Origin of the sequence: Lentzea kentuckyensis (assembly GCF_002150765.1) — a bacterium.
In the GTDB taxonomy this organism is placed as follows: domain Bacteria; phylum Actinomycetota; class Actinomycetes; order Mycobacteriales; family Pseudonocardiaceae; genus Lentzea; species Lentzea kentuckyensis.
The window spans coordinates 1-56278 of sequence record NZ_MUYM01000070.1 but is presented as its reverse complement, the minus strand read 5'-3'; the positions used below and the strand labels follow the sequence as shown (position 1 = coordinate 56278).

Annotated in this window: 56 protein-coding genes and 1 pseudogene (1 of these 57 cut by a window edge); 20 read left to right on the top strand and 37 right to left on the bottom strand. The window is 68.6% G+C overall.

Features of this window, described 5'->3' with window-relative positions; genetic code table 11:
• From B0F77_RS30195 to B0F77_RS30165, 7 genes are all read left to right on the top strand, one after another.
• Positions 1-400, top strand: partial view of a hypothetical protein gene (locus tag B0F77_RS30195; RefSeq protein WP_086666395.1) — the 3' portion only. 65 nt of this gene lie to the left of the window's left edge; the window shows 400 of its 465 coding nt (coding positions 66-465); its start codon lies off the left edge, out of view; it ends in the stop codon at positions 398-400.
• Complete coding sequence (locus B0F77_RS30190; protein ID WP_245848825.1) at positions 397-711, top strand: WhiB family transcriptional regulator; 315 nt, start codon at positions 397-399, stop codon at positions 709-711. Before B0F77_RS30195 ends, B0F77_RS30190 begins: the two co-directional genes overlap by 4 nt.
• Positions 711-896 (top strand): hypothetical protein, encoded by a 186-nt coding sequence (locus B0F77_RS30185; protein WP_086666394.1) that lies wholly within the window; start codon positions 711-713, stop codon positions 894-896. The genes B0F77_RS30190 and B0F77_RS30185 overlap by 1 nt, the downstream gene beginning before the upstream one ends.
• Before the next feature lie 8 nt (positions 897-904).
• Positions 905-1687, top strand: a complete 783-nt coding sequence (locus B0F77_RS30180) for a hypothetical protein (protein ID WP_086666393.1) — start codon at positions 905-907, stop codon at positions 1685-1687.
• Positions 1688-1771: 84 nt separating this feature from the next.
• The gene (locus tag B0F77_RS30175; protein WP_086666392.1) at positions 1772-3121 is read left to right on the top strand and encodes a replication initiator; all 1350 of its coding nucleotides are present in this window, start codon (positions 1772-1774) and stop codon (positions 3119-3121) included.
• Complete coding sequence (locus B0F77_RS30170; protein ID WP_086666391.1) at positions 3105-3308, top strand: helix-turn-helix transcriptional regulator; 204 nt, start codon at positions 3105-3107, stop codon at positions 3306-3308. The genes B0F77_RS30175 and B0F77_RS30170 overlap by 17 nt, the downstream gene beginning before the upstream one ends.
• A complete protein-coding gene (locus B0F77_RS30165; RefSeq protein ID WP_086666390.1) occupies positions 3305-4846 on the top strand; it encodes a tyrosine-type recombinase/integrase in 1542 nt (513 codons plus the stop codon). The genes B0F77_RS30170 and B0F77_RS30165 overlap by 4 nt, the downstream gene beginning before the upstream one ends.
• Positions 4847-5055: 209 nt before the next feature.
• Here B0F77_RS30165 and ddaH read toward each other — a convergent pair whose 3' ends face one another.
• The gene (gene ddaH / locus B0F77_RS30160; RefSeq protein WP_169731002.1) at positions 5056-5868 is read right to left on the bottom strand and encodes a dimethylargininase; all 813 of its coding nucleotides are present in this window, start codon (positions 5866-5868) and stop codon (positions 5056-5058) included.
• Positions 5869-6015: 147 nt separating this feature from the next.
• Between ddaH and B0F77_RS30155 the strand changes: the two genes are divergently transcribed.
• From B0F77_RS30155 to B0F77_RS30140, 4 genes are all read left to right on the top strand, one after another.
• Positions 6016-6456, top strand: coding sequence for an Lrp/AsnC family transcriptional regulator (locus B0F77_RS30155; RefSeq protein WP_086666451.1), 441 nt, complete (start codon positions 6016-6018; stop codon positions 6454-6456).
• A 10-nt stretch (positions 6457-6466) separates the two neighbouring features.
• Positions 6467-7207: an enoyl-CoA hydratase gene (locus B0F77_RS30150; protein ID WP_086666388.1), complete on the top strand. Its 741-nt coding sequence runs from the start codon at positions 6467-6469 to the stop codon at positions 7205-7207.
• A gap of 211 nt (positions 7208-7418) precedes the next feature.
• The gene (locus tag B0F77_RS30145) at positions 7419-9257 is read left to right on the top strand and encodes a 2-oxoacid:acceptor oxidoreductase subunit alpha (RefSeq protein ID WP_086666387.1); all 1839 of its coding nucleotides are present in this window, start codon (positions 7419-7421) and stop codon (positions 9255-9257) included.
• Positions 9254-10303, top strand: coding sequence for a 2-oxoacid:ferredoxin oxidoreductase subunit beta (locus B0F77_RS30140; RefSeq protein ID WP_086666386.1), 1050 nt, complete (start codon positions 9254-9256; stop codon positions 10301-10303). The genes B0F77_RS30145 and B0F77_RS30140 overlap by 4 nt, the downstream gene beginning before the upstream one ends.
• 64 nt (positions 10304-10367) lie before the next feature.
• Here the strand turns inward: B0F77_RS30140 and B0F77_RS30135 are convergent, their stop codons facing one another.
• Positions 10368-12800 (bottom strand): sunset domain-containing protein, encoded by a 2433-nt coding sequence (locus B0F77_RS30135; RefSeq protein WP_086666385.1) that lies wholly within the window; start codon positions 12798-12800, stop codon positions 10368-10370.
• 145 nt (positions 12801-12945) lie between these two features.
• Here B0F77_RS30135 and rarD point away from each other — a divergent pair, with 145 nt between their 5' ends.
• The gene (gene rarD, locus B0F77_RS30130; RefSeq protein WP_086666384.1) at positions 12946-13869 is read left to right on the top strand and encodes an EamA family transporter RarD; all 924 of its coding nucleotides are present in this window, start codon (positions 12946-12948) and stop codon (positions 13867-13869) included.
• 3 nt (positions 13870-13872) lie between these two features.
• On the opposite strand, the gene B0F77_RS30125 is transcribed toward rarD, so the two are convergent.
• The 16 genes from B0F77_RS30125 to B0F77_RS30050 all read right to left on the bottom strand — a co-directional run bounded on the left by B0F77_RS30125 (position 13873) and on the right by B0F77_RS30050 (position 31993).
• A complete protein-coding gene (locus tag B0F77_RS30125; RefSeq protein WP_245848834.1) occupies positions 13873-14838 on the bottom strand; it encodes a polyprenyl synthetase family protein in 966 nt (321 codons plus the stop codon).
• 55 nt (positions 14839-14893) lie between these two features.
• Entirely contained in the window at positions 14894-16471 is a 1578-nt protein-coding gene (gene nuoN / locus B0F77_RS30120; RefSeq protein WP_086666382.1) for an NADH-quinone oxidoreductase subunit NuoN, read from the bottom strand.
• A 1-nt stretch (position 16472) separates the two neighbouring features.
• The gene (locus B0F77_RS30115) at positions 16473-18041 is read right to left on the bottom strand and encodes an NADH-quinone oxidoreductase subunit M (RefSeq protein WP_086666381.1); all 1569 of its coding nucleotides are present in this window, start codon (positions 18039-18041) and stop codon (positions 16473-16475) included.
• On the bottom strand, positions 18038-19972 hold the full coding sequence (nuoL, locus tag B0F77_RS30110) for an NADH-quinone oxidoreductase subunit L (protein ID WP_086666380.1): 1935 nt from the start codon (positions 19970-19972) through the stop codon (positions 18038-18040). Before nuoL ends, B0F77_RS30115 begins: the two co-directional genes overlap by 4 nt.
• A gap of 10 nt (positions 19973-19982) precedes the next feature.
• Positions 19983-20282 carry an NADH-quinone oxidoreductase subunit NuoK gene (gene nuoK, locus B0F77_RS30105; RefSeq protein WP_030473209.1) on the bottom strand — a complete coding sequence of 100 codons (300 nt, stop codon included), beginning with the start codon at positions 20280-20282 and terminating at the stop codon, positions 19983-19985.
• The gene (locus tag B0F77_RS30100; protein ID WP_086666450.1) at positions 20279-21115 is read right to left on the bottom strand and encodes an NADH-quinone oxidoreductase subunit J; all 837 of its coding nucleotides are present in this window, start codon (positions 21113-21115) and stop codon (positions 20279-20281) included. The genes nuoK and B0F77_RS30100 overlap by 4 nt, the downstream gene beginning before the upstream one ends.
• Positions 21116-21123: 8 nt before the next feature.
• The gene (gene nuoI, locus B0F77_RS30095; protein ID WP_086666379.1) at positions 21124-21639 is read right to left on the bottom strand and encodes an NADH-quinone oxidoreductase subunit NuoI; all 516 of its coding nucleotides are present in this window, start codon (positions 21637-21639) and stop codon (positions 21124-21126) included.
• Positions 21640-21641: 2 nt separating this feature from the next.
• Positions 21642-22961 (bottom strand): NADH-quinone oxidoreductase subunit NuoH, encoded by a 1320-nt coding sequence (nuoH, locus tag B0F77_RS30090; protein ID WP_086666378.1) that lies wholly within the window; start codon positions 22959-22961, stop codon positions 21642-21644.
• Positions 22958-25423 (bottom strand): NADH-quinone oxidoreductase subunit G, encoded by a 2466-nt coding sequence (locus tag B0F77_RS30085; protein ID WP_086666377.1) that lies wholly within the window; start codon positions 25421-25423, stop codon positions 22958-22960. The genes nuoH and B0F77_RS30085 overlap by 4 nt, the downstream gene beginning before the upstream one ends.
• Complete coding sequence (gene nuoF / locus B0F77_RS30080; RefSeq protein WP_086666376.1) at positions 25420-26700, bottom strand: NADH-quinone oxidoreductase subunit NuoF; 1281 nt, start codon at positions 26698-26700, stop codon at positions 25420-25422. Before nuoF ends, B0F77_RS30085 begins: the two co-directional genes overlap by 4 nt.
• Positions 26701-26710: 10 nt before the next feature.
• A complete protein-coding gene (nuoE, locus tag B0F77_RS30075) occupies positions 26711-27427 on the bottom strand; it encodes an NADH-quinone oxidoreductase subunit NuoE (RefSeq protein WP_086666375.1) in 717 nt (238 codons plus the stop codon).
• Positions 27424-28800: an NADH-quinone oxidoreductase subunit D gene (locus tag B0F77_RS30070; RefSeq protein ID WP_086666374.1), complete on the bottom strand. Its 1377-nt coding sequence runs from the start codon at positions 28798-28800 to the stop codon at positions 27424-27426. Before B0F77_RS30070 ends, nuoE begins: the two co-directional genes overlap by 4 nt.
• Complete coding sequence (locus B0F77_RS30065) at positions 28797-29540, bottom strand: NADH-quinone oxidoreductase subunit C (protein ID WP_086666373.1); 744 nt, start codon at positions 29538-29540, stop codon at positions 28797-28799. Before B0F77_RS30065 ends, B0F77_RS30070 begins: the two co-directional genes overlap by 4 nt.
• Positions 29537-30088 carry a NuoB/complex I 20 kDa subunit family protein gene (locus B0F77_RS49260; RefSeq protein ID WP_086666372.1) on the bottom strand — a complete coding sequence of 184 codons (552 nt, stop codon included), beginning with the start codon at positions 30086-30088 and terminating at the stop codon, positions 29537-29539. Before B0F77_RS49260 ends, B0F77_RS30065 begins: the two co-directional genes overlap by 4 nt.
• Positions 30089-30095: 7 nt before the next feature.
• Positions 30096-30461: an NADH-quinone oxidoreductase subunit A gene (locus B0F77_RS30055; RefSeq protein ID WP_030478224.1), complete on the bottom strand. Its 366-nt coding sequence runs from the start codon at positions 30459-30461 to the stop codon at positions 30096-30098.
• Positions 30462-30727: 266 nt separating this feature from the next.
• Positions 30728-31993: a geranylgeranyl reductase family protein gene (locus B0F77_RS30050; protein WP_086666371.1), complete on the bottom strand. Its 1266-nt coding sequence runs from the start codon at positions 31991-31993 to the stop codon at positions 30728-30730.
• A gap of 133 nt (positions 31994-32126) precedes the next feature.
• Here B0F77_RS30050 and B0F77_RS30045 point away from each other — a divergent pair, with 133 nt between their 5' ends.
• The gene (locus B0F77_RS30045; protein WP_143466968.1) at positions 32127-33170 is read left to right on the top strand and encodes a hypothetical protein; all 1044 of its coding nucleotides are present in this window, start codon (positions 32127-32129) and stop codon (positions 33168-33170) included.
• An 80-nt stretch (positions 33171-33250) separates the two neighbouring features.
• On the opposite strand, the gene B0F77_RS30040 is transcribed toward B0F77_RS30045, so the two are convergent.
• From B0F77_RS30040 to B0F77_RS30030, 3 genes are read right to left on the bottom strand one after another with little or no spacing between them, the layout of a single operon-like run.
• Positions 33251-33964, bottom strand: coding sequence for a demethylmenaquinone methyltransferase (locus B0F77_RS30040; RefSeq protein WP_086666369.1), 714 nt, complete (start codon positions 33962-33964; stop codon positions 33251-33253).
• A gap of 35 nt (positions 33965-33999) precedes the next feature.
• The gene (locus B0F77_RS30035) at positions 34000-35097 is read right to left on the bottom strand and encodes a glycosyltransferase (protein WP_086666368.1); all 1098 of its coding nucleotides are present in this window, start codon (positions 35095-35097) and stop codon (positions 34000-34002) included.
• Positions 35094-36167 carry a glycosyltransferase family 4 protein gene (locus B0F77_RS30030; protein ID WP_211294129.1) on the bottom strand — a complete coding sequence of 358 codons (1074 nt, stop codon included), beginning with the start codon at positions 36165-36167 and terminating at the stop codon, positions 35094-35096. Before B0F77_RS30030 ends, B0F77_RS30035 begins: the two co-directional genes overlap by 4 nt.
• Positions 36168-36311: 144 nt before the next feature.
• Here B0F77_RS30030 and B0F77_RS30025 point away from each other — a divergent pair, with 144 nt between their 5' ends.
• The gene (locus B0F77_RS30025; protein WP_086666366.1) at positions 36312-37145 is read left to right on the top strand and encodes an inositol monophosphatase family protein; all 834 of its coding nucleotides are present in this window, start codon (positions 36312-36314) and stop codon (positions 37143-37145) included.
• On the opposite strand, the gene B0F77_RS30020 is transcribed toward B0F77_RS30025, so the two are convergent.
• From B0F77_RS30020 to B0F77_RS29990, 7 genes are read right to left on the bottom strand one after another with little or no spacing between them, the layout of a single operon-like run.
• Entirely contained in the window at positions 37130-37750 is a 621-nt protein-coding gene (locus B0F77_RS30020) for a hypothetical protein (protein ID WP_086666365.1), read from the bottom strand. The genes B0F77_RS30025 and B0F77_RS30020 overlap by 16 nt on opposite strands.
• A 43-nt stretch (positions 37751-37793) precedes the next feature.
• The gene (paaE, locus tag B0F77_RS30015) at positions 37794-38849 is read right to left on the bottom strand and encodes a 1,2-phenylacetyl-CoA epoxidase subunit PaaE (protein ID WP_245848822.1); all 1056 of its coding nucleotides are present in this window, start codon (positions 38847-38849) and stop codon (positions 37794-37796) included.
• Positions 38850-39341, bottom strand: a complete 492-nt coding sequence (gene paaD / locus B0F77_RS30010) for a 1,2-phenylacetyl-CoA epoxidase subunit PaaD (protein ID WP_086666364.1) — start codon at positions 39339-39341, stop codon at positions 38850-38852. It lies immediately after the preceding gene.
• The gene (paaC, locus tag B0F77_RS30005; RefSeq protein WP_086666363.1) at positions 39338-40222 is read right to left on the bottom strand and encodes a 1,2-phenylacetyl-CoA epoxidase subunit PaaC; all 885 of its coding nucleotides are present in this window, start codon (positions 40220-40222) and stop codon (positions 39338-39340) included. The genes paaD and paaC overlap by 4 nt, the downstream gene beginning before the upstream one ends.
• Entirely contained in the window at positions 40219-40503 is a 285-nt protein-coding gene (paaB, locus tag B0F77_RS30000) for a 1,2-phenylacetyl-CoA epoxidase subunit PaaB (protein WP_086666362.1), read from the bottom strand. The genes paaC and paaB overlap by 4 nt, the downstream gene beginning before the upstream one ends.
• Entirely contained in the window at positions 40500-41438 is a 939-nt protein-coding gene (gene paaA / locus B0F77_RS29995) for a 1,2-phenylacetyl-CoA epoxidase subunit PaaA (RefSeq protein WP_086666361.1), read from the bottom strand. The genes paaB and paaA overlap by 4 nt, the downstream gene beginning before the upstream one ends.
• 9 nt (positions 41439-41447) lie before the next feature.
• Positions 41448-41879 carry a DUF3592 domain-containing protein gene (locus tag B0F77_RS29990; protein ID WP_245848821.1) on the bottom strand — a complete coding sequence of 144 codons (432 nt, stop codon included), beginning with the start codon at positions 41877-41879 and terminating at the stop codon, positions 41448-41450.
• A gap of 78 nt (positions 41880-41957) precedes the next feature.
• Here B0F77_RS29990 and B0F77_RS29985 point away from each other — a divergent pair, with 78 nt between their 5' ends.
• Positions 41958-43190: an isochorismate synthase gene (locus B0F77_RS29985; RefSeq protein ID WP_086666360.1), complete on the top strand. Its 1233-nt coding sequence runs from the start codon at positions 41958-41960 to the stop codon at positions 43188-43190.
• On the opposite strand, the gene B0F77_RS29980 is transcribed toward B0F77_RS29985, so the two are convergent.
• The 3 genes from B0F77_RS29980 to menD are packed head-to-tail and all read right to left on the bottom strand — an operon-like array spanning position 43187 to position 46642.
• Entirely contained in the window at positions 43187-43465 is a 279-nt protein-coding gene (locus B0F77_RS29980; RefSeq protein ID WP_086666359.1) for a GrpB family protein, read from the bottom strand. The two genes, B0F77_RS29985 and B0F77_RS29980, sit on opposite strands and share 4 nt — an antisense overlap.
• 47 nt (positions 43466-43512) lie before the next feature.
• Positions 43513-45015 carry a M1 family metallopeptidase gene (locus B0F77_RS29975; RefSeq protein WP_086666358.1) on the bottom strand — a complete coding sequence of 501 codons (1503 nt, stop codon included), beginning with the start codon at positions 45013-45015 and terminating at the stop codon, positions 43513-43515.
• Between the two features lie 55 nt (positions 45016-45070).
• Entirely contained in the window at positions 45071-46642 is a 1572-nt protein-coding gene (gene menD / locus B0F77_RS29970) for a 2-succinyl-5-enolpyruvyl-6-hydroxy-3-cyclohexene-1-carboxylic-acid synthase (protein WP_086666357.1), read from the bottom strand.
• A gap of 54 nt (positions 46643-46696) precedes the next feature.
• On the opposite strand from menD, the gene B0F77_RS29965 reads away from it, so the two are divergent.
• The 3 genes from B0F77_RS29965 to menE are packed head-to-tail and all read left to right on the top strand — an operon-like array spanning position 46697 to position 49573.
• Entirely contained in the window at positions 46697-47623 is a 927-nt protein-coding gene (locus B0F77_RS29965) for a hypothetical protein (RefSeq protein WP_086666356.1), read from the top strand.
• Positions 47624-47633: 10 nt separating this feature from the next.
• Positions 47634-48536, top strand: coding sequence for a 1,4-dihydroxy-2-naphthoyl-CoA synthase (locus B0F77_RS29960; RefSeq protein ID WP_086666355.1), 903 nt, complete (start codon positions 47634-47636; stop codon positions 48534-48536).
• Positions 48537-48538: 2 nt separating this feature from the next.
• Complete coding sequence (gene menE, locus B0F77_RS29955) at positions 48539-49573, top strand: o-succinylbenzoate--CoA ligase (RefSeq protein WP_086666354.1); 1035 nt, start codon at positions 48539-48541, stop codon at positions 49571-49573.
• Here the strand turns inward: menE and B0F77_RS29950 are convergent.
• Positions 49563-49949, bottom strand: coding sequence for a hypothetical protein (locus B0F77_RS29950; protein ID WP_143466967.1), 387 nt, complete (start codon positions 49947-49949; stop codon positions 49563-49565). The two genes, menE and B0F77_RS29950, sit on opposite strands and share 11 nt — an antisense overlap.
• Before the next feature lie 136 nt (positions 49950-50085).
• On the opposite strand from B0F77_RS29950, the gene B0F77_RS29945 reads away from it, so the two are divergent.
• Together B0F77_RS29945 and B0F77_RS29940 are read left to right on the top strand one after the other, a co-directional pair.
• A complete protein-coding gene (locus tag B0F77_RS29945) occupies positions 50086-51174 on the top strand; it encodes a hypothetical protein (RefSeq protein WP_086666352.1) in 1089 nt (362 codons plus the stop codon).
• Positions 51175-51220: 46 nt separating this feature from the next.
• Positions 51221-52093 (top strand): 1,4-dihydroxy-2-naphthoate polyprenyltransferase, encoded by an 873-nt coding sequence (locus B0F77_RS29940; RefSeq protein ID WP_086666351.1) that lies wholly within the window; start codon positions 51221-51223, stop codon positions 52091-52093.
• Here B0F77_RS29940 and B0F77_RS29935 read toward each other — a convergent pair whose 3' ends face one another.
• The 5 genes and pseudogenes from B0F77_RS29935 to B0F77_RS48115 form a co-directional block, all read right to left on the bottom strand.
• A complete protein-coding gene (locus B0F77_RS29935) occupies positions 52094-52495 on the bottom strand; it encodes a hypothetical protein (RefSeq protein ID WP_086666447.1) in 402 nt (133 codons plus the stop codon).
• The gene (locus B0F77_RS29930; protein WP_086666350.1) at positions 52495-52944 is read right to left on the bottom strand and encodes a hypothetical protein; all 450 of its coding nucleotides are present in this window, start codon (positions 52942-52944) and stop codon (positions 52495-52497) included. The genes B0F77_RS29935 and B0F77_RS29930 overlap by 1 nt, the downstream gene beginning before the upstream one ends.
• Positions 52945-52947: 3 nt before the next feature.
• On the bottom strand, positions 52948-53919 hold the full coding sequence (locus B0F77_RS29925; protein WP_086666349.1) for a hypothetical protein: 972 nt from the start codon (positions 53917-53919) through the stop codon (positions 52948-52950).
• Positions 53916-54329, bottom strand: coding sequence for a hypothetical protein (locus tag B0F77_RS29920; RefSeq protein ID WP_086666348.1), 414 nt, complete (start codon positions 54327-54329; stop codon positions 53916-53918). The genes B0F77_RS29925 and B0F77_RS29920 overlap by 4 nt, the downstream gene beginning before the upstream one ends.
• Positions 54329-56278 (bottom strand): annotated as a pseudogene (locus B0F77_RS48115) (hypothetical protein); the annotation flags it as partial. The gene B0F77_RS29920 and the pseudogene B0F77_RS48115, both read right to left, overlap by 1 nt.

The following is a 56278-nucleotide window of genomic DNA, read 5'->3' as shown; positions in this document are numbered from 1 at the left end:
CACGCTCGGCCTGCCCCGGCCAGACCGCCTGGTCATCTCCACGCCGTCCGGCTCGGTGCATGCCGAATTCACCTCCGGCACCGCACCCGATCGGCTCGCCTGCCTGCTGATCTGGGCGGCCTCGCTGCACGGGGTCGAGCTGACGTGGTCACTGCAAGCCGCGGGAACTCTGTCGGTTGCTGCGACCGGACGGACCGGCTCCGGGATCACGCTGGGGCTGGCCGCGTCGGCCTCGGTGGTCGAGCTGGGCGGCAAGCTCAAGTCCAGCTCGGCGGCGGTGCTCGCCAACGCCTTCCGGCTCTCCGCGTGCACGCCGGAACAGGTCACCTTCGATGAGGTCGCCCAGGTCGTCCAGGCCGCGCGTCGTAGTCCATCTTCGCCGTTGGCGGTGGCCGCGTGAACGCCGAACCGCACGGCTACCGCGTGCTGATGAAGCTCCTGTTCGGCGGCGAACCGCCCGCCTGGCGTGACCGGGCTGCCTGCGCCGACGCCGATTCAACCCTGTTCCACACCGCCGGCCGAACTGCGGCCGCCAAGGCCGTGTGCGCCACCTGCCCGGTCCTCGCTGAGTGCCGAGAGAACCAACTCAGCTGGGAAGCGAACGGACCCGCTCGGTACCGAGACAACGCCTTTGGCGTCGTGGGCGGCCTGTCCGGCGCCGAACGCCGCCGCATCCACTACCCCGCCAGGAACACAAAGGACGTGGCCTGATGAAGCTCGTACTCGCCGTGCCGGTCAACCTCCGCAGCTTCGCCCGCGTCGCTCACATCGTGCTCGCCGCTGCGGCCTCGCTGCTCTGCATGTACCTGCTGTTCGGGTTCGTCGGGCTCCTGGTGCTCGTCGCCGAACTGCTCTGGCTCGGGGCTCTCCTCCGCAAGGCCGCATACGGGAAGTAGGTGGCCAGGTGTCCGGGAAGTCCAAGCACACCAACGAAAGCGAGTCCTCCGAACCTCGCGAGACTCGAACCGTTCGGCGCCTGCGAGCGCAACTTGAAGAGGCGCAGGACATCCACCAGCTCGCCGCGAACCCGTTGCTCGCGGCCGTGCGGGCGGACCGGTTCCGAGTCTCGGTGACGCGCTCCATGTGGTGCTTCATGACCTGCGGTCTCGGCTTCACCGCGACCGGCGTGCAAGCGTTCCTCGCCGGAAGCCTCGGGCCATCCGACCCGATGTGGTGGGGCGCGTGGCTCGTGGAACCGGCCTTCGCCGGAATCCTGATCACGCTCCTACGGTGGGAAGCACAGATGTTGTCGCACGGCCTGGCGGTCGATGACCGGCCGGTCAAGTGGCTCAAGCGGGTGCTGCTCGGGGCCACGCTCGTCACCAACGTGTGGTCGTCCCTGCGGCCTCCAGACGGGCAGATCAACGCCGGGATGGTGTTCCTGCACCTCGTGATTCCGCTCGTGGTGTTCCTGCTGGCCGAAGTCATGCCGGTCATTCAGCAGCGCTGCAACGCCGCGCGCGATCTGGCCGCTCAGGTCGTCGCTCCCGCTCCCACCAACCCTGTTGCTACCCCGCCACCCGTCCGATCCGCCGTGCGGCTTCCTGGGCACCTCCAGGGCGCGTTGGACGCCAAGACGAACGCGGTCCGCGCTCAAGGCCGAGCGATGACAGCGCAGGACGTCCAAGACGCGCTGAACGTGCCTGCGGACTACGCGGAACGCATCGCCGCACAGCTCGCGGCCTGACCCAACTCGATCAACGCGGGGCATGACCAGAACACCGGTCGTGCCCCGCCTTTTCGTTTCCCCACAACGGAAGGAGCGTCATCCGTGCTCACTCTGGAAGAGCGCATCTCCGCACGCGTCAAGGCGGTCGACTTCCGGGCGTGGCGAGACCGGGTGACCGCGATCGGTGGTTGTGCCGCGCCCATCCGGTTGTCCGGTGCCTTCCAACTCCAGGACCTCAACGGCGGCGTGATCGAGCACATCGGCGGGGACGTCATGGTCCCGTGCGGCAACCGCCGTGAGTCGGTCTGCCCGGCCTGCTCCGACCGCTACGCGGCCGACGCCTACCACCTCATGCACGCGGGCCTAGCTGGAGGAAGCAAGGGTGTTCCCGCGGACGTCTCCGAGAAGCCTCGGGTCTTCGCGACGCTCACCGCTCCTTCCTTCGGCCCGGTCCACAACCGACCGATCGCCACGACCGGCAAGGTCCGGCCCTGCACGGGCTGCGGCGAGTGGCACCACGGCGACGATCCCCGCATCGGTGGCGCTGTCGACCCCGCCACCTACGACTACACGGGCGCGGTGCTCTGGCAGGCACACGCGGGCAAGCTGTGGCACCGGTTCATCATCGCCCTGCGCCGCAAGCTCGCTGGCGCGGCCGGCCTGAAGGTCTCCGAGTTCAAGGACCACGCCCGGCTGTCGTACGCCAAGGTCGCCGAGTACCAGCGGCGGGGCCTCGTCCACTTCCACGCTGTCGTTCGCGTCGATGGACCGGACGGACCTCACGACCCCACCCCGGCCTGGGCCACGGCCGAACTGCTCGGCGACTGCATCAAGGCGGCTGCTCGCTCGGTCGGGATCGACACCACGCGGCCGGACGGCTCGGCGCTGCGCCTCCTGTGGGGCGAACAGGTCGACACCAAGGGAATCCGCGGCTCCCAGGTGGAGGACAAGACCGGGGAGATCAGCGAGGCCCGGTTGGCGGGCTACGTCGCCAAGTACGCGACCAAAGGCACGGGCGCGAAGGACACGGCGGACCGGCCGATCCGCTCGCAACTGGACATCGACGTCCTGCACATCTCCGAGCACCACCGGCGGATGGTGCAGACCGCATGGGACCTCGGCGGCCCCCTGGCCGACTTCGAGGAACTGAACCTGCGCAAGTGGGCACACATGCTCGGCTTCCGCGGCCACTTCCTCACGAAGTCCAAGCACTACTCGACCACGTTCCGCGCCATCCGTGAGGAGCGCAGGACGTTCCGGACGCTCGAAATGTTCGAACGCCTCGAACTCGATCCCGCGTCTGTGGTCGTCGTCAACGACTGGCAGTACGCCGGGTCCGGCTACGACAACGACGCGGAACGCGAGCTCGCGGCCGGCATCGCTGAACGGGTCCGAGCTCAACGACTGCGCAAGTACGAACAGGAGGGGGAACACCATGTCCGAGCTGCCTAACCCAGACGAAGACCTGATGACGGTGGCCGTGGTCTGCAAGCTGCTCAAGGTCAGCCCGGACACGTTCTACCGGTGGCGGCAGCTCGGCAAGGCCCCTGTGGCTTTCCCACTGCCCAACGGATCGCTCCGCATCGCGATGTCGGACTACCGGGCTTGGCTCGGCGAGCGGCGGGGTGAGGCCGCATGAAGCCGACGTTCAACGTCCGGTTCTGGGCCATCCAGCACAAGAAGACGCGGCGGCGGCCTTACGGCGTCCGGTGGATCACCGAAGGTCAGGAGCACTCTGAGTGGTTCATGTTGAAGGCGCAAGCCGACAACCGTCGGTCGAACCTGATGCAGGCGGCTCGCAAAGGTGAGCCCTTCGACATCGCTACTGGCTTGCCCGAGTCGGAGTACCGGGAGCGCAACGCCAAGTCGCTCCTCGCGCTGGTTCAGGCGTACATCGATCACCACTGGCAGAACTCGGCGCCGAACACTCGTCGGCGCCACGTCGACACGATGGCCGTTGCAGTCGCGGCCTACGTCCTGCCGGACAAGTCAGCTCCTGACGAGAGGGTGCTTAGGCGGGTCCTCACCTGCTGCCTACTTCCGACCAACCGGCGAGATCGCGAACTACCGCCCGAGGAAGACAAGGCCGCGCGGTGGATCGAGCAAGCATCGCGTCCGGCGCGCGACCTGGCGGACAAGATCGAGGCCGAGAAGCTGTTGCAGGCTCTGTCCCGGAACCTCGGCGGCAGGACGGCAGCCTCCTGGACCACCCGCACACGTCGGGGTGTTCTACATCACGTCTTGAACTTCGGCGTCGACGCTGGAGCACTCGACGTCAACCCGATCCCGCGGACCAAGGTCGCCATTGAACGCGGCAACAGCGAAGTTGATCCGCGCGTCGTGCTCAACCCGAGACAGGCACGCCAGGTGCTCGCCGCGCTGACCTACGCGGGCACGATCACCGGCCAGTACGACTACCTGCACGCGTTCTTCGCGACCATGTACTACGGCGCGCTGCGGCCGGCGGAGGTCAACCGGCTGCGGGAGCAGGACTGCAAGCTGTCTGAGTCGGGCTGGGGCGAACTGCTGCTGGAGAAGTCCGCCTCACGAGCGAACGCCCGGTACACGGACTCCGGCGAGACCTGGGAGGTTAGGAACCTCAAGCGGCGGGCTCAGGGCTCGATCCGACGGGTTCCGATCCCGCCCGCGCTGGTGCAGCTGCTTCGTTGGCACATAGAGCGGTTCGGCGTAACCGAGGACGGCCGGCTGTTCCGCGGGACGATCAGCGGCGGCCCCATCAACGCAACGGTCTACACGGACGCTTGGGACCGAGCTCGCAAGCTCGGCCTGAGCCCGGAGCAATACGACTCCCCATTGGGGGAGGACCCGTACGACCTGCGGCACGCTGCGGTGTCGACGTGGCTGGCGGCCGGCGTTCCCGCGGCTGAGGTCGCCGAGCGGGCAGGGCACACGGTCGAGGTCCTGTTGAAGGTCTACGCACGAGTGCTGGACGGCCAGTTGGGCACCTCGAACAACAAGATCGACGGCACCTTGGGAGAACCCGTCACCCAGACCAAGCCTGACTGGGACCAGCTGGAAGCTTGGCTGAACCTCTCCAGGGAGGAGCGACGGATGCTGCGCGACTTAGCGCACCGCGCACCGGAACGGTTCAAGCACCTCATCCCGGACTGGGACGAAGGCGACGACGGCATTGCCCAGCTGATCGCCGGGCGCTAGCGGTATGATGTTCGTGCAGCTCAGAGGGCCCTCGGTGATCATCGCCGGGGGCCTTTTCTGTCCCGTGACTGTCCCGTGGAGCGTGACAACACCCGTCGTTCGGTGCCGGTTAGTGACGGACGCCGTTTCACCCAAAATCAGATCTGCGCTGGTGAAGGCCTGTTTGAGGTCTCCAACCAGCGCAGATCCACTGACTGCGTGGGCGAGGTCTAGCCGCGCAGTTCCATCGTGCAGCACTTCGGGCCGCCGCCCGACTTGCGCAGTTCCGAGATGTCCACGAACACGGGCTCGAACCCGCGCCGCGCCACCTGTTCGGCCAGGTGTGTGGCCTCGACCGGCATCACGACGTGCTTGCCGTCGGACACGGCGTTGAGGCCGAGGCAGACCGCGTCGGCGTCGTTGGCGATCACGGCGTCCGGGAACAGGCGTCGCAGCACCTGTTGCGAGCCCGGCGAGAAGGCCTCCGGGTAGTAGGCGACCAGGGGTGACGGGGACTGGTCGTCGAGCATGAACAGGGCCACGTCGAGGTGGTAGAAGCGCGGGTCGACCAGTTGCAGCGACACGACTGGGACGCCGAGGACTTCCTGGGCCTCGGAGTGGGCGTGCGGGTCGGTGCGGAAGCCTGTGCCGGCCAACAACAACGAGCCGGTCCAGGTGAAGTCGCCCTCGGCCTCGTTCACGGCGGTGGGCATGACGACGGACTTGTAGCCGGCGCCCAGGAACCAGCGGCGGAAGTGGTCGGCTTCGGCGGCTCGCTGGGCGGCTCGGAAGCGGGAGCCCAGGACTCGGCCGTCGATCACGGTGCCGCTGTTGGCGGAGAAGACCATGTCGGGCAGGCCGGCTACCGGGTCGATCACCTGGACGTCGTGGCCCAGGCGTTCGTAGGTCTCTTTGAGGGCCGTCCACTGTTCCACTGCCAGCGAGGTGCTGGTGGGCTGGGTCGGATCCATCCACGGGTTGATGGCGTACTCCACCGTGAAGTACGTCGGCGGGCACATGAGGTACCGACGGGTCGTCGGCATGCGCGTCGGCGCTAGGGGCGTGGCGATGTCGAGCGTGATCGGCTCGCCGGGCCCGGAGATGGATACGGTCATGGATCGAAATGTAAAGGGCACCTGGACCATCGATCAACGCCGCGACATTGCGTTAACTAGGGCAGAATGTTGCGTGTGGACAGCATCGACCAGCGAATCATTTCGTGCCTCATGGCCAACGCACGGTCCAGCTACGCGGAGATCGGGAAAGAGGTGGGGTTGAGCGCCCCCGCGGTGAAGCGGCGGGTGGACAAACTGCTGGATACGGGCGTGCTCAGGGGGTTCACGGCGGTGGTGGACCCGGAGGCGCTCGGGTGGGGCACCGAGGCGTTCGTCGAGGTGCACTGCAAGGGGAACGTCGCGCCGCACGACATCCAGCACCGGCTGGAGCCGATGGCGGAGGTCAGTGCCGCTTACACGGTGTCCGGCGCGGCGGACGCGATCGTGCACCTGCGGGCCGCGGACATTCATCACCTGGAGACCGCGCTCGAAAAGATCCGGGCCGTCGAGATCATCGATCGGACCGTGTCGACGGTGGTGCTGTCCCGGCTCCTGGACCGGCCGCTGGCCCCATAGAGTCCGGCCCATGGCTGAGGTTCTGCTGGAGCACAACGAATCCGTCGCCGTGATCACGATCAGCGATCCGGACCGGCGCAACGCCCTGACGATCGACCTGTCGCAGGAGCTCGCGGACAAGGTCGCGGAAGCAGAGGAAACAGCCAACGCGCTGATCATCACGGGTGCGCCGCCCGCGTTCTGCGCCGGTGCGGACCTGACGCAGCTCGGCAGCTCCAAGGACGAAGGCCTCAAGAAGATCTACCAGGGTTTTCTGGCCGTGGCGAACGCCACCATCCCGACGATCGCCGCGGTCAACGGCGCGGCGGTCGGGGCCGGGCTCAACCTGGCGCTGGCCGCGGACGTGCGGATCGCGGGGCCCAAGGCGCGGTTCGACGCGCGGTTCCTGCAGCTCGGTATTCACCCCGGTGGCGGCATGACGTGGATGTTGCAGAAGATCACCAACAGGCAGACCGCCACGGCGATGACCTTGTTCGGGCAGATCCTCGACGCCGACCAGGCCGTCGAGCACGGGCTCGCCTACGCCAGGGCCGAGGACCCACTGGCAGTAGCGAAGGAGCTGGCCAAACACGCTGCCGAGGCGCCGGCGGCACTCGTGCGGACCATCAAGGCCACGATGCGGGCGACCGATGCAATGCACGACCACGCGGAGGCGGTCGAGACCGAGCTGCGGCCACAGGTGGCTTCGATCGACACTCCAGAATTCGCTGCCAGGCTGGCCGCGATGAAGGCTCGGATCAGCAGGCGGTAAGTGTTACCTTGGGTAACAGGTATCGAGGGTGACGTGTGCCGCATTCGGGTATCCGCTGGTAGTGCTGTGCTTACCGTTTAGTTAAGGACCCGGTGCGGCGGATGGGACAGTTTGTCCCGCCTGGTGGTACACGGCCGGTCTGGCGGGCGGTCCTGGCGACTACCCTCGATGTGGGGCACAGCCACCCTTGGAGAGAGGTATCGGCGTAGGAATGAGCACTGAGACCCGCAAGCTGGATCGCGTCGTGATCCGCTTCGCCGGCGACTCCGGTGACGGCATGCAGCTCACCGGAGACCGGTTCACGTCGGAAGCGGCGGCGTTCGGCAACGACCTCGCCACCCAGCCCAACTTCCCGGCCGAGATCCGCGCTCCCCAGGGCACCCTCCCCGGAGTTTCGTCCTTCCAGCTCCACTTCGCCGACTACGACATCCTGACGCCGGGCGACCGGCCGGACGTGCTCGTGGCGATGAACCCGGCCGCGCTCAAGGCGAACGTCGTCGACCTGCCGGACGGCGGCATCCTCATCGTCAACACCGACGAGTTCACCAAGCGGAACCTGACGAAGGTCGGGTACGACTCGAACCCGCTCGAGGACGACTCGCTCGAGAAGTTCCAGGTGCACAAGGTCGCCATGGCGACGATGACCATCGGTGCGCTGGAGGAGACCGGGCTCGGCAAGAAGGACGCGGAGCGCGCGAAGAACATGTTCGCGCTCGGCCTTCTGTCGTGGATGTACCACCGGCCGACCGAAGGCACGGAACGGTTCCTGCGCGAGAAGTTCGCGAAGAAGCCGGACATCGCCGAGGCCAACGTCCTGGCGTTCCGCGCCGGCTACTACTACGGCGAGACCACCGAAGCCTTCGCCGTCACCTACGAGGTGGCGCCCGCGAAGCTGAACGTCGGCACCTACCGCCAGATCACCGGCAACACGGCGACGGCGTACGGCATCGTCGCGGCGGCCCAGCTCGCGAAGCTGCCCGTCGTGCTCGGCACGTACCCGATCACGCCGGCGTCGGACATCCTGCACGAACTGAGCAAGCACAAGAACTTCGGCATCACCACGGTGCAGGCCGAGGACGAGATCGCGGGCATCGGCATCGCCCTCGGCGCGTCCTACGGCGGTGCGATCGGCGTGACGTCGACGTCCGGCCCCGGTATCGCGCTGAAGTCCGAGACCATCGGCCTCGGCGTGATGACCGAACTGCCGCTGCTCGTGATCGACGTGCAGCGCGGTGGCCCGTCCACCGGTCTGCCGACGAAGACCGAGCAGGCCGACCTGCTGCAGGCGATGTTCGGCCGCAACGGCGAGTCGCCCGTGCCGATCGTGGCGCCGCAGTCGCCTTCCGACTGCTTCGACGCCGTGGTCGACGCGACCCGCATCGCGCTCAAGTACCGCACGCCGGTGCTGTTCCTGTCCGACGGCGCGATCGCGAACGGTTCTGAGCCGTGGCTGATCCCGGACATCGACTCGCTGCCGGATCTGTCGGTCGAGTTCGCGACGGACCCGGAGACGTTCCAGCCGTACTCGCGTGACCCGGAGACGCTGGCCCGACCGTGGGCGGTGCCCGGTACTCCTGGTCTGCAGCACCGCATCGGCGGTCTGGAGAAGCAGGACATCACCGGCAACATCTCGTACGACCCGGAGAACCACGACCGCATGGTGCGCCTGCGCCAGGCGAAGATCGACGGCATCGAGGTGCCGGACGTCGAGGTCGAGGACCCGAGCGGCGAGGCGAAGGTCCTGGTCGTGGGCTGGGGTTCGTCCTACGGCCCGATCGGCGCGGCGGCGCGCCGGGTCCGCAAGCTCGGCCTGCCGGTCGCGCACGCGCACCTGCGGCACCTCAACCCGTTCCCCAAGAACCTGGGTGACGTGCTGAAGTCGTACGAAAAGGTCATCGTGCCGGAAATGAACCTGGGGCAGCTGGCGTTGCTCTTGAGGGCGAAGTACCTGGTGGACGCCGTGTCGTACACCAAGGTGCAGGGCCTGCCCTTCAAGGCGGAAGAGCTGCAGGACGTGCTCGCTGACGTGATCAAGGGGGTGTCGGCGTGACTGCTATCGACCTCGGAATCCCCGGGTTGACCGGGGTTCCCACCACCGACGAGAAGCAGACCGCGCGGGACTACAAGTCGGACCAGGAAGTCCGCTGGTGCCCCGGCTGCGGTGACTACATCGTGCTCAACACCATGCAGTCGTTCCTGCCGTCGCTGGGCCTCAAGCGCGAGAACATCGTGTTCGTCTCGGGCATCGGGTGTTCGTCCCGGTTCCCGTACTACATGAACACCTACGGCATGCACTCCATCCACGGCCGTGCGCCCGCCATCGCGTCGGGCCTCGCCGTGGCACGGCCGGACCTGAGCGTGTGGGTGGTGACCGGCGACGGCGACGCGCTGTCGATCGGCGGCAACCACCTGATCCACACGTTGCGCCGCAACGTGAACCTCAAGATCCTGCTGTTCAACAACCGGATCTACGGCCTGACCAAGGGCCAGTACTCACCGACCTCCGAAGAGGGCAAGGTCACCAAGTCGACGCCGATCGGCTCGGTCGACCACCCGTTCAACCCGGTGTCGCTGGCACTGGGCGCGGAAGCCTCCTTCGTGGGCCGGGCGCTGGACTCGGACAAGGCCGGCCTCACCTCGGTGCTGCGCCAGGCCGCGGAACACCGCGGGTCGGCGCTCGTGGAGATCTACCAGAACTGCCCGATCTTCAACGACGGCGCGTTCGACGTGCTGAAGGACGCGGACGAGGCACAGCGGCGGATCATCAACGTCGTCGACGGCGAGCCGATCCGGTTCGGTCGTGAGGGCGAGTACTGCGTGACCCGGGAGGGCTTCGGGCTCGCGGTCGCCAAGTCCGCGGACGTCGACGCGAGCGACATCGTCGTGCACGACGCGTCGGACCTGAACCTGTCGTTCGCGCTCTCGCGGCTCTCGACGCAGGACCTCACGCACACCGTCACCGGTGTGTTCCGACGGGCGGACCGGCCGACGTACGACGACGGCGTGCGCGCGCAGGTGAACGAGGCCAAGGCGGCGAAGCCGGCGAACCTCAGCAAGCTGTTGCACGGCAAGGACACCTGGACCGTGGTCGGCTAACGCTCAGAACACCCGAAAGGCCCGCCAGCGCGTTGCTGGCGGGCCTTTCGCGTTGGAGACGGGGTCAGGGCGCCGGTCGGAATCCGGCCTTCTCGGCGTCGGACTCGGTGCGGAACCACACGTCCGCGCGAGTGTCGCCGAAGTTCGCCGAACCCTCGGTGTAGTAACGACGACCGGTCAGGGTCGCCTTCACCGCGAAGTCCGCGGCGGGCGCGAGACCGTCCGACTTGGGCAGCACTGAACCGGGACCGAACGGCGAGCGCGGGTTGAAGCCCTCCGGCTGCTGGAACCGCGCCGACGGGCCGGCGGGCGTGCCGTTCGGACGCCCACCCGTGGATGGGGAGAAGCCGACCGGACGCGGCCGCGCCGGGAGTGCCGCCGCGGGGGCGGGCTGGGCTTCCTGCTTCGGCTGTTCGAAGGCCGCGAACGCCGAGAAGCTCTGCTGCCGCTGCTGGGTCGTGCGACGGGCCTCGCGGATCGGCAGGCCCGCTTCGGTGGTCCGCTGCGGCAGGTCGGTCTCGGGTTCCGGCTCGGGCTCCGGTGGGGCGGCGAGCAGCGGCTCGTCGCTCGGCACGAACTTCGGCACGAACGGCTGGTCGTTGCTCGAGTCCGGCAGCTGGCGGGTCTGGCCGAGAGCGGGCAACGGCTCGTCGGCGTCCAGCAGCGGTTCGAACAGCGACCGCGGGCGGTCGGGGACCGGAGCGGGGGCGGGTGCTTCCGCGGTCTGGGAGGAGAACGCGGCGCCGACGGCACGGGGCGTGCGTTCCGGGGCCTCCTCAGCCTCGACGCGCGGGGCGAACGCCGAGAACGGCGCGGGTGCCGGGGCACCGGGAGCGGTGAACGGCGCGGGGGCGCCGAAGTCGGCGAAAGACGCGGGGGCGCTGCGATCGGTGAACGGCTCACGAGCGGGAAGCGGCTCACGAGCCGGGAGAGGCTCACGAACTGGAAGCGGCTCACGAACGGGGAGTGGCTCACGAACTGGGAGCGGCGCGGGTGCACTGGAGTCCGCGTACGGCTCTCGAACGCCCGAATCGGCGTACGGCTCGCGCGCGCCGGGGTCGGCGAACTGCTCACGGGTGCCAGAGTCCGCGTACGGCTCGCGGGCGCCGGCATCGGCGAACGACTCACGAGCGCCAGCGTCGGCGAACTGCTCGCGAGCGCCAGAGTCGGCGTGCGACTCACGCACGCCGGGGTCGGCGAACGACCCGCGGGCACCCGAGTCCGCGAACGGCTCGCGGGCACCCGAGTCCGCGAACGACTCACGAGCACTGGGGTCGGCGTACGACTCGCGGGCGCCAGAGTCCGCGTACGGCTCGCGGGCGCCAGGGTCGGTGAACGGCTCGTCCTGGGCGACCTCGGGCTCGACGAACTCCTCGACGGCGGGCTCGGGCTCCTGCAACGCGTGCGCGGACTCCGACGGCTCGCGGTACGCGTGCGCCGGTTCCTGCTCGCGCTCCGGCTCGGTGAACGACCGCTCTTCGGCCAGCGTCGTCTCGAAGACGCCGTTGCGCACGTGCGGCGCGTCCAGGTCGATCGGCTCGATCAGGCCGGTCTGCTCGGCCGGTGCTTCTGGCTCGACGAACCCGTCCAGCTGGCCGGAGATCTCGTCGCGCAGGCCGGCGTATTCGCCGGTGAGGTCGTTGGCGGGCCAGGTGCCCTCCTCGACCGCGATGTACGTCGTCTGCTCGGACCTGGTGCCGGCGGGCTCGTCCTCCTGCTCACGGGCCTCGTCGAGGAACGCCTCCTGCTCGTCCTCGGCCCAGACCTCGCGCGGCTGGTAGACGAAGTCGTCGGCCTGCTCGTCGACCTCGGGACCGGCGGTGGGCTCCGAGGCCCGCGGGGCGACCTCGGCGGTCGGCCCCGCGACGGTGGGCACGTACGACGTCTGCTCCGCGGGGAGTTCCGGCTCGTCGTCGAAGTCGGCGGCCTCCAGCCCGGACAGCGGCAGGACCGTCGTCATCTCGGCCGGCGACTCCTCCGGCACGTCGGCCGGGGCGAGGCGCTCGAAGAGGGAACGCGGGCGGTCGTCCTCGGTCAGGGCCTGCTGCTCGGCGAGCTGCTCCTCGAAGCGGCGCTGCGCCTCTTCCGGTTCCATGTACTGGCGGACCGGGGCGGAGGGCTCCTCCTCTGGCTCCTCGGGAGCGGCGACGGGCTCCGGCTCGGTGGCCGGCAGCGGCGCCTGCGACGGCGTCGGCACGGGCTCGCCGAAGTAGGCGGGCGGCTCCACGTATGGCGCGGGGGCGGGAGCAGGCGCGGGCGGCGCCAGCATCTCGTCGCCGAGCGAACGCGGCGGGGCGTCGTCCCACTCGTCGACCTCGAAGTCGTCGACGCGAAGTGCCGTCGCGATCGGGGGTGCCGACCGGCGCGCTTCGAGAAGTTGATCTTCGAGCTCGGCCACCTGCCGGCGTGCGGGCCGAACCATCACCAGCCGCGTGAGCAAGACTCCCGCGACGAAGGACAGCACACTCCACAGCCAGACCTGCCCGAAGACATTCACGGGTAAGCCCCTTCTACGACCACACTCAGGCCCCACTCACTCGGAAGGGTGAGCACGGCCAAACTACAGTGCCTTCGATGATGCTCCGTCACTACGCCGTTCGGCGCAAATATCCGGAGGAAACGCCAGCGTAGAGTGGCATTTTGTGCCGCCTCTGACGACCTCTTCCATCAGTTCGACAGAAGTTCACACCCCTGGGCGAGGCGTCACGTACGGCGTACTCGCCTACGTCCTCTGGGGCCTGTTCCCCGCGTACTGGCCACTCCTCGTACCCGCCCAGCCGATCGAGGTGCTCGCACACCGGATCGTCTGGTCGTTCGTGACACTCGCCATCGCCGTCGCGTTCCTCCGGCGGTGGCGCCCTTTCCTTGAACTATCAGGAAAAGGCTGGCTCATCGTTACCGCTGCCGCGGTGTTGATCACGGTGAACTGGGGCACCTACATCTACGCCGTGAACAGCCAGCACGTCGTCGAGGCGGCACTGGGTTACTTCATCACGCCGTTGGTCAGCGTGGGACTCGGCATGATCTTCCTCAAGGAACGATTGCGTCTCGCTCAGACCGTCGCGATCGGCGTCGTCGTCGTCGCTGTGATCGTGCTCACCGTCGACTACGGCCGGCTGCCGGTGATCTCGCTGATCCTGGCCTGCTCGTTCGGTGTCTACGGCCTGCTGAAGAAGAAGGTGCCGCTGGACGCCATCTCCAGCCTCACCGCGGAGAGCGCGGTGATCGCCCCGATCGCGCTGGTCTACCTGATCGTGCTCGGCAGCGCGAACACCTTCACCACCGAAGGCACCGGCCACACGTTGATGATCCTCAGCACCGGCATCGTCACGGCGGTCCCGCTGGTGCTGTTCGGCGCTGGGGCACAGCGCATCCCGCTGATCACCATGGGCATGCTGCAGTACCTCGCCCCGATCCTGCAGTTCGTCTGGGGCGTGTTCGTGGTGCACGAACCGATGCCGCCGGGCCGGTGGATCGGGTTCGCCCTCGTCTGGCTGGCGCTGGCGGTCTTCACGTTCGACGCGGTGAAGAACCGGCGCAAGCAGTTGCTCGCGCCGGTCGAGTAACACCTATCGGGAACGCGCCACCACGTAGGTCGCGAGCTCGTCGAGTGCGTCCCGCGCGGCACACGGTGGCAGCTTGCCCAGCTCCGTGCGGGCCCGGTCCGCGTACTCGTCGAGGGTCTCGCGCGCCTTGTCCATGCCGGAGGACTTGCGCAGCAACGAAAGCGCCTCGTTCACCAGCTCGTCCTCGACGATCGGCCCCGCCAGCAGCTCGGCGAGCCGCGTCTCGGACGGGTCCGTCAGCGCGTAGAGCATCGGCAGCGTCTTCACGCCCTCGCGCAGGTCGGTGCCCGGCGTCTTGCCGGACTCGACCGACGGCGACGCGATGTCGATGACGTCGTCGGAGATCTGGAACGCGGCACCGATCACGTCGGCGTACCGGCGCAGCGCGTCGATCTGCTCGTCGGTCGCGTCGGAGAACATGCCGCCGAACCTCGCCGCCGTCGCGATCAGGACGCCGGTCTTCTCCTCGATCACCTTCAGGTAGTGGGCGATCGGGTCCTCGCCCGGCTGCGGGCCGACGGTCTCGCGCATCTGGCCGGTCACCAGGACCGAGAAGGTCTCCGCGATGATCCGCGCCGCGTCCGTCCCCAGGTCGGCGGTCAGCCGTGACGCGTGGGCGAACAGGAAGTCGCCGGTCAGGATCGCGATGCTGTTGTCCCACTTGGCGTTCGCGGACACCGCGCCACGCCGCATGGTCGCCTCGTCCATCACGTCGTCGTGGTAGAGCGTGGCGAGGTGGGTGAGCTCGACCACAGTGGCCGCCTTGATGACCTTGTCCCGGTCCCAGTCGGCGCCGAACTGCGATGCGAGCAGTGTGAAGAGCGGGCGGATCCGCTTTCCGCCCGCCTCCACAAGGTGAAGCGAGGTTTCCGTGACCGGGTGGAACTCGCTCTGCACTACCTCGTGCAGGTTGCGCTCCACCTCGGCCAGGCCGTCCTGGACTACCTCGGTGAGCACGGGGTCCACCAACGCGAACCCCGGTCCCTCATGCTCGCTACTGGTCACACCAGCAGACTACGTACACCTAGCTGAGGAAGGTGCCGGTACCCGCCCAATCGAGCACGAACGTGGGCCACAAACCCAGCACCAAGGTCACAACCGCACCCAACGTGATCGCGATCGTGGTGAACGCACCGGGCACCGTCACGGTCGGGCCGTCCGGCGCCGGCTCGCTGAAGTACATCAGCACGATCACCCGCAGGTAGAAGAACGCCGCGACGGCCGAGGCCACCAGGGCGATCACCACGAGCGGGGTCAGGCCGGCCTCGATCGCCGCGCTGAACACGACGAACTTGCCGATGAAGCCGGACGTCAGCGGAATTCCGGCGAGGGCCAGCAGCAGGAACGTGAAGGTGCCCGCCACGATCGGCGACCGCTTCGCGAGACCCGCCCACTGCGACAGGTGCGTCGCCTCGCCGTCCGAGTTGCGGACCAGCGACACGATGCCGAACGCGGCGATCGTGGTGAAGCCGTACGCCAGCAGGTAGAACAGCGTCGCGCTCACACCCGGCGAGGTGCCCTCGGGGGTCAACGCGATCGTGCCGATCAGCAGGAAGCCCGCGTGCGCCACCGACGAGTACGCGATCATGCGCTTCACGTCGGTCTGCGTGAGACCCAGCACCGCACCGATCACCATCGACACCACGGCGACGCCGTACAGCACGCCGCGCCACTCCCACTGCGTGTTCTCGAACGCCACCGTGAGCACGCGCAGGATGCCGCCGAACGCGGCGACCTTGGTGCACGCCGCCATGAACGCCGTCACCGGCGTCGGCGCGCCCTGGTACACGTCCGGGGTCCAGGCGTGGAACGGGCCGACGGCCGCCTTGAACAGCAGACCCACCACCAGCAGGCCGAAGCCCGCGAACAGCAGCGTGTCCGAGCGGTCCGTACCGGCCGCGGCGGTCGCGATGGCCGAGAGCTTCACCGAACCCGCGTAGCCGTACAGCAGAGCCACGCCGTACAGGAAGAACGCGGAGGCGAACGCACCGAGCAGGAAGTACTTCACGGCCGCTTCCTGCGAGAGCAGGCGACGGCGGCGAGCCAGGCCGCACAGCAGGTACAGCGGCAGCGACAGGACTTCCAGCGCGATGAACATGGTCAGCAGGTCGTTCGACGCGACGAACGTCATCATGCCGCCGAGCGCGAACAGCGTGAGCGGGAAGACCTCGGTCTGCATGCCGGTCTTCGTCGCCTGCGCGCGGTCCTGGACGGTGCCCGGACGGATCGCGGCCTGCGCCACGAACGCGCCACCCGGCTCCACCGAGCGATCGGCGATCAGCAACACCGACCCGAACGCCAGCACCAGCAACGTGGCCCACAGGAACAGCGACGGCGAGTCGACCGCGATCGCCCCCGCCAGCGTCGCCACGCCCTGCTCGGGACGCTCCGAGGTCGCGTAGAGGATCAACGCGCCGGTGGCCCCGACCAACGTGAGGAGCGTGAGCACGAGCTGCACGGCCCACCGCTGGTGCTTGGGCAGCAACGCTTCCAGCAGCACGCTGATGCAGGCCGCGCCGAGCACGACGAGCATCGGCGCGATGGCGCCGTAATCGATCTCCGGCGCCTCGATCGTCTGCGCCTGAGCGACGAGAAGGTTCACGTCACTTGCCTTCCTGCACGGTGACCGGGTCGGTCACGCCGACCTCGGTCAGCGTCGCCCCGACAGTCGGGGTGATGACGTCGAGCACCGGCTGCGGGTAGAACCCGAGTGCCAGCACGATGACAACGAGCGGTGCCAGCACTGCGATCTCGCGCTTGGAGAGGTCGCCGATGGCCGTCTTCTTCTCCGGGTCGCCGACCGCGCCCGGACCGGCGGCCGCGCCCACGAGCGCGTCGCCGCGCAGCGGGCCGGTCATGATCCGCTGGTAGAGCCACAGCACGTAGAGCGCCGCGAGCACCATGCCGACCGTCGCGATGATCGTGTAGACCGGCTGCGTCGGGAACGAGCCGATCAGCACCAGGAACTCGGAGACGAACGAGTTCGTGCCCGGCAGCGACAGCGTGGTCAGGCCGGAGAGCAGCAGCATGCCTGCGAGCACCGGGGCGACCTTCGACATGCCGCCGTAGTCGGAGATCAGCGACGAACCACCGCGGGCGATCACCATGCCGATCACCAGGATCAGCATGCCGGTCGAGACCGAGTGGTTGAGCATGTACGACACCGAGCCCACACCGGCCTGCGACGTGAACGAGAAGATGCCGAGCGCGATGAAGCCGAAGTGGGCGATCGAGACGTAAGCCAGGAACCGCTTCATGTCCCGCTGGCCCGTGGCGAGCAGCGATCCGTAAAGGACACCGGCCACCGCGAGCACCAGCACCAGCGGCGCCAGGTTCTTCGACGCCGTCGGGAACATCGGCAGCAGATAACGCAGCATGCCGAAGGTGCCGACCTTGTCCAGGATGCCGACGACGATCACCGTGACGCCGATGGGCGCCTCGGCGGCCGCGTCCGGCAGCCAGGTGTGGAACGGCACCAGCGGCGCCTTGATCGCGAACGCCAGGAAGAAGCCGAGGAACAGCCAGGTCTGCGTCGTCGAGTCGGCGTCGCTGACCACCTTCACCAGGGTCGCCCAGTCGAACGTGCCCTTGCCCAGCTCGTCCGACGCCATCGCGTAGGCGCCGATCGCGGAGGCCAGCATGATCAGGCCGCCGAGGAACGAGTACAGGAAGAACTTGACCGCCGCGTACTGCCTGCGCGCGCCGCCGTAGCCGCCGATCAGGAAGTACATCGGGATCAGCATGACCTCGAACAGCACGTAGAACAGGAAGACGTCGGTGGCGGCGAACACCGCGACCGTCACGGCCTCCTGCACCAGGATCAGCGCGAGGTACCCGCCCTGGGAACGGCCGGCCGGCAGCTTCTCCGTCCAGCCGGCCCCGATCACCAGCGGGATCAGCAGTGCGATCACCGCGATCATCACCAGCGCGATGCCGTCGATGCCGAACGACAGCCGCACGCCGAACGCCGGGATCCAGTCCACGCCCACGGCGAGCTGGATGCGGTCGCCGTCGGCGTCGTAGGCGGTCCACAGCAGCACGGCGAGCACCAGCTCGACGAGCGAGAACGCCAGTGCGACGAGCTTGGCCTTCGTGTCGTCCTTGCGCAGGAACGACACCACCAGCGCGCCGACCAGCGGCACGACCAGCAGTGCGATCAGAACCCAGCTCACGAGAACCTCACCACCAGGAGCGCTCCGAGCACGAAGATCGAGCCCAGCAGCATGGACAGTGCGTAGGAGCGGACGAATCCGGTCTGCAACCTGCGCAACCGGCCGGAGCTACCGCCGAGCAGCGCCGCGGTGCCGTTGACCAGACCGTCGACGCCCTTCAGGTCGAGGAACACCAGCGCGCGGGTGAGCCAGGTGCCCGGCCGCGCGAAGAGTGCCTCGTTCAGTGCGTTGCCGTAGAGGTCCGCACGAGCCGCGCGCACCGGGAACGACACCCGCGCCGGCCGCTCGACCGGCTGCTTGCCGCGGCCGAAGAGCAGGAACGCGAGACCGGCGCCGAGCACCGCGAGCACGACGGTCAGGATCCCGACCATGCCGTGCGAGATCACGCCGTGCTCTTCCTTCAGCTCGCCCAGCGAGGGCTCCAGCCAGCCGGCCAGACGTCCGCCGGAGGAGAGGAACCAGCCACCGCCGACCGAACCGACCGCCAGGATGATCATCGGGATGGTCATCGACAGCGGGGACTCGTGCGGGTGGTAGTCCTTGCCGTTCTCCGCCTTCAGGTCCTTCCAGCGGGCCTCGCCCAGGAAGACCAGGATCAGCAGGCGTGTCATGTAGAACGCGGTCAGCGCGGCACCGAGCAGCGCCACCCCGCCGAAGACGTACGGGCGCCAGCCCTCGCCGGTGAACGCCGCCGCGATGATGGCGTCCTTCGAGAAGTAGCCGGCGAACGGCGGGATGCCGATCAGCGCGAGGTAGCCGAGCGTCCAGGTGACGAACGTGATCGGCAGGTACTTCGCCAGGCCGCCCATCCGGCGGATGTTGCCCTCGTCGTTCATGCCGTGCATGACCGAACCGGCACCGAGGAAGAGCCCGGCCTTGAAGAAGCCGTGCGTCAGCAGGTGCATGATGCCCAGGGCGTACCCGATCGGGCCCAGGCCCACCGCGAGGATCATGTAACCGATCTGCGAGACCGTGGAGTACGCCAGGACTTTCTTGAAGTCGTCGTAGGCGCAACCGATGATGCAACCGATCAGCAGCGTGACGCCACCGATGATCATCACGACCAGGCGGCCGTCCTCGCTCAGGTTGTAGAGCGGGTTCGAGCGGGCGATCAGGTACACACCCGCGGTGACCATCGTCGCCGCGTGGATCAGTGCGGACACCGGGGTCGGACCGGCCATCGCGTCCGGCAACCAGGCCTGGAGCGGGAACTGACCGGACTTGCCGCAGGCGCCCAGGAGCAGCAGCAGCGTGATCGCGAGGACCTCGGCGGACGAGAACTCGCTGACCCGGCTGAAGACCTCGGTGTACTGCGTGGTCCCGAGGCGGTTGAACATCATGAAGATCGCGATGGCCAGGCCCAGGTCACCGACGCGGTTCATCAGGAAGGCCTTCTTGGCCGCCGACGCCGCTTCCGGCTTGTACTGGTACCAGCCGATCAGCAGGTACGAGGCGAGACCGACACCCTCCCAGCCGAAGTACAGGGTCACGAAACCGTTGCCCAGCACCAGCAGGAGCATCGCGGAGACGAAGAGGTTGAGGTAGGCGAAGAACTTCCGCCTGCCTTCCTCGTGCGCCATGTAGCCGACCGAGTAGATGTGGATCAGCGAACCCACACCGGTGATCAGCAACACGAACGTGAGCGACAGCGGGTCGATCCGCAGTCCGAAGTCGACGGTCAGCGCGTTGACGTCGATCCAGTTGAACAGGTGCACGTTCTGCACCCGCTCCTCCGGCGACAGGCCGAGCGTCGAGAAGAACAGCGCGAGTCCGTAGCCGAACGCGCCGAGGATGGTGGCGCAGCCGAGCAGATGACCCCACTTGTCGGTGCGCTTGCCACCGACCAGCAGCACCGCCGCGCCGAACGCGGGCAGCGCCAACAACAACCAGGCGAAGCTCGCGACCCCGCTGGCGACAACAGGTTCCGTCACCGGTGACCCCTCAGTACTTCAGCAGGTTCGAGTCGTCGACCGAGGCCGAGCGACGCGTCCGGAAGATGGACATGATGATCGCGAGGCCGACGACGACCTCCGCCGCGGCGACGACCATCACGAAGAACGCCATCACCTGACCGTCGAGCGAGCCGTTGATCCGCGCGAACGTCACGAGGCTCAGGTTGACCGCGTTGAGCATGAGCTCGACGCACATGAAGACCACGATGGCGTTGCGGCGCACCAGGACGCCGACGGCGCCGATGCTGAACAGCAGTGCCGACAGCAGCAGGTAGTAGGTGGGAGTCACGACTCACTTCCCTTGAGCGCGTGCGCGTCTGCCTCGTGCCCGGTGCCGGCCACGTCGGCGACGTCGTCCGAGAGCGTGGCCTTGTCGGTCGCCTCGATGACCTCGAACAGCGACTCCTCCGAGACGCTGCCGTCGGGCAGCAGTGCGGGGGTGGCCACGGAGTTCGCGGTGGCGAAGACACCCGGACCGGGGATGGACCCGACCCGCTTGCCCGACTGGAAGCGCTCCTCGACGAGTTCCTTCTGCGTCTTCTTGGACGGCTTCCCGTCCCTGCCGACGAAGGCCAGGATCATCGCGCCGAGCGCGGCGGTGATCAGCAGCGCCGACGTGAGCTCGAACGCGAACAGGTAGTCCGTGAAGAGCTTCTGGCCGATGTTGCCGACGTTGCCGCCGTTCGTGGTGTTCGCCTCGGCCAGGCCCTTGGACTGGACCGAGGTGAGCGCGCGGGCGACGGAGCCGACCATGAGGACGGCGAACCCGATGCCGAGCAACGCGGCCGCGAGTCGCTGGCCGCGGATCACTTCGACCACGGAGTCCGAACTGTCCCGGCCGACCATCATCAGCACGAACAGGAACAGCATCATGATCGCGCCGGTGTAGACGATGATCTGCACGAAGCCGAGGAACGGCGCCTGCTGGATCATGTACAGCACACCGAGGCTGAGCATCGTCACCACGAGCCACAGCGCGGAGTGCACCGCGTTGCGCGCGAAGAGCATGCCGAGCGCGCCGGCCAGCGCCAGCGGACCGAGGATCCAGAACGAGATCGCCTCGCCCGTGGTCACGGTGTCGACCGCGCGCTGCACCGGTTCCGGCTGCTGCGCCAGGAACATCAGGAAGCTCACTGCTGAGCCTCCTTAGCCAGCTGCGGGCCGTTCACGTAGTAGTCCTGCTCGTTCTCGCCGAGCCGCATCGGGTGCGGCGGCTGCTCCATGCCGGGCAGCAGCGGGGCGAGCAGGTCCTCCTTGGTGAAGATCAGGTCCTGGCGGTTGTCGTCGGCGAGCTCGTACTCGTTCGTCATCGTGAGCGAACGGGTCGGGCAGGCCTCGATGCACAGGCCGCAGCCGATGCAGCGCAGGTAGTTGATCTGGTAGTCGGCACCGAAGCGCTCACCGGGCGAGTAGCGCGCTTCCTCGGTGTTGTCGCCACCCTCGACGAAGATCGCGTCCGCAGGGCAGGCCCACGCGCACAGCTCGCAGCCGACGCACTTCTCCAGCCCGTCCGGGTGCCTGTTCAGCTGGTGCCGGCCGTGGAACCGCGGCGCGGTCACCTTCTTGACCTCGGGGTACTCCTCCGTCACCACCTTCTTGAACATGGTGCCGAAGGTGACGCCGAAGCCTTTGAGGGACTCGAACATCCCTACTCAGCCTCCTTACCGGTGGTAACGGCTGCCGTTTCCTTGGGGATGTTGGCGACCTTGACCTTGCGCTTGGGCGCGGCCTTGGGGACGACGAGGTCGAGCGGCGGTACCGGGAAGCCCGAACCCGCGAGCGGAACGCCCTTGGTGTCCTGGACCTTCTTGTCCGGTAGCAGGAACGAGACCAGCAGCACGAGGCCGACGATCACGCCGAGCGCGATGAGCCGCTGCGCCGTGGAGAGCTGCTGGATCGCGCCGGTGCGGATGACCGCGACGGCCATGATCCAGACGAGGCTGGTCGGGACGAGCACCTTCCAGCCCAGCTTCATGAACTGGTCGTAGCGCAGGCGGGGAAGCGTGCCGCGCAGCCAGATGAAGAGGAAGAGGAACGCCAGCGTCTTGAGGATGAACCAGAGCAGGCCCCACCAGCCGGTGTTCAGGAAGTCGCCGCTCCACGGGGCGTGGTAGCCACCGAGGAAGAGCGTGGTCGCGAGCGCCGAGACGGTGACCATGTTGACGTACTCGGCGAGGAAGAACAGCGCGAACTTCAGCGAGCTGTACTCCGTGTGGAAACCACCGACCAGCTCCGACTCGGCCTCGGGGAGGTCGAACGGAGCGCGGTTGGTCTCGCCGACCATCGACACCACGTAGATCACGAAGCTGGGGAACAGCAGGATGCCGAACCAGCCGGGCAACGCGCCGAGCACGGTGCTCGCCTGGGCACCCACGATGTCACCGGTCGACATCGAGCCGGTGAACATGATCACCGCGACGATCGACAGGCCCATCGCGATCTCGTAGGAGATCACCTGGGCGGCACTGCGCAGAGCACCCAGCAGCGGGTACGGCGAGCCGGAGGCCCAGCCGGACAGCACGATGCCGTAGACGCCGAGCGAGGAGCAGGCCAGCACCACCAGCACGCCGACCGGGAGGTCGACGAGCTGCAGCGCGGTCTCCTGGCCGAACATGCTGACCTTGCCGGCCAGCGGGATCACCGAGAACGCGAGGAACGCGGGGATGCAGGAGATCACCGGGGCGAGGAAGAACACCCACTTGTCCGCGAGGACCGGGCGGATGTCCTCCTTGAACGCGAGCTTCAGACCGTCCGCGAGCGACTGCAGCCAGCCGTTCGGGCCGACCCGGTTGGGGCCGGGGCGGTGCTGCATCCGCGCGACGACCTTGCGCTCCCAGTTGATCATGAACAGGGTCATGACCACGAGGAAGGCGAAGATCCCGACGACCTTGATCAGGACCAGCCAGATCGGGTCGTCCACGAGCAACTTGGCGGTCTCGCCGTTCTCCGCGAGGACGTGCTGGATCATGACTTCACCCCAGACGAGGTTCCGGCGCTGACGGAGACGATCGAGCCGTGGCCCGCGCCGAGCGTGGCCCGGACGGTCACGTCACCCGAGTTGGTGGGCAGCCAGATGACGCCCTCGGGCAGGTCGTCGGTCTCGACCGGCAGCGTGATCGCGCCGCGGTCGGTGGAGACCGTCACGGAGCCGCCGGTCGCCAGACCGAACTGCTGCGCGGTGGCCTCTGCGACCTTGGCGACGGCCGGGCGTGCGGTGCCGGCCAGGTGCGGCTCGTCCACCTGCAGCGAGCCGTTGCCGATCAACCGGTGCCAGGTGGCGAGCACGGCCTGGCCGGCACCGGCCGGGCTCTGCAGCGGCGCGGCGACGTTGAGCGAGGAACCGCTCGGGACGCCCTCGCCCAGTCGAGCCAGGTCGGCGGCCGCGGCGGCGGGCGTCTGCGTGAACAGGTCCGCGTCCATCTCCACCGCGAGGGTGTCGAGCACGCGGCAGTCCGCCAGCGAGCCGGTGCCTTCGAGCGTCGTGCCGAACTCGCGGTGGCGACCCTCCCAGTTGAGGAAGCTGCCGGACTTCTCGACCGCCGGGGCGATCGGGAGCACGACGTCGGCGTGCGCGGTGACCGCGCTCGGCCGCTGCTCCAGGCTCACGACGAAACCGGCCATGCCCAACGCTCGTTCCGCGAGCGCGGGGTCCGGCAGGTCGAACGGGTCGACGCCACCGATCAGCAGGCCGGACAGGCCACCGCTGGCGGCCGCGATGAGGATTCCGTTGGTGTCACGGCCCGGCGTGGCCGGGATCGTGCCCTCCTCGATGCCCCAGGTCCGCTCGACCTCGGTGCGCGCGGCCGCGTTCGCGACGTGGCGCCCGCCGGGCAGCAGGTTCGGCGTGGCACCGACCGCGAGCGCGCCGCGCTCACCGGCACGGCGCGGGATCCACGCGACCTTGGCGCCGGTGCGCTCCGCGAGCCTCGCGACCGCGGTGAACGCGCCGGGGATCTCGGCGGCGCGCTCGCCGACCAGGATCACCGCGCCGGGCTTGCCCAGCAGGTCGACGACGTCGGAAGCGTGCTCCGGCAACGCGTTCAGCGCGTTGGCCTCGGCTCCCGGCACGCAGGCGAGCAACGTGCCGAAGGTCTTCTCCACGGCCGGGGTGGTGAACTGGCCGAGGTGGAAGACCTTGGTCCTGCCGGTGCGAGCGGCCTTGCGCAGGCGCAGGAAGACGATCGGCGCTTCCTCCTCGGGCTCGAACGCGACCAGCAACGCGGCCGGTGCGTTCTCGATGCCCTGGAAGGTGACGCCGTTGTCCGGGTTGGTGAACACCGTGGTACCGGACAGGAACTCCAGCTCCTCGGCGCTGTGCGGCCGGGCGCGGAAGTCGATGTCGTTGGTGCGCAACGCGATCCGGGCGAACTTCGAGTACGCGTAGGCGTCCTCGACGGTCAGCCGGCCACCGGTGAGGACACCGACGCCGTTCGCGTCCCTCGCCGCCGCCAAACCTGCCGCCGCGACCTGCAGCGCCTCGGTCCAGGACGACTCGCGCAGCTCACCGGTCTCGGCGTCGCGGACCATCGGCCGCGTGATGCGGTCGTCGGACGTGGCGTAGCGGAAGGCGAACCGGCCCTTGTCGCAGATCCACTCCTCGTTGACCTGCGGGTCGTCGCCGGCGAGCTTGCGCTGCACCTTGCCGCGCCGCCAGTCGGTGCGCTCGGCACAACCCGACGAGCAGTGCTCGCAGACGCTCGGCGTCGACACGAGGTCGAACGGCCGGGCGCGGAACCGGTAGGCGGCGCTCGTCAAAGCACCGACCGGGCAGATCTGGATGGTGTTGCCGGAGAAGTACGACTGGAACGGCTTGTCCTTCGCCACACCGATCTGCTGCTGGGAGCCGCGCTCCAGCAGTTCGATGAACGGGTCACCGGCGATCTGCGCGGAGAACCGCGTGCAGCGCTGGCAGAGCACGCAGCGTTCGCGGTCGAGCAACACCTGCGTCGAGATGTTGATCGGCTTCGGGAACGTCCGCTTGTGCTCGTGGAAGCGGGAGTCGCTGCGGCCGTGGGCGATCGCCTGGTTCTGCAGCGGGCACTCACCGCCCTTGTCGCAGATCGGGCAGTCCAGCGGGTGGTTGATGAGCAGCAGCTCCATCACACCCTGCTGGGCCTTGTCCGCGACCGGCGAGGTCAGCTGGGTCTTCACGACCATGCCGTCCGCGACCGTCATCGTGCAGGAGGCCTGCGGCTTCGGCATCGGCCGGCCGCCCATCTCGACCTCGACGAGACACTGGCGGCAGGCGCCCGCGGGCTCCAGCAGCGGGTGGTCGCAGAAGCGCGGGATGACCGTGCCGAGGCGCTCCGCCGTGCGGATCAGCAGCTCACCCTTGGGCGCGATGACCTCGACGCCGTCGATGATGAGCTTGACGTGACCCTCGGGTACGACGACCTCGGTCGTGGTGCTCTTGTCAGGGGCGATGGTCATGCGTTCGCTCCAGCCAGGACCTTGGAGTTCGTGTCGCACAGGGCGAGGAACTCGTCCTTGAAGTACTTGATGCCACTGGTGATCGGGCTGACCGCACCGTCACCGAGCGCGCAGAACGAGCGGCCGAGGATGTTGTCGCAGACGTCGAGCAACGTGTCGATGTCGCTCGCCGTGCCGTTGCCCGCCACCATCCGCTGCAGGATCTGCACGAGCCAGTACGTGCCCTCGCGGCACGGCGTGCACTTGCCGCACGACTCGTGCTTGTAGAACTCCGTCCACTTCATGACGGCCCACGGCACGGACACGGTCTCGTTGAAGATCTGCAGCGCCGTCGTGCCGAGCATCGAACCGGCCTCGGCGGCACCCTCGAAGTCGAGCGGCACGTCGAGGTGCTCCGCGGTGAACAGCGGGGTGGACGAACCACCGGGCGTCCAGAACTTCAGCGGGATGCCGTCCTTCATGCCACCGGCCATGTCGAGCAGCTGCCGGAGCGTCGTGCCCATCGGCGCCTCGTACTGGCCGGGGTTCGTGACGTGGCCGGACAGCGAGTAGATCTTCGGACCGGGTGAGCGGTCGCGACCCATCTCGCGGAACCAGTCCGCGCCACCGTTGACGATGAAGGGAACCGACGCGATCGTCTCGACGTTGTTCACGACAGTGGGCGACGCGTAGAGGCCCGAGGTAGCGGGGAACGGCGGCTTGAGTCGCGGCTGGCCACGACGGCCCTCCAGCGAGTCGAGCAGCGCGGTCTCCTCGCCGCAGATGTACGCGCCAGCACCGGCGTGGATCACCAGGTCCAGGTCGAACCCGCTGCCGAGGATGTCCTTGCCCAGGTAGCCCTTGGCGTACGCCTCGCGCACGGCCGCGTTGAGGCGGCGGATGCAGTGCAGGACCTCGCCGCGGACGTAGATCGCCGCGAAGTTCGCGCGGATCGCGTACGACGTGATGATCACGCCCTCGATCAGCGAGTGCGGGTCCGCCATCATCAGCGGGATGTCCTTGCAGGTGCCCGGCTCGCCCTCGTCGGCGTTGATGACGAGGTAGTGCGGCTTGCCGTCGCCCTGCGGGATGAAGCCCCACTTCATGCCGGTGGGGAAGCCCGCACCGCCGCGGCCGCGCAGCCCGGAGTCCTTGCACTGCTGGATGAGCTGGTCCGGGTGAGCCTTCAGCGCCTTGGGCAGAGCGGTGTAGCCACCGGTGCGCTCGTAGGTCTCGATCGTCCAGGACTTGGGCTCGGTCCAGCTCTTGGTGAGAACGGGAGTCAGCGGGTTGACCATCTTGTGCCCCCTACTTCTTTTCCGGCAGGGCGGGGAACTCGGCGTTGGCCGGCATCTTCGGTGCGTCCCAGCCGCGGTCCTTCGCGATCTGGGCGCCCCGCAACGTCTCCGGCGCCGCCGACGGTCCGTCGAGGTCCGCGTCGCGACCCTCGAAGAAGCCGGCGAGCTGCAGTTCCGCCTGCTTGAAATCGGTGAGCGGGGCGCCGCGCGTCGGGGCGGGCTTGTCCCCTGACTGCAACGCCTTCACGAGCCCCAGCGCCTTGTCCGGCGTCTGGTTGTCGTAGAACTCGTAGTTCACCTGGAGCACCGGGCCGAGGTCGCACGCGGCGAGGCACTCGGCGTGCTCCAGGGTGATCGAGCCCGGCGTGCCCGGCTCGCCCGCGGTCTCCTCGTGGCCCACACCGAGGTGGTCCTTGAGGGTCTTGTAGATGTCGTCGCCGCCGAGCGCCGCGCACAGCGTGTTCGTGCACACGCTGACCAGGTGCTCACCGCACGGGCGGCGCTTGTACATCGTGTAGAACGTCGCGACCGCGCTGACCTCGGCCTCGCTCAGGTCGAGCTGCCCGGCGCAGAACCGGATGCCCTCCTGGGAGACGTAGCCCTCGACCGACTGCACCAGGTGCAGCATCGGCAGCAGCGCACTGCGGGACTGCGGGTAGCGGGCGATGATCGCCTGCGCGCGGTCCACAGTGGACTGGTCAAAGGTCTGTTCTGGCGCTTGAGTCATCGGTCGCAACCACCCATCACCGGGTCGATCGAGGCGACGGACGCGATGACGTCGGCGACCATGCCGCCCTCGCACATCGCGGGCATCGACTGGAGGTTCACGAAGCTGGGTTCGCGCAGGTGCACGCGCATCGGGCGGGTGCCGCCGTCGGAGACGACGTGGTAGCCCAGCTCGCCGCGCGGCGACTCGACCGGCACGTACACCTGGCCGGACGGCACCTTGAAGCCCTCGGTCACCAGCTTGAAGTGGTGGATCAGGGACTCCATCGACTGGCCCATGATCTTGCGGACGTGCTCGAGCGAGTTGCCCATGCCGTCGCTGCCGATCGTGAGCTGCGCGGGCCACGCGATCTTGGCGTCCTCGACCATCACCGGACCGGTCGGCAGACTCTTCACGACCTGCTTGATGATCTTCAGCGACTGGTGCATCTCCTCGAGGCGCAGCAGGTACCGCGCGAAGCAGTCCGCCGCGTTCGAGGTGGGCACGTCGAAGGAGTAGTTCTCGTAGCCGCAGTACGGCTCGATCTTGCGCAGGTCCCAGCCGAGGCCGGCGGAGCGCAGGATCGGGCCGGTGATGCCGAGCGCGAGGCACGCGTCGACGGGCAGGTAGCCCACGCCCGCGAGGCGGTTGCGCCAGATCGGCTGACCGGTGAGCAGCTTGTCGTAGTCCGGGAGCCGCTTCTCCATGACCTTGACGAACGCGGTGATCTTCTCGACCGCGTCGTCCGGCAGGTCCTGCGCGAGACCGCCGGGGCGGATGAACGCGTGGTTCATGCGCAGGCCGGTGAGGTGCTCCAGCAGGTGCAGCGCCTCCTCCCGCTCGCGGAAGCCGGAGGTCATGCCGGTCAGCGCGCCGAGCTCCATGCCGCCGGTGGCGAGCGCGACGAGGTGCGAGCTGATCCGGTTGATCTCCATCAGGAGCACGCGGATGGCCTGCGCCTTGTCCGGCACCGTGACGCCGAGCAGCTTCTCGACCGACATGCAGTACGCGGCCTCGTGGTGCAGCGGCGCCAGGTAGTCGGTGCGCGTGATGAAGGTGACGCCCTGGACCCAGTTGCGGTACTCGAGGTTCTTCTCGATACCCGTGTGCAGGTAGCCGATGACGCTGCGGGCGTGCGTGACCGTCTCGCCCTCGAGCTCCAGGACCAGGCGGAGCACGCCGTGGGTCGAGGGGTGCTGCGGGCCGAGGTTCATGACGATGCGCTCGTCGTGGACCGCGTCCGCGAGGACCTCGTCCCAGTCGCCGCCGGTCACCGTGTAGACGGTGCCCTCGGTGGTCTTGCGGGAGTCGGCGACCTCTGGGGTCTCGACGCTGTCCTGGCCCGCCGGGCTGGTGTCGGTGCCCGTGGTGACGTCGGAAAGCCGCTCGGTCATGAGTACGACCGCCTCTGGTCCGGCGGAGGAATCTCCGCGCCCTTGTACTCGACCGGAATGCCGCCCAGCGGGTAGTCCTTGCGCTGCGGGTGGCCGTCCCAGTCGTCCGGCATGAGGATGCGGGTCAGTCCGGGGTGACCGTCGTAGATGATCCCGAACATGTCCCAGGTCTCGCGCTCCTGCCAGTCCGCCGTCGGGTAGACCTCGACGAGACTCGGCACGTGCGGGTTCTCGACGTCGACCGCGACCTCCAGCCGGATGCGGCGGCGGTACGTCATCGACGTCAGGTGCGTGACGGAGTGCAGGCGCTGCGGCACGTCGGCGCCGTAGTCGACACCGGAGACCGAGCTGCAGAGCTCGAAGCGCAGCGACGGGGTGTCGCGGCAGATGCGCGCCACCTCCAGCAGCGTCTCCGGCAGGAGGTAGAAGGTGATCTCGCCGCGGTCGACGGTCACCTGCTGCACCGTGCCGGCGGGCAGGCCCTTGTCGCTGATCGCGGCGAACAGCTCGTCGGCCACCTCGTCGAACCAGCCGCCGTACGGGCGCTCGGACGGAGCGGCCACGTGGGCGGGCAGGCGCAGGCCACCGAAACCGGACGTGTCACCGGAGCCGGTGACGCCGAAGAGGCCCTTGCGCTCCTTGCCCGCGAAGATCGGCGCCTTGGCTTCGGCACCGTTGGTCTTTTCGAGGCCCTCTCCAGCGCGGTCCGCGCTGGAGTGCTCTCCCCCTGGCTCGGTCACTTCTTCCTCGCAAAACGCTCGGACGACGGGATGAGATCGGTGCGGTAGCCCGAGTCGGCGAGTGCCTTGGCGCGCACGGCGTTGAGCGGCTCGTCCATGATCTTGGCGTGGATCTTGAGGATCGCGTCCATCAGCATCTCCGGCCGCGGCGGGCAGCCCGGCAGGTACATGTCGACGGGCACGACGTGGTCGACGCCCTGCACCACCGCGTAGTTGTTGAACATGCCACCGGTCGACGCGCAGACGCCCATCGCCAGCACCCAGCGCGGCTCGGGCATCTGGTCGTAGATCTGCCGCAGCACCGGCGCCATCTTGTTGGTGACGCGGCCCGCGACGATCATCAGGTCCGCCTGGCGCGGTGAGGCCCGGAAGACCTCCATGCCGAAGCGGGCGAGGTCGTAGCGCGGTCCACCCGTCGTCATCATCTCGATGGCGCAGCAGGCCAGGCCGAAGGTGGCAGGCCACAGCGAGGACTTGCGGGTCCAGTTGACCAGCTTCTCGACGCTGACCAGCAGGATGCCGTTCGGGAGCTTCTCCTCGAGACCCATGACTTCCTCAGTTCCAGTCGAGGCCGCCGCGACGCCACACGTAGACGTACGCGAAGCCGACCGTGGCGACGAACAGGACGATCTCCACCAGCCCGAACAGGCCGAGCTTGTCGGCCGCTACGGCGAACGGGTAGAGGAAGACCATTTCGATGTCGAACAAGATGAAGAGCATCGCCGTCAGGTAGTAGGCGACGGGCATGCGCCCACCACCCACGACCGGCTGCGGGCTCGGTTCGATGCCGCACTCGTAGGCGTCGAGCTTCGCCTTGTTGTAGCGGCGGGGTCCGATGTAGGGCGCTGCGGTCACCGAGAACAGCGCGAACGCCCCGGCGAGCGCGAACATCAATACGAGGGGGAGGTAAGGGTCAAGCACGCTCCGTCGTCCTTTCCTCGCGGTCGAGGCGCACCCTAAGGGTGTTGTTCTGCGACTCGTTTGTTAGGCGAACCTAACAAACGCTTGTGAAACAGTTCACAAGCTTGTTCAGACTGTTGTGAAGTGATTCACAAGCTCGCCCGCCAGTGTAGAACGCCTGTAAATGACCTAGATCACAGGGTCTGACCTGGGGGTTTAACTTCGTTGGAACATGCGAAACGGCACCGGCTCGTATTGAGCCGGTGCCGTCACCTATTCGGAGTAATTTATGCCGTCGGCGCGAGCTTCGTGGCGGCCACGATCAGACGGTCCATTGCGTCGCCGTCCTTGGGGTCGTAGAGGCCCGCAAGCAGCTTGAGCACGAGTTTCATCAGGCGCTTTCGCGGCATTCCGTACTTCGTTGCGGTCCGCATGACCGCCGGGTTCCCGATGAGCTTCGAGAAGACGTTCCCTAGCCGGTAGTAACTGCCGAGCGCCTGTTCGATCCGAATCGGGTAGCCGTGCAGCGCGCGTTCACGGTTGACGCCGGTCCGGGCGAGCGCCTGGACGACACTTTCGGACGCGATCTTGGCCGACTCCATGGCGTAGCCGATGCCCTCGCCGTTGAACGGGTTGACCATGCCGCCGGCGTCGCCGACGAGCACGAGGCCCGCGCGGTAGTGCGGCTTGCGGTTGAGGCCCATCGGCAACGCGGCGCCGCCGATGCGGCTCGTCGCGTTCTCCTCGCGGAAGCCCCACTCCTCCGGCGTGCCGTCCAGCCAGGAGCGCAGGAGCTGGCGGTAGTCCGTGGTGCCGTAGGCCTTCGACGTGCTGAGGATGCCGAGGCCGACGTTCACGCTGCCGTCGCCCATGCCGAAGATCCAGCCGTAGCCGGGCAGCAGCTGACCGTCCGGCGCCCACAGCTCCAGGTGCGACTCGAGGTAGTCGTCCTTGGTGCGCGGGCTCGCGTAGTACCGCCGGACCGCGACGCCCATGGGCTTCGCGTCGTCCTTCTGCAGGCCGACGCTGAGGGCGAGTCGTGCGGAGACGCCGTCGCACGCGACCGTGATCGGGGCCCGGTACGTGACCGGGTTCTTTTCCGGTCCCTGCTTGGCCTCGACGCCGACGACCCGGCCGTTCTCGATGATGGCCTTGGTGACCGTGGTGTTCTCGTGCATGCGCGCACCGGCTTGTTTCGCGGTGTTCGCGAGCATCTCGTCGAAGTCCATGCGCGGCCGCACGACGCCGTAGTTGGGGAACGTGGCCAGGTCCGGCCAGTCCAGCTCCATCGTGACGCCGCCGCCGACGACCCGCAGCCCCTTGTTGTGCAGCCAGCCGTTGTCCTCGCGGGTGTCGATGCCCAGGTCGATCAGTTGCTTCACGCCGCGGGGCGTGAGGCCGTCGCCGCAGACCTTCTCCCGGGGGAAGGAGCTCTTCTCCAGCAGGAGCACGTCGAGACCTGCCCTGGCCAGGTAGGTCGCCGCGGTCGAGCCCGCCGGTCCCGCCCCCACCACGATGACGTCGGCGTCCTCGTTGATCCCGCGCCTGCTCATCCAGACTCCCTACGTGTGCCGTGACTCCTCCGCGACTCTAACCGGCACGAACTGAGACCCCACCGCCCAAGCCCTCCTGCTGTGCGCCACGCGGGGCCCCCGCGTACGCCATGAGCGTACGAAAGCTCCCCGCGTGCGCTCGAAGATCGCGAGTTGTCCACATGTCGATCAAGGGCTGGTTGTGCGCGGGCCCGTTATGCCGATGATTGATCGAGTGCTCAACCAACGATCGATCGACTACGGGCTGCTCGCCGATGTCTTCGAGGACGGGGTAGCTGCTCGCCGCCACCTGCTCGAACTCGGGTTCAGCAGTGACACGCTGGCCAGGAAGTGCCGGCCTGGAGGTGGTTGGACCCGGTTGTTCCTGGGTGTCTACCTGTTGACTGGAGGCACGCCCAACCGGAGACAGCTGGTTCGCGGTGCACTGCTCCGAGCCGGCCCGCTGACCTTTCTGACCGGCCTCGAGGCAGCACGCAGGTATGGAGTACGTCGACTGCCCGCTGACCAACGCGTCCATGTTCTCGTCCCACACGGCCGCCGCATCACCAGCCAGGGCTCCATGCTCGTCGAGCGAACCAACCGGTCATGGGACGGAACGCTGATCGACGGCTTCCCCGTTGTGACGCTCGCCCGTGCGCTCATCGACGCTGCGCGCAAAGAAGGCCGCATCGACGTTGTGCGGGCATTCATCGCTGACGCCGTCCAGCAGCAGCTTTGTTCGCCCAAAGCACTCGCGGAGGAGCTGAAATGCCTCCGCCTGGGCGGAACTCACCTGCCGCGACGAGTCATGGATGAGGTCAACGACGGCGTTCGCTCCGCTGCTGAGGCGTGGTCACGCTCGCTGATCCACCGTTCTTCGCTGCCTGCACCACAGTGGAACGTGCTGATCAGGTCGACGGCCGGCAAGCAGCTCGCAGTCGTGGACGGTTGGTGGGGCGACGTCGGCCTCGCTTGGCAGATCGACTCAGTGGAGTTTCACCTTGCGCCCGATGCGTACGCACGGACGATGGCGCAACACTCCGCCTTGCTGGCCAATGGCGTTATGACCGTGCACACCCTTCCTTCACGGCTCAAGAACGATCCGGCTGGCGTCATCGCTGAGTTGCGTGGCGCTTACCGGTCAGCGACACAGCGGCCACAGCCACGCGTCTCAGCGACGCTGTGGCGTCCGATCTGAGCGCCACGCGGGGAGCTTTCGTACGGCAGGAGCGCACAGCGAGGCCCCGCGTGCGGCAAAGCGAGTGGGGTGGGCGGGTGTTAGGAGGTTGAGACGTCGGAGGCCGGCTTTGGCTTGGTTGCGCGGTGCAGGGCCACCATGCCGCCGGTCAGGTTGAACCACGCCACGTCCTCCCAGCCCGCCTGCGAGATCAACTCGCCCAGCGACCGCTGGTCCGGCCAGGTCGCCATGGACTCGGCGAGGTAGGAGTACGCGACCGGGTTCGAGGACACGAACTTCGCGATGAGCGGCAGCAGTTTGAGCAGGTAGCGCATGTAGACGAAGCGGAACGGCTTCCACACCGGGGTGGAGACCTCGCAGATCACCATGCGGCCGCCCGGCTTCGTGACGCGGGCCATTTCCCGCAGGGCGACGACGGTGTCGTTGAAGTTGCGGATGCCGAAGGACACCGTGACGGCGTCGAAGGAGTTGTCCCTGAACGGCAGGCGCAGGGCGTCGGCGGCGACCTTCGGGACGCGGCGGTGGGCGCCAGAGGCGAGCATGCCCACGGAGAAGTCCGCGGCCACGCACCAGGCGCCGGACGCGGCGTACTCGACGGTGGACACCGCGGTACCCGCGGCGAGGTCGAGGACCTTCTCGCCGGGGCGGGCGTCGAGCACGCGGCGGCTCCAGTCCCGCCAGCGGCGGTCGAAGCCCAGCGTCATGACCGAGTTCGTGCGGTCGTAGCCCTTGGCCACGCCGTCGAACATCTCGGCGACCTCACGCGGGTTCTTGTCCAAGCCGGCTCGCGACATGCCAAGAGACTAAGTCAGGGCTGCTGAGATCATCTTCAGGGCACCTTCAGAGCCGTCAGCATGCCGCCCACCGCCGCGTCCCACGGGTACTCCTCGGCGCGGGCCCTGGCGGCCTCCCGCGAGCCGGAGACCAGGAGCCGTTCCGCGGCTGAGGCGAAGGCGGCCGCGTGGTCGTCGACGGCCGCGCCGCACGAGGGTTGGACGATCTCCTTCAGGGCGCTGCTCTGGCTGACGACGACCGGGGTGCCGCTCGCCAGGGCCTCCAACGCCGCCAGACCGAACGTCTCGTGCGGGCCGGGCGCCAGCGAGAGGTCGGCGGAGGCCAAGAGCGCGGCGACGTCCAAACGCGACTTCACGAAGCCGAGGAACGTCACCGGCAGGCCTGCCGCGCGCTTCTCCAGGGCCGAGCGGCGCGGGCCGTCACCGGCGATCACCAGACGTGCCGCGTGGCCCTGCTCGTGCAGTTCGGCCAGCGTGTCGACCGAGCGTTCGACGTGCTTCTCCGGCGACAGGCGTCCACAGTGGATGAGCAAGCTCTCCTTGCCCTGCAACAGCTCTCGCCTCAGGTCGGCGGAGTGGCGGTGTGGGGTGAACGTCGCCAGGTCGACGCCCAGCGGCACCTGGGTGACGTTGCGGGCGCCGATGCGGTCGAACTCCTCGCGCGCGAACGCCGTCGTGCACACCACGGTGTCGTAGGAGGCGGCCATGCGGCCGTTGGCCCAATCGGCACCGCGCACGGCCGGACGTTCGGGCAGCACGAACTGCAGCAGGCGGTCGAGGCGTTCGTGCGAGATCACGACGTTCGGGATGCCGCGCTCGGTCGCCCACGCGCCCATGCCGCGCAACGTGAGCCGGTCGGAGACTTCGAGCCGGTCGGGCTTCAGGTGCTCCATCAAGGACTTCACCCGCCACGGGTCCACCACGCGGTAGCCGCCGGTGTACGGGATCTTCACCGCGGTCAACGTGATGCGCCGGACGCCGCCGGGCAGCACCTCGTCCGCCCGACGGTCGCCCGGCACGACCAGCACGACCTCGTGGCCCGCCTGCACGTAGCCGGTGCCCAGGTGGTGCAGTGCCGTGCGGAGTCCGCCCGACTTGGGCCCGTAGAAGTTGGCTAGCTGAACGATCCTCAAGCGGCCGCCTGGTGAGTTAGTCCGATCACCGCAGCGTAGTGGCCCATCAGCTCGTCGCAGATCGCAGGCCAGGTGCGGGAGAGCACCGACTTGCGGGCGGCGAGACCGAACCGCCTGCGCCGCAGCGGGTCGCGCAGGAGTTCGACGTACTGCGCGATGTCGTCCTGGAAGAGGTACCCGGTCCGGCCGTGGTGGACGAGGTCGCGCGGGCCGCCGGCGTTCGGCGCGAGCACGGGCAGGCCGGACGCGAGTGCCTCCTGGACGGCCTGGCAGAACGTCTCGTGCGGTCCGGTGTGGATGAACACGTCGAGCGAGGCGTAGGCCTCGGCGAGCTCGCGACCGGTGCGGAAGCCGAGGAACTCGGCGTTGGGCAGGTCCTTTTCGAGCTGTTCGCGGTCGGGACCGTCGCCGACGATCCTCAGCTTCACGCCGGGCAGGTCGTGCAGCTCTTTGAGCCGGTGCACCTGCTTCTCCGGCGCGAGGCGTCCGACGTAGCCCACGGTGAGCTCGTCGTTGTGCTTGGGACGCGGGTGGAAGAGGTCGATGTCGACGCCGCGGCCCCACCGGTGCACGCGCGGCACACCGTGCAACTCCAACGCCTCGACGGCCGAACTGGACGGTGCCAGCGTGCGGTCGGACAGCGTGTGCAGGCGTTTGGTCCACCGCCACGCGGCGCGCTTGGTGAGCCCGAGGCCGTAGCTGCCGGCGAACCCGGCGACGTCGGTCTGGTAGACGGCGACGGTCGGCACGTCGATCTTGCGCGCGGCCCTGAGGCCGTACGCACCCAGCACGAACGGCGAGGCGAGGTGCACGACGTCCGGCTGGAAGTCAGCCAGCGCGTGCAGCACTCTCGGGCTCGGCACCCCGATGGGCAGGCTCGTCACCATGGGCACGTCGACCGCGGAAACTCTGACGACGGGCGTGCCGTGGTGGGAGTCCGCTCCGGCACCTGGCGCGACGACCATCGCCTGGTGGCCGTTGCGGCGCAGGTGCTCCAGGACACGGAGCACGGAGTTGGAGACCCCGTTCACCTGGGGCAGGAAGCTCTCGGTCACGATCGCTACGCGCACAGACACACCTTGTAGGGCTGGTGTGAAGTCCGCGTGACGCGAAATTTGACGCGGTCAGAACACCTCACGTCGTGGCCAGGTGATCGTCAATTCGTCATCTTCGATTGGGTTGCCGGTCACACGACGCGGTGAAACTAGGCCAGCATGACCGTCTTGTCGTCCCGCCCCGCGCACCCAGTCGACCCCGGCCTGGTGTCCATCGCGCTGGAAGTGGCTGGTCGCCTGGCGAACGACGCCTCCGACGTCATCATGGCCACCGCCGGCCGCGGCGTCCGTCCGGACTCGGACGAGTCGCCGTTCGACTGGGTCACCGACACCGACCGCACCCTGGAACGGCACACGCGCCGCGTGCTCACCGCCGAGTTCCCGGCGATTCCGGTGTTCTGTGAAAACTCCGATGTGGACGTTCCCGGCGACTCCGAGTTCCGCTGGGTGGTGGACCCGGTCGACGGGACCGCGAACTACACCGCGGGCATGCCGTGGTGCGCCTACAGCCTCGCCCTGGTGGACCGCTGGGGCCCCGTCGTGGGTGTCGTCGCAGACCCGTACCGCTCACAGATCTACGCCGCCGCACGTGGCCGCGGCATGCGTGCGAACGGCACGCCCGTGCGCCTGACCGAGCGGCAGGGCGATTCCCTGGTGGTGTGCACGGAGATGACCCGAACGGGGCCGTGGCCCGGAATGGGTGAATTCATCTCCACGGCCGCGATCGCAGGCACGGGCGTGCGCGTGCTGGGCTCGAAATGCCTTGCCGTGGCACAAGTGGCGTTGGGTCACGTCGCCGCCGCGGTGCTGCACGGCTATCACGAGTGGGACGTCGCTGGCGCGGTGTCACTGGCCGTGGAGTCCGGTGCGGTCGTGCTGGACCGACGCGGCGAGGGCGCCCAACTGCCCGTGGACGGCCTGCTGGTGGCCGCACCCGACGCGGCCGACGAGGTGCTGGGCTGGTGGCAGTCCGCGCTTCAGGTCGACAGCTGAGGAAGCTGCTTCTCCAGCACCTCGAGATGGACGCGCGCCTCGTCCAGTTCCGGGTGGTCGAACATCTGCAACGCGACCCGGCCGACCTCGTTCTCGAACTGCTGGAAGTCGTGCGCCGCCTTGAGCAACCGCTGGTACACCGGGTGCTGCCGGTCGACCGCGCCGAGCGCCCTGCCCAGCTGCGCGATGCCGCGCACGTCGTCGAGCTCCTTGGTCAGCTGCTCGCCGATCCGCTGCAGCCAGTCCTTCGCCGCTGATTTCGGCACGGTCTGCACCGCGGCCGCGACGCGTCTGGTGGACTCCGCGCAACGTTCGACCAGCTCGGACCACATGTCGTAGGGCTGCTGCGGCATCGGCAGGTACGCGGGCCGGGGCTGGGCGGGGCGCTGGATCGAGCGGCGGATGAACCCGACGCCGGTGCCGACCACTGCTCCCGGCACGCCACCGAAGGCCACGGAGATGGCGCCGATCGCGATGATCGTCACGAAGACCGAGGACGGCGGCCCGTCGCTCGGGACGGCCTGGTCGATGATCGTCGTGAGGACGCCCATGAGCAGGGTGCCGACTGCGGCACCCCAGAGCGCTGAACGGACGACAACCCCCATGGCCGTTGATCGTGCCACGTTCACCGCGCGTTCGTCGGGAAAGTCAGGCGTCGAAGTCGACCGTCACACATTCGCTGGTCGGCAGCGCCTGGCAGGTCAGCACGAAACCCGCCGCCACCTCGGACTCGTCGAGCGCGTAGTTGCGGCGCATCTCGACGGAACCCTCGGTCACCAGCGCCCGGCACGTGCCGCACACCCCGCCCTTGCAGGCGAACGGCAGATCCGCGCGGACGCGCTGGGCGGCGTCCAGGATCGGCTCGTCGGCGGGCAGCGGCAGGGTCGTCGACTTGCCGTCCAGCACCACGGTCACGGACGCGGCGGCGTCCACCACGGCCTCGGCTCGACGCGGAGGGGGCGGTGGTTCGTCGACGTAGAAGAGTTCGTGATGGACGCGTTCGGTCGGCACGCCGCGATCACGCAGCACGGCCGTGGCGTCCTGGACCATCTCGTAGGGGCCGCACAGCCACCACTCGTCGATGGCGTCGAACGGCACGATGCTGCCGAACAGCGCGGTCAGCTTCTCGGCGTTCAGACGGCCGGTGAACAGTTCCACGTCGCGCGGTTCGCGGGACAGCACGTGGACGAGCTGGAAGGTCGCCGGGTAGCGGTCCTTCAGGTCGGCCAGTTCGTCGGCGAACATCACCGTGTTGGTGCTGCGGTTGCCGTACAGCAGGGACACGCGGGCACCGGTGGCGAGCACGGTCGCGGCGATCGACAGGGCCGGGGTGATGCCGGAGCCGGCGACCACCAGGCCGTGATGGGTGCCTGTGCCGGTGGGGGTGAACTTGCCCAGCGGCGGCAGGACCTCGACGACGTCACCCGCGACGAGCCGGTCCACCAGCCACGTCGAGAACTGGCCGCCGTCGACTCGGCGCACGCCGATTCGTGGCGCGGAGCCCGCCGGGGCGCAGATCGAGTACGAGCGGCGCTCGTCGCCCTGGCGCAGGGTCAGGTACTGGCCCGCGGCGAAGTCGAACTCCTCGGAGACGTCCTCCGGCACGTCGAAGGTGACGGCCACGGCATCGTCGCAGAGGCGGTCGACGCGGGCGACCGTCAGCTTGTGGAAGGCAGCCCCCCGTTTCCCGATTTTGGGCGACAACTAGATCTCCTTGACGTGCTCGAAGGGCTCGGAGCAGGCGTTGCAGCGGCGCAGGGCCTTGCACGCGGTCGAGCCGAACCGGGAAATCTCCGAGGTGTTCAGCGAGCCGCACTGCGGGCAGGCGACCTGACGGGACGGCGGCACCAGGTTCAGCGGAACGGGTCCCACGGCAGCAGGACCCACGCGGGACGGCGGCGCGATGCCCGCGGCGGCCAGCTTCGAGCGGCCCTCGGCGCTGATCCAGTCCGTCGTCCAGGCCGGCGAGAGCGACAGGCGCACCTCGACCTCCTCGAAGCCCGCGGAGATCAACGAACGGCGCAGGTCGGCGCCCATCTCGTCGATCGCGGGACAACCCGAGTAGGTCGGGGTGATGGTGACGACCACGCGACCGTCCTCGACGGAGACGTCACGGAGCACGCCGAGGTCCGCCAGCGTGAGGACCGGCAGTTCCGGGTCCCGCACGGCCGACGCGATCTCGAGTGCGGTGGTCACCAGACCGCTCCTGGCAGCGAGCGGTGCAGGTGCTGCATCTCGGCGAGCAGAAAGCCCATGGCCTCGGTGTGCACGCCGTCGCGGCCGGCCATGCCCGCGACACGTGCGGCGCGGGAGTCGGCGGGACGGGTGAGACCGGCAGCGCTGAGAACCGCGTCCAGCACACCGTCCACTTCGGACCGCAGCGACGCCGGGTCGACCGCGACACCGGCGAGACGGGCTTCGACGGCGTGCGTCGCGAACAGCTCGTCCACGAACGGCCACACCCGCTGCAAACCGGCCTGCATGCGGCGGTGCGACTCGTCGGTGCCGTCGCCGAGCCGGACGGTCCACTGGGCGGCGTGATCGCGGTGGTAGGCCAGCTCTTTCAGGCCCTTCTCGGCGATCGCGGCGAGCACCGGGTCCGCCGAGCCGCGCAGGCGGGAGAACAGGGCCAGGCGCCACGACGAGAACACCAGCAGGCGCGCGATGGTCGTGCCGAAGTCGCCGCCGGGGCCCGGTCCGCAGTCGATCTCGGCCAGGTGCACGTTGCGGAACTCGCGTTCGTCGCGCAGGTAGGCCAGCTCGTCTTCCGACTTCCCGAGCACCTCACCGGCGCGGGTGAGCAGCATGCGGGCCTGACCCAGCAGGTCCAGGGCGATGTTCGCGAGGGCGATGTCCTCTTCGAGCTCGGGAGCGCGCGAGCACCACTCCGAGAGGCGCTGCGAGAAGATCAACGCGTCGTCGCCGAGCATCAGGCAGTAGGCGGCCAGCGCTTCGCGGTCGACCCCGGCCGGGAACTCGCGGTTCACGCCGGACAGGGCCTCCGAGAAGCCAGTTCCGAAAGCCCAGTGCGCGTCCTCATGACCGAGAAGCGACTCGTAGGCGTTGTCGAAGCTCATAGGTGCGGTACGTCCTCGGGAATCGCGTAGAACGTCGGGTGCCGGTAGACCTTGTCCCCGGACGGCGCGAAGAACGGGTCCTTCTCGTCCGGCGACGAAGCCGTGATCGAGGTCGCGGGCACGACCCAGATGGAGACGCCCTCGTTGCGACGCGTGTAGACGTCACGGGCGTTGCGCAGCGCCATCTCCGCGTCCGGCGCGTGCAGCGAACCGACGTGCACGTGGTTCAGGCCGCGCTTGCCCCGCACGAACACTTCCCACAGCGGCCAAGACGTGCTCACGCGGCACCTTCCTTCTGTGCGTGCTTCTGCGCGTGCGCGACGGCGGCCTCACGAACCCACGAACCGTCCTCGTGCGCCTTGCGCCGGTGGGCGATGCGCTGTTCGTTGCAGACGCCGCCACCCTTGACGACCTGCCAGAACTCGTCCCAGTCCGGAGAGCCGAAGTCGTACTGCCCGCGCTCTTCGTTCCACCTGAGCTCGGGGTCCGGGAACGTCACGCCGAGCGCCTCGGCCTGCGGCATGCTCATGTTCACGAACTTCTGCCGCAGCTCGTCGTTGGTGTCGCGCTTGATCCGCCACGCCATCGACTGCTCGGTGTTGGTCGACTCGGAGTCCGGCGGGCCGAACATCATCAGCGCCGGCCACCACCAGCGGTTCACCGAGTCCTGCACCATGTCGCGCTGCTGCTGGGTGCCGCGCATCATCGTCATGAGCAGCTCGTAGCCCTGACGCTGATGGAACGACTCTTCCTTGCAGATGCGGATCATGGCGCGCGCGTACGGCCCGTAGGACGTGCGGCACAGCGGCACCTGGTTGCAGATCGCGGCGCCGTCGACGAGCCAGCCGATCACGCCGACGTCCGCGAACGTCAGCGTCGGGTAGTTGAAGATCGACGAGTACTTCTGGCGGCCCTCGATGAGCTTGGTCGTCAGGTCCTCGCGGTCGGCGCCGAGCGTCTCGGTCGCCGAGTACAGGTACAGACCGTGCCCGGCCTCGTCCTGCACCTTCGCCAGCAGGATCGCCTTGCGCCGCAGCGAGGGCGCGCGACTGATCCAGTTGCCCTCCGGCTGCATGCCGATGATCTCGGAATGCGCGTGCTGGGCGATCTGCCTGATCAGGGTCTTGCGGTAGCCGTCGGGCATCCAGTCGCGCGGCTCAATGCGCGCTTCGGCCTGCACGGTGCGCTCGAAACGCAACTCCAGGTCATCCGCCATGCACCGATGTTACACCTGAGTGCCGAATCTGCGTAGAACTGTCACAACGGCCGCGATGACGAGCCAGACGGCCACCAGGAACGTTCCGACGGGAAGCAGGCTGAGCAGCGCGGACCGGCCGGCGACGCGCGTCAGTTCGGGGTTCGTCTGGTCGTACTCGACCCGCACGTTGTCCCCGACCTTCAACCCCGACGGGTACAGCACGCCCTGAGACGGGATGATCACGCGCCCGTCCGGTGTGGCGTAGCGCACAACCGTCCTGTTGAAGGCGACGGAGTCGACCTGCGCGACCGCCTGCCCCACGTTGCGTTCGATGGCGATGTCGTCCCGCCAGCACGCGATCGGCAACAGCACGCACACGAGCGTGACCACTCCACCGACGACGAGCAACGTTCTGCTGACCGCACGGCGGACGCGCACACCGAGCGGCGACTTGGTCACTGCGTCCTCCACCACAACTGAGAAGTCTAGAGCCGGGCGGATGCCGCGCTTTCAGGTTGAGGTCCATACAGTCGAGACGTGACCTCAGCACCGACATCGCGCACACGGCAGCGAATCCGCGTCCGCTCGAAGCGGGACACCGCCGGTGACCTGCTCGGATTGCTGCCAGACCCGGAGCACGCGCTCGCCTGGGTGCGCGACGGGTCGGGTCTGGTCGGCTGGGGCGAGGCAGCGAGGCTGGAGGTCAGCGGCCCGGACCGGTTCGCGCAGGCCGACAAGTGGTGGCGCGAGTTCGTGTCTCACTTGGACGTCGACGACGAACTGGGCGTGCCGGGCAGCGGTCCGGTCGCCTTCGTGTCGATGGCGTTCGCCGACGAACCGGGCAACTCGGTGCTGATCGTCCCCGAGGTCGTCGTCGGCCGCCGCAACGGCGAGCAGTGGGTCACCACGATCGGCGCCTCGGACCCGAATCCGTTGGTCGCGCCTCTCTCGCGGCCCTCAACGGTCCGATACGCGAACGGACAGCTGCCGGTCACGCAGTTCCGCGAGGCAGTGCGGTCCGCCGTCGCCAGGATGCGCGCCGGCGAGCTGGACAAGGTCGTCCTGGCCCACGACCTGGTGGCGGTCACCGACCGACGGCTCGACCAGCGGTTCGTGCTGCAAGGCCTGGCCCGCCGGTATCCGGAGTGCTGGGCGTACGCCGTTGACGGGCTTATCGGTGCAACGCCCGAGCTGCTGCTGCGCCGGACCGGGTCGGTCGTGGATTCGCGAGTGCTGGCCGGCACCACTTGGCCGCACGACGGCGTTTCGGACGAGGAGCTTGCGGCGGCGTTGATGTCGTCGGAGAAGAACCTCGAAGAACACGACTACGCGATCACCTCTCTCGCGGAGACGCTCCGGCCGTACTGCACGACCATGTCCGTGGAGGGGCCTTCGGTGCTTCGGCTGCCGAACGTGTCACACCTGTCCAGCGATGTGATCGGTGAGCTCGGTGAGCCCACCTCTTTGTTGCGCCTCGGGGAGGCGGTGCATCCGACGGCGGCGGTCGGAGGCACGCCCAGGTTGGACGCCACGACGTTGATCTCGCAGCTGGAGGGGATGGACCGCGGGCGGTACGCCGGGCCGGTCGGGTGGATCGACGGCAACGGCGACGGCGAGCTCGGCATCGCGCTGCGGTGTGCGCAGATCTCCGGTTCCACGGCGCGGTTGTTCGCCGGGTGCGGGCTGGTCGCGGACTCGGATCCGGACATCGAGGTGCAAGAGGCGCACGCGAAGATGCGCCCGATGCGTGAGGCGCTCGAGGGCCTCTAGCCGGGCGGAGTCGCCACGAACGCCGCCTTGCCTTCCGTGTACGCCTCACGGTCGTGCCCGCTGTCTTGGGACAGCTGGCGTTTCAGGTCTTCGTACTGCCGCGCCAGCTCGGCGTCGCCGCGCAGGGCGTCGCGGAACCTGATCTGGTCGGTCCACCGCTCGTGGCCGGCCTGGATCAGGTGGAGGTGGGCTTCGCGGCGCTGTCCGGTGGGGTCCGGTTTGACGAAGAAGCGGCTGACGCAGGGGTCCCCCTGAGCGGGGAACCCCTGCGTCATAACGTACTCAGCAGGTCTGACAGTCAGTTGCGGTCAGACGAGCGGCCTCACTTGTGCGCGTCCAGCAGTTCGTGCGTGAGCTGGATCTTGGCGCGCGACTTCGGCTCGGCCTTCACCGAGAGGGACTTCGCGGCCGCGTCCGAGGTGCGGCCGGGAGCCTCCGCCGGCTTGCCCTTGGTGAAGAGCCACGTCTGGAACAGCTGGTCGAGCTGCTGGCCCGACACCCGCTCCGACAGCGCGATGAACTCCTCGATGGTGGCGTCCTTGTACTTCTTCTCGGCGAGCCAGGTCTTCAGGATCTCGAAGAACTTCTCGTCGCCCACGGCCACGCGCAGGGCGTGCACGGTCAGGGCGCCGCGGTCGTAGACGGCGTTGTCGAACACACTGCCGGAGCCGGGGTCGCCGGGCAGGACCTGCCAGAACGGGCTGTCGGCCGGGTAGAGGTCGTAGGTGAAGTCGGCGTTCTCCTGCGCCGTGCCCTCACCGATGTGCTCGGACCAGAGGAACTCCATGTAGGAGGCGAAGCCCTCGTTCAGCCAGATGTCGCGCCAGCCGTGGACCGACACCGAGTCGCCGAACCACTGGTGGCCCAGTTCGTGCGCGACCACGTAGGTGTTGGCGCCGCGGCGGAAGAACGCAGTGTCGTAGTTCGGGCGGGTCTGGTTCTCCAGCGCGTAGCCGAGGTCCGGCGTGACGACGCCGCCCTGTGCCTCGAACGGGTACGGGCCGAGGTTCTCCGAGAGGAACTCGATGACCTCGGGCGTGCGCTCGACGCTGGCCTTGGCGGCGTCGGCGTTGTCGCCGAGACGCTCGGAGTACGCGTTGACGTACGGCTGGCCCGACGGCGTGGTCGACTGACGGATCTCGAACTGGCCGATCGTCAGGAACGTCAGGTAGGTCGCCTGCGGCTTGGTGCTGCGCCAGTTCCAGCGCGTGTAGCCGTTGATCTGACGGGTCTGGCCGACGAAGGTGCCGTTCGAGATCGCCTCGACGCCGTTCGGGACGGCGACGTTGACGTCGAAGGTGGCCTTGTCGGTCGGGTGGTCGTTGGACGGGAACCACCAGGAGGCGATTTCCGGCTCACCGATGGCCAGGGCGCCGTCGGTGGTCTTCGTCCACGCCGTGAAGCCGTTGCGGTCCTTCACCGCGGACGGGGTGTCGGCGTAGGTGACGACGATCGTCAGATCCTGGCCCTTGCGGACGCCGCCGCGCGGGGTGAGCGTGAGCTCGCCGTCGTCGGAGACGAAGGAGGCCGGCACGTTGTTGACCCGGACCGACTTCACCTTGAGCAGGAAGTCGAGGTTGAACTGCGTGAGGTCCTCGGTGGCCTTCGCCAGGATCGTCGTGGTGCCCGACAGCTGGTCGCCGTTCGGGTTGTAGTTGAGCCTGATGTCGTAGTGGGAGACGTCGTATCCGCCGTTGCCGTACGTCGGGAAGTACGAGTCGCCTGCACCGGGTGCACCCGGAGACGCCGCCAGCGCCGTCCCCGCAAAAAGCGTCATCGCGGCCGTGGCCGCGACTGCGGCCGTCGCCTTGGATCTGATCGACATGCGCGCGACGCTATCCACACTTTTGCGGTATCAACCACCGACTTACGTATGTTTCCTATCTGCTGAAAACGTTTGACACAGTCGACTTGAGACGTTGGTGCAGCCCACGCAGTTCGGCACGTTTTGCCTGCACCTCCACCACTCGGAGGCCTTTCGGGTGCGCAAGTGCGCTACGGAACTCCTCCTGGTCGTCCACTTTGGAGTGCGGAATTCGGTAGCCCGCGCACAAAGCGGTCAGATCAGTCCCGTGCGGCGTGCCGAAAATCCTCTCGAAGCTTTGGTCGTACTCCGGTGCCCCTTGTTCCAGCAATGAAAAGATCCCTCCGCCGTCGTCGTTGAGCACGACGATCGTCAGGTCCGGCTGGTGGTCGGCCAGCAGGCCGTTGCTGTCGTGCAGGAACGTGAGGTCGCCCATCAGCGCGTATGCGGGACCTTGATGGTTCATCGCCAGCCCCAGGGCCGTGGACACGCTGCCGTCGATGCCCGCGGCACCCCGGTTCGCGTGCACGGTGATGTCCGCACGGCGCTCGCCCACGTGGTCGACGTCGCGGATCGGGTTGGACGAGCCGACGAACAGCATCGCGCCCGACGGCATCGCCTGCGTCAGGTCACGCGCCACGTGCAGACCGGTCGGCCACGGCTCGGCGTCCAGCAGGTCGTCGACGGCCGCGCTGACGTTCTTCACCGCGCTCTGCCACGCCTGCAGCCACTCGCCGTCGAGCTCCGCGGGTTCGGGCAGCCAGGTCGACGCGCGCGTCGCGGTGAACTGCACGTCCGGCCACTGCGCCTGATCACCCACGGCATGCACGACCGGGGTGTTCTTCAGCAACGACTGCTGGCCGCGCGACAACGTCACCCGCCCGGCCACGAGTACCGCGTCCGGCCGCAGGTGCTCCGGCAGGCCCGCGTTGAGCAGCAACGACCCGTGCCGCAGACCACCGGGCGCGGTCGGTTCGGCGACCACCGGCCAGCCCAGGTCCGACGCCCTGCGGAGACGTTCCGGACGGTCGTCGCCGAGCAGCACCAGCGTGCGGGCGGGCAACTTCGACGGGCGTGTCTCGACGGTGAACGAGCGGTCCGTCTCCGTCCAAGGACCGCGGTCCGACGTGGGCCACGCGTCGTCGGAGGGCGTGAGCGGCGGGCGGAACGGCACGTTGACGTGCGACGGGCCGTCGGTCGCGATGGCACGGCAGATCAACGAACGCGTGGTGGGCTCGTCGGCCCCCTCCGGCATGTGCAACGTCGGGATGCCGAGGACGTCGTGCTGGTTGATCGTCTGGCTGGCACCGGTGCGGTAGAGGTCGACCGGGCGGTCGGCGGTCAGCGCGATCAACGGCACGTTCGTCAGCTGCGCCTCGACCACGGCCGGGTGCAGGTTGACCACGGCGGTACCGCTCGTGCAGGTGACGACCGCGGGCGTACCCGTCTTGGCGAGCCCGAGCGCAAGAAACCCCGCACTGCGCTCGTCGATCCGCACGTGCACCGCGAGCAGGCTTTTCTGCTCGGCCTGGTGCAGGGCGAACGACAACGGGGCGTTGCGCGAACCAGGGCACAGCACGACGTGACGCACACCGTTGCGCACCAGTTCGTCGACGATCACCCTCGCCTGCGCAGTAGACCCGTTCATCCGTCGATTGTCTCAGTGGGCCTCGCTACGCTGCTGAGAACCGGGGGGTGGGGAATGACCGAAGAGCCTGAACCGCGCAACGAGATCAGCGGCCAGGTCTCAGGCAACGCTTGGCAGATAGGCCATGTGCACGGTGACCTCAACCACACGGTGCACAACACCGGCAACGCGCCGCCTCAGCCGGAAGAGCCGGAGCTCGACATCTGGCTCGTGCTCGCGGGCGTGCTCGCCGTCGCGAGCGGCATCGCCATGATCGTCAGCACGTTCAACAACGGGATCGCGACGCCTCGGTTGGTCGGCGTGGGCGTGGTGCTCGACGTGCGTTCGTATTCGATCGACTACGGCGCCTTGACCGGACCTGCCTGGGGCGCGGCCTGCGCGCTCGGGGTCTGGCAGGTGTGGACCGCACGGGACCTGTTCTACCGCCAGAAGCAGGTGCGCCGCCGTGATCGGCACACGGCCCAGATCGCCCTGTGGCTGTCGTGCATCCCGATCCACCTGGCACTCGGCACGCCGGCTTCGTGGATCGGGTTCTGCCTCGTCGCGACCATCGCGGCGCTGATCTGCCTGGTGCGCCGTCCCCAGGTGCCGCGTCCAGGCCGACGGCTGATCGCCGCGGTGGTCGGAGTCATCGCGTTCGTCACGTGGTTTCTGCCGGAGGTGCGCGGCCTCTGGAGCGACGAGGCCGACGCCTCGGTGCTGGGCGCACTCGCGGGCACCCTGCTGCTGCTCGTGATCGTCGCGGTGCCGGTGCACGCGGTCCTGACCGCTCCCGCGGTGAACGCCGGCCGCACGTTGCGCAGCTGGTCGGTCTGCCTTCTCGTGAAGCTCGCGATCACGTGGGTGGTCGTGGTGCAGTGGCACGTGCACGTCCCGGCCGGGGTCAACGTCTTCTCGTCGTTCCTGCCGACCATCGGAGTCGTCGCCATGCTGCTCGCGTCGTCGAGCATCCTGGAGCGGGTCTCAGCACCGGGCGCCTAGAGTCTCCCGCGTGGCAGATCAGGAGCTCTTCGACCCGTCGCTGTGGAAGCCGATTGAGGGCTTCGACTTCACCGACATCACCTATCACCGCGCGCTCGACCAGGGCACGGTCCGCATCGCGTTCAACCGGCCCGAGGTGCGCAACGCGTTCCGGCCGCACACGGTGGACGAGCTGTACCGGGCGCTCGACCACGCGCGGATGTCGTCGGACGTCGGATGCGTCCTGATCACCGGCAACGGACCGTCGCCGCGCGACGGCGGGTGGGCCTTCTGCAGTGGCGGTGACCAGCGGATTCGCGGGCGCAGCGGCTACCAGTACGCGTCCGGCGAGACCGCCGACACGGTGGACCCGGCGCGTGCGGGACGGCTGCACATCCTGGAGTGCCAGCGGCTGATCAGGTTCATGCCGAAGGTCGTCATCGCGGTGGTCCCCGGCTGGGCGGCCGGTGGCGGGCACAGCCTGCACGTCGTGTGCGATCTGACGATCGCGAGCGAGGAGCATGCGAAGTTCAAGCAGACCGACGCGGACGTCGGCTCGTTCGACGGCGGCTACGGGTCGGCCTACCTCGCGCGGCAGGTCGGGCAGAAGTTCGCCCGCGAGATCTTCTTCCTCGGCCGCACGTACTCCGCCGAGGAGATGCACAAGATGGGCGCGGTCAACGCCGTCGTGCCGCACGCCGAGCTGGAGACCACGGCGCTGGAGTGGGCGCGCGAGATCAACGGCAAGTCGCCGACCGCGCAGCGGATGCTCAAGTACGCGTTCAACCTGATCGATGACGGTCTGGTGGGACAGCAGCTGTTCGCCGGTGAGACGACCCGGCTCGCGTACATGACCGACGAGGCGGTCGAGGGCCGCGACGCCTTCCTCGAGAAGCGCGACCCCGACTGGTCGAACTACCCGTACTACTTCTGACCATGCTCGACGAACTGCGCGCCGCACTGGGCGGCGGAGACCCCCTGGTGGACGGCCCGCTCGACGGCTGGGAGAAGCGGGCCGTGCTCGGCGTGTCCACCTCCGGGTCGACGGGCGAGCCGAAGACCGTGCTGCTCGACGCCGGCGCGCTGACGACGTCCGCCGAGGCCACGCACGAACGGCTCGGCGGACCCGGCACGTGGCTGCTGGCGTTGCCCACCAGCCACATCGCCGGTGTTCAGGTGCTGGTGCGGTCGATCATCGCCGGCACCACGCCCGGTGTGCTCGACCTGTCGAAGGGCTTCCGCGCGATGGGCTTCGCGCAGGCCGCCCGCCCGGTGCTGGCCCAGCCGGGACGCCACTACACCGCGCTCGTGCCGACGCAGCTGTCCCGGCTCGTCGTGGGCGAGGGACCGGGGCTCGAGGCGCTGCGGCAGTTCGACGGCGTGCTGATCGGCGGCGCCGCCACCCCGCCGAAGCTGTTGCAGCAGGCGCGCGCGCTCGGCGTCCAGGTCGTCACGACGTACGGCATGAGCGAAACGGCCGGTGGGTGTGTGTACGACGGTGAGCCGTTGCGCGGCGTCCAAGTGCGTACGGACGACGTCATAGAGATCAGCGGACCGGTGCTGGCGCTCGGGTATCGCGGCAGCGCCGAACCGTTCGGCGAGTGGTTCCGCACGGGTGATCTCGGCCGGCTGCGCGACGGGCGGCTGGAGGTGCTCGGGCGTGCGGACGACGTGATCGTCACGGGTGGCGAGAAGGTACCTCCGGTGCTGGTGGAACGGGCTCTGGCGACCGTTGAGGGCGTGCTGGAGGCGTGTGTCGTCGGCGTGCCGGACGACGAGTGGGGCCAGGTCGTGGCCGCGGCTGTGGTCGCGCGCGGGGTGTCGCCGTCCGTCGAGGATCTGCGGGCCGCGGTGACCGAGGCCGTCGGTCGGTCGGCGGCGCCCAAGCTGGTGCGGTTCGTGTCCGAGCTGCCGTTGCGCGGACCGGGCAAAGTCGACAGAACAGCAGTGGCCGACTCTTTTAGGTCATGATCTCGGCCCTGAGGTGCAGGCGATTGCCGAGCTGCCAAGACAGGCAGCGCGCATCGAACGGCTGCCCCGCCTCTGGGCGGAACGCGACCGGGCTGGACTCGATCTTGCGGCGCCGATCTGTCCCTGGACGTCCGTAGTTCCCTGCCGTGAGGTTGGCACGCAACGTCGTGTATGCGTCCACAGTCTTGCCGATCACCCGGATGGTCGGCTGCGCCGCCAGTCCAAACCGATCTCGCAGTTCAGCGTAGAACCGCTTCTGCACGTCGAACTTCCGGAACTCACTGGCAGCGTGCATTCGCTCAGACAGCCACGACGCGGCCGCATTACAGGCCAGCAGAGTCGCCCTCAGTGCCACCGCCTGCTCGGGCGTCGGCACCCGAAGGGTCACCTGGCCGTACCGACTGACGTTTCAGCCGAAAGTGGGAGATTTAGGTGAACCTTTACCGCTGAGGACAACTCTCCCCGCGAAGCGCGCGGACCCAGGCCGTGCGCGCTAGCGATGGGGGTTTCTCATGCGCTACCTGTTACCGCTGGTCGCCGGTGCCGCCTTGGTGGTCGGACTGGCATCCCCTGCCCAGGCCGCCACCAATGAATGGACCGCCGACGTCAGCGGCTACGCCGTCACGTGGGGCGGTTCCCCGCGCACGGGCCTGATCGAGCTCGGGTCGCACAGACTCGCCCAGCCCGCCAACGCGGTCACGGCGGCGGTGACCGGCGATGGTGTCGTCGACGTGCGGGGTCTGCGTCCGGACGGTCAGTGGACCGAGTGGCTGGAGGCGCCGGCGACGTTGCCGGTGACGACCTCCACCATCCAGACCCGCGTGGTGCTGTCCAGCGGCAAGGCTTCGCGGGTGAAGCTGACGGCTTCTCAGGCGCCTGCTGCGTCGGAAGACGTTTCCATTGCTGCTGCCGGACGTGCATACCGCGTGTACGCGACGCGTGAGGGACTGGTGGGCGGCACGACGGCGAACGGTCACACGATCCGTTCGCGCGACCACTTCGTCGCGCTGCCGTCGCGGCGTGGCCTGGCGCCCAACAACTCCGGCAGCTACAGCGTGCAGATCTGCGCGTCCAACGGCCGTTGCGAGTGGGCTCCCGTGTGGGACGTCGGCCCGTGGAACACCAAGGACGACTACTGGAACCCGTCCTCGACGCGTGAGACGTTCAAGGACCTGCCCCAGGGCAAGCCCGAGGCGCAGGCGGCGTACGAGGACGGCTACAACGGCGGCAAGGACGGATCCGGCCGCAAGGTCGCGAACCCGGCCGGCATCGACCTGGCCGACGGCGTGTTCTGGGACGGCCTGAAGCTGACCACGAACTCGTGGGTGACCGTGACGTACCTGTGGACCGGCTCCGGTCCTGTCGGGACGGTCCGCACGTCGGCCGCGAACGGCACCGTGAACGTGCGCAGCGGCGCGAACTCCTCCACGTCGCAGGTGGGCCTGGCCGCGAACCACGCCCAGGTCCGGGTCACCTGCCAGCTGACCGGCGAGTCGGTGTCGGGCACGCAGGGCACGTCGAACATCTGGTACCGCATCGCGTCCGGCAAGCACATCGCCAAGGCGTACGTGGCCGGCGTGTCCGGCGCGACTAGCTGCTGATACACCCGTTGGCGGGTCCTCAGCGGCCATAGCGGAGGATGGAGGCATGGCCTCAGTCGTCCAGTGGGTCCAGGGGACCCGCCCGCGCACTCTGCCCAACTCGATCGCCCCGGTGATCGTGGGCGCGGCGGCGGCACACCACATCGACGAGTTCAACGCGCTCTACACGGTGCTCGCTCTCGTCGTGTCGGTGGCGCTGCAGATCGGCGTGAACTACGCCAACGACTACTCCGACGGCATCCGCGGCACCGACGACAACCGGGTGGGCCCGTTCCGCCTGACCGGTTCCGGCGCCGCGGAGCCCACGAAGGTCCGGCTGGCCGCGTTCATCTCGCTCGGGATCGGCGCGCTGGCCGGCGTCGCGCTGGTGGCGCTGTCCGGACGCTGGTGGTTGCTCGCGTTGGGCGCCGTTTGCATTGCGGGAGCGTGGTTCTACACGGGCGGTAAGCGTCCGTACGGCTACGCGGGCCTGGGCGAGATCGCGGTGTTCCTTTTCTTCGGACCGGCCGCGGTGCTGGGCACGCTGTACGTGCAGACCGGTGAGATCACCGGTATCGGCATCGGGGCGTCCATCGCGATGGGCTCGATCTCGGCCGCGGTACTGGTGGCGAACAACCTGCGGGACATCCCGACGGACGCCGTGTCGGGCAAGCGGACCCTGGCCGTGGTGCTGGGCGACAAGGACACCCGCAGGCTGTACCTGGCGCTGGTGGCGGTGCCGTTCCTGATCGCGCTGGGGATGACCGTGCGGGTGCCGTACGCGTTGCTCGGCTTCCTCGCGGCGCCGGTGTTGCTGCCCGCCGTGCGCCGGGTGGCCGCCGGACGCGGTGGCCGTGACCTGATCCCGGTGCTGCAGTTCACCGGGATCGCGATGCTGGCCTGGGCGGTGCTGGTCAGCGCCGGGTTGTTCCTGGACTGATCACCAGGCGTCTTCGGTGAACTGGGTCGGCTCGTCGTCGTCGCGGCGCGCGGGCCTGTGCGGGGCCGGCGGCGGGGCCGTCTCGCCCTTGATCAGCTGGTCGAGCGTGGCGCGGTCGGCGTCGAGCGCCTGGCGCACGAGCGGGTCGTGGGCCGCCTCGCCGGTGAGGACCTGACGCCAGCTCAGGCCCGCACCACGGGCGATTCGGTCGGCGAGCTGGCGCATGGCCGGTGAGGCGTCGCTGGACTTGGCGAACTGCATCACCCTGCGAACGTCCTCAGTGGACGGTTCCCTGGCCTTGAGGCCCTGCTGGGCGGACTGCATCGCGCGGTCCGTCTCAGCGACGCTCTTGGTCAGGAAGTCCTCGGCCGCGAGGATGTCCGGTGTCCGCCAGGCCGTCATCACCACTTGTCCTCCGTGAAGACATCAGGGGCCATCTCGTCGCCGTCGTCACCCCTGTTTCTCCGCGGGTCCTGCGCGTTCATGATCTCCTCGGCGGTCATGCCCTCCTGCAGCATCTGGAACGCCTGTTTCATCTTGTTGACGTTCTCCTGCTGCATGGCCTGCACGTCGGGGTCCTGGGCGGCCTTGCCGGAGACGACGTCCTCCCAGGAGAACTCGCCCGCGTCCACCTTGCGCTTCAGGGCTTTCAGCTGTTCCGGCGCGTCCTTCTCCTGCGCCGCCCGCTCGACCTGCTGGGCGATCGCCTTGAAGTCGACGGGCGGGACCGGCGGCAGCGGCGTGTCCTTGAGGCGGTTCGCGAGGTCCTGCGCCTCCTTGAAGCGCGCGTCGACCTGCGCCTCGGCCGCCCGCAGCTCAGCCGGCTTCCAGCTGTCCTTCGGGGTGGTCATCTCTCAGTTCTCCCTCGCGAAGAGCCCGCGCTGAATCGGCCTGGCATCACCGCGGATGTCGCTCACCTCGTTGCGCTGGGCCAAGGTTCGCCACTGCCGGAAGTCTACTTCGGACAGACCGAGCTGCTGGGCGGTTTCGTAGTTCTCGCCGAGGAAGTGCAGCACGGCCTGCTCGCCCAGCACGCCGATGATCTCGAACTCGGCCCCCCGGTACGTGCAGAGCGTGCGGACCAGCTGGAGCTCCTCGACGACCGCGTCCGGCACCTCGAGGAACCCGTCGGTGAAGTCCGGCGGCACGGGCTGACCGGCCAGCGGGTGCAGCAGGACCGAGCCGGGCGCGGGCCCGAAGTCGACGTCGAAGTGCTGGTCCCGATACTTGCCGATCAGTCCACGACGGACGGTCGGCCGCAGCGGAACCGGGGCCTGCCAATACCTTCCGGGGCCGAAGCCGACGTCACCCGTGGGGATCCAGCCGGTCTGGCGGTTGACGTACTTGCCGACGCTGCGCCCCTCGCCACTGGGCTCGAACCGCCACAGTTCGGTGCCGGCCGGGAGTTCGGCGAGCTCCATGACGTACTCGGGGACCGGGTTCGCGCTGGGCGTGTAGCCGGTGCCGGTGAACGGCACCGGGTAGACGCGGGTCGTGCCCATCTTCTGGGCACCGTCGAGCGTCGGCCCGCCGAAGCTGGTGTCGAAGAGTTCCGTCGTGTGGGCCAGGAAACGCAGCAGGTACTGCGTGCCCCTCGGCCAGTCCGCGACCTTGTCGACGCCGAACGCCTCCGCGAACTGGTCGGAGGTGCCCTGCGGGAAGTCCTGCCCGCGCGTGACGAACCCGGCGGCGCGGTGCGGCTCGAACTTGCCCGGCACGACGACGTTGCCCAGGTAGAGCTGCGCGATCGCGGGGTGCACGATCTTCTGCAGGATCGTCTCCGGCCCGATGCCAGCCGCCTTGCGCACGGCCTGTGGCGTGCTCATCCCCGGTTCTCCTTCCACCGCGCCAGGAAATCAGTGCGGTCGACCCGCACGTCGGCGAGCTCGTCGACGTCGAGCGTCGCGCGGTACCCGTTGTACTGGTCGCCTTCGAGCCCGTTCTGCGCGGCCCAGACGTACTCTCCGCCCGCGTACCCCGCCTCCGCCTTGCCGTTGTCGACGGCGATGACGTTGAACGGCTGCCCGCGCCAAGTGGCCGTGCAGGTCTCGCGGTACCAGGCGTCGAGTTCTTTGACGGCGACCGTCTTGAACTCGCGGCTGCCGTAGGTCTGGAAGCCCTCGGCGTGCGCGTAGGTGACGCCGGGGATCTTGCGGATCCAGACGTCGTCACCTTCCGCGCCCGCGAAGTAGACCTCGCCGCGGTATTCAGCCATCTCCTGGGAGTACTGGGTCATCAGAGCTTCGTCCAGCCGAACTTGCGGTCGTACACGGCGTGCAGTTTCTCAGTTCCGTCCGCGTTCACCTGCCAGATCTCGGCACGATCAGGCAACGGAGTGCCACCGTCGACCCGCCACTCCGGCATGCCACCCATCGTGGACCCGGTACCGGTGAACGGGTCGTACCCGTCGTACACCTTCGTGGACCCACCGGCCGCCGCCATCTGCTTCTGCGACGCCTCGTAGTGCGCCTGCTCCTGCGGTGACTGGTAGTCGGCCACGTCCTTCTTCGGCCCGCCGAACGGCACGTTGTGGTTGCCGGCGTTCTGGTCGGTGACCTCGTACCGCAACTGCATCGCGGTCTGCGCGCCCGCGGGGATGGGCGTCCAGCCCTTGCCCTTGTCGTCCAGCGCGAGGCTGTCCCGCAACCCTTGTGGCGTGTTGTCGACGACCACGTCCTGGCCGCGGGCGATCGAGCCGCCCATCTGGTTCTGCCAGGTCTCCTGCTTGCTGCCCGCGGCGTGCGGCTGGTTCGGCAGGTAGGTGTCGACCGCGCTCGGGCTGAGCGCCTTCGTGACGATGTCGCCGGTGCCCACCTTGATCTGGTTGCGGACGTCGGCCACGTGCTGGGCCTCCTGCGCGCTGAGCTCGGTGGACAGCTTCGTGCTCAGCTCGACGTACCGGTCCCGATCCGCCTGGTTGGGCAGGATCTGCTCGAGTTGGTGCTGGTAGCCCTGGCCCTGCGCGGCCATCGCGGCGGCGTCGAAGTGGCCCTTGAGGTCGGGGCTGGTGGGCGGGCCGCTGGGGGCGTTCTCGTGGCCTTCGCCGGTCGCCGCGTCCTGGCCGTGCGGCTTGGCGTCGGCGTCGTGGTCGGCCGGGGCGGCCTCGTGGTCCGGGGCGGCTTCGTGCGGCTTGCCGTCGTCGGCAGGACCCGCGTCGGCACCGCTGGTGTCGGTGTCGTGCGGCTTGCCGTCGTCGGACTTGCCGTCGGTGTCGTGCGGCTTGCCGTCGTCAGGCTTGCCGTCGGTGTCATGGGGCTTGCCGTCAGCGTCGTGCGGCTTGCCGTCGTCAGGCTTGCCATCCGCGTCATGAGGCTTCGGGTCCGCATCGTGCGGCTTGCCGTCACCGTCGTGCAGCTTGCCATCGGTCTCGTGCGGCTTGGGGGCACCGTCGTGCGGCTTGCCGTCGGCATCGTGGGGCTTGCCGGTGTCGTGAGGCTGGCCGTCTGAGTCGTGTGGCTTGGCGCCGGACTCGTGCGGTGTCGTGTCGTGCGGCTTGGTGTCGTGAGGCTTGGTGTCCGTCGACCCGGTGGGCGTGGTTTCGTGCGGACGCGTCCCAGACTGGTCGTGCGGCGTCCCGTCGTGCGGGCGCGTCCCGCCGTCATGCGGAGTCGTGTCGTGCGGGCGAGTTCCACCGTCGCCTGGCGTCCCGTCGTGCGGACGCGTTCCACCGTCATGCGGGGTTGTGTCGTGCGGGCGAGTGCCCGACGTGTCGTGGGGCGTGGTGCCGGACGGTGCTGTGGGCGACGGGTGGTCCGTGCCGGGACTCGGGTGTCCGGGAGGCGAGGGAAGACCGCCACCCGAACTCGGGGACGGGTGTCCGGGCAGCGACGGCAGATCGCCACCAGCGCTCGGAGACGGGTGCCCCGGAGGCGACGGCAGGCCGCCACCCGAACTCGGGGTCGGGTGGCCGGGAGGCGAGGGCAGGCCGCCGCCGGAGCCTGCGGGCGCTGGGGCCGTCGCGGTGCCGGTGCCGGCGGTTGCGTGGTCGGGAGGTGTGGGCAGGCCCGAGCCGGTTGGCGTCGGGTGCGTGCCGGGGCCGGACGGGTGTCCGCCTGAGTTCGGCGGGGTGGGCAGGCCGCTGCCGGAGGCCGGTGTCTGGCCGGACTGGTGTCCGCCCGAGTTGGGTGGCGTGGGCAGGCCGCTGCCCGGGGTGTGCGCAGAGCCTGGCGTCGGGTGCGTGCCGGG

Excerpts from the sequence above, each read along its gene's own strand:
- paaA (WP_086666361.1), bottom strand. The coding sequence starts at position 41,438 with ATGGCGGATGACCTGGAGTTGCGTTTCGAGCGCACCGTGCAGGCCGAA.
- nuoE (WP_086666375.1), bottom strand. The coding sequence starts at position 27,427 with ATGACTCAAGCGCCAGAACAGACCTTTGACCAGTCCACTGTGGACCGC.
- nuoH (WP_086666378.1), bottom strand. The coding sequence starts at position 22,961 with ATGATCCAGCACGTCCTCGCGGAGAACGGCGAGACCGCCAAGTTGCTC.
- B0F77_RS29975 (WP_086666358.1), bottom strand. The coding sequence starts at position 45,015 with ATGTCGATCAGATCCAAGGCGACGGCCGCAGTCGCGGCCACGGCCGCG.
- B0F77_RS30040 (WP_086666369.1), bottom strand. The coding sequence starts at position 33,964 with ATGTCGCGAGCCGGCTTGGACAAGAACCCGCGTGAGGTCGCCGAGATG.
- B0F77_RS29920 (WP_086666348.1), bottom strand. The coding sequence starts at position 54,329 with ATGACCCAGTACTCCCAGGAGATGGCTGAATACCGCGGCGAGGTCTAC.
- B0F77_RS29935 (WP_086666447.1), bottom strand. The coding sequence starts at position 52,495 with ATGACGGCCTGGCGGACACCGGACATCCTCGCGGCCGAGGACTTCCTG.
- nuoI (WP_086666379.1), bottom strand. The coding sequence starts at position 21,639 with ATGTTCGAGTCCCTCAAAGGCTTCGGCGTCACCTTCGGCACCATGTTC.
- B0F77_RS30150 (WP_086666388.1), top strand. The coding sequence starts at position 6,467 with ATGGCTGAGGTTCTGCTGGAGCACAACGAATCCGTCGCCGTGATCACG.
- B0F77_RS29925 (WP_086666349.1), bottom strand. The coding sequence starts at position 53,919 with ATGAGCACGCCACAGGCCGTGCGCAAGGCGGCTGGCATCGGGCCGGAG.
- B0F77_RS49260 (WP_086666372.1), bottom strand. The coding sequence starts at position 30,088 with ATGGGTCTCGAGGAGAAGCTCCCGAACGGCATCCTGCTGGTCAGCGTC.
- B0F77_RS29945 (WP_086666352.1), top strand. The coding sequence starts at position 50,086 with ATGCGCTACCTGTTACCGCTGGTCGCCGGTGCCGCCTTGGTGGTCGGA.
- B0F77_RS30070 (WP_086666374.1), bottom strand. The coding sequence starts at position 28,800 with ATGACCGAGCGGCTTTCCGACGTCACCACGGGCACCGACACCAGCCCG.
- B0F77_RS30145 (WP_086666387.1), top strand. The coding sequence starts at position 7,419 with ATGAGCACTGAGACCCGCAAGCTGGATCGCGTCGTGATCCGCTTCGCC.
- B0F77_RS30085 (WP_086666377.1), bottom strand. The coding sequence starts at position 25,423 with ATGACCATCGCCCCTGACAAGAGCACCACGACCGAGGTCGTCGTACCC.
- B0F77_RS30185 (WP_086666394.1), top strand. The coding sequence starts at position 711 with ATGAAGCTCGTACTCGCCGTGCCGGTCAACCTCCGCAGCTTCGCCCGC.
- B0F77_RS30020 (WP_086666365.1), bottom strand. The coding sequence starts at position 37,750 with ATGGGGGTTGTCGTCCGTTCAGCGCTCTGGGGTGCCGCAGTCGGCACC.
- menD (WP_086666357.1), bottom strand. The coding sequence starts at position 46,642 with ATGAACGGGTCTACTGCGCAGGCGAGGGTGATCGTCGACGAACTGGTG.
- B0F77_RS30050 (WP_086666371.1), bottom strand. The coding sequence starts at position 31,993 with ATGAGCAGGCGCGGGATCAACGAGGACGCCGACGTCATCGTGGTGGGG.
- B0F77_RS29965 (WP_086666356.1), top strand. The coding sequence starts at position 46,697 with ATGACCGAAGAGCCTGAACCGCGCAACGAGATCAGCGGCCAGGTCTCA.
- paaC (WP_086666363.1), bottom strand. The coding sequence starts at position 40,222 with ATGAGCTTCGACAACGCCTACGAGTCGCTTCTCGGTCATGAGGACGCG.
- B0F77_RS30170 (WP_086666391.1), top strand. The coding sequence starts at position 3,105 with ATGTCCGAGCTGCCTAACCCAGACGAAGACCTGATGACGGTGGCCGTG.
- ddaH (WP_169731002.1), bottom strand. The coding sequence starts at position 5,868 with ATGCCGACGACCCGTCGGTACCTCATGTGCCCGCCGACGTACTTCACG.
- nuoF (WP_086666376.1), bottom strand. The coding sequence starts at position 26,700 with ATGGTCAACCCGCTGACTCCCGTTCTCACCAAGAGCTGGACCGAGCCC.
- B0F77_RS29940 (WP_086666351.1), top strand. The coding sequence starts at position 51,221 with ATGGCCTCAGTCGTCCAGTGGGTCCAGGGGACCCGCCCGCGCACTCTG.
- B0F77_RS30100 (WP_086666450.1), bottom strand. The coding sequence starts at position 21,115 with ATGTTCCTGGCGCAGCAGCCGGAACCGGTGCAGCGCGCGGTCGACACC.
- B0F77_RS30025 (WP_086666366.1), top strand. The coding sequence starts at position 36,312 with ATGACCGTCTTGTCGTCCCGCCCCGCGCACCCAGTCGACCCCGGCCTG.
- menE (WP_086666354.1), top strand. The coding sequence starts at position 48,539 with ATGCTCGACGAACTGCGCGCCGCACTGGGCGGCGGAGACCCCCTGGTG.
- B0F77_RS29930 (WP_086666350.1), bottom strand. The coding sequence starts at position 52,944 with ATGACCACCCCGAAGGACAGCTGGAAGCCGGCTGAGCTGCGGGCGGCC.
- B0F77_RS30165 (WP_086666390.1), top strand. The coding sequence starts at position 3,305 with ATGAAGCCGACGTTCAACGTCCGGTTCTGGGCCATCCAGCACAAGAAG.
- B0F77_RS29980 (WP_086666359.1), bottom strand. The coding sequence starts at position 43,465 with ATGACGCAGGGGTTCCCCGCTCAGGGGGACCCCTGCGTCAGCCGCTTC.